Origin of the sequence: Poseidonocella sedimentorum (assembly GCF_900116005.1) — a bacterium.
Lineage (GTDB): Bacteria > Pseudomonadota > Alphaproteobacteria > Rhodobacterales > Rhodobacteraceae > Poseidonocella > Poseidonocella sedimentorum.
On record NZ_FOYI01000015.1, the window covers coordinates 1 to 56,985 of the forward strand.

Here is a 56,985-nt window from a genome sequence, read left to right on the forward strand (position 1 = left end):
CTCGAGGAAAGACGGGAAGTACGACCCGGTACGCAGACGCGGAATGCGCAGCTCGACGCTGCCCGCACGGGTCTGCCAGTCTCGGTCGCGGTATCCGTTCCGTTGCGCCAGCCGATCGCTGCTTTTCTCGCCGTAATCGGCACCGGTCTTGGCGCCGACCTCAAGTTCCATCAGCCGCTCGGCTGCGAAGCCGATCATCTCACGCAGCAGGTCGGAATCGGCACTCTTTTCGACAAGCGCACGCAGGTCCATCATAGGTTTGGTCATCGGGTGTCGTCCTTGGTTGAGAGCGATGATCTGGCACATCTCGGCCCGCCCGAGAACACCAAGACCCGACAGGATATCGATGGGACGAACAATATGTGGTGCGGCAGGCTCAACGGTCATGCTGCGGACATTGCACACCATCGTGCAAAACCGCAATTGGCCCCGGGTAGGTCTAAAGCTGAGTGCATATTTTGGAGAACATCAAGGTCCACTTCGGCTGATCTACATCGCAGCGCCGTGGGTCCTAATCGAAGGCGGCTTGGGGCCGGTTGCGTTCGGCGTTCCAGCCACTTTAGGGCACACCGAGGTATCCAACTGGCTCCATCTCTGATCCGTGAACTCGGAGGAGCGCCGTCCCTCTGTCATATTTACGAAGACGATTCCTATTCGGTGGGCGGACCCGCCCCCGGTCAGCGTGTTCAGGTCTCGCTCTATTGCCAGAAGGAAATCCTTCGCCGAGCCTGGATCGTTTCCGATCGGGTCCGGGCGAGGGCTGCGCTTGAAAGCGTGCACCGTCCCCGCCGAAGCGGAACGATGAGCGTCACCTGAGTCTCATCGGCGAACCGTCGGCGCCATCTATCTCATAGGCGCTGGACCCAAACGGATCTTGTGACTGAGAATAAGAAAGGCCGCGAATGATCCACGGCCTTCTTTTGGTCTCGCCGTATCAGAAGAGTCGATTGCTCTGGCTCCGGGCTGGCCCTATGTCAAAAGGCAGGAGCCAGCCTTCGAAACGAACTTTGCGTCCCGGTTACGTCTCAAGCCTCAATGTGCGCGTTTTGCTTGGAAAATGTGCGCAAAACTCCCCAAAAAGCGCAAACTTTGCTTGGCGGCACATCTGACTACTTCTGAAGCGACCAGCAATTTATGGCCATCAGCCGCTCCTAAGTCATTGATATCTGGAGGCGTGGATTCGGAAAAATCTGCCGATTTGTCCTTTTGACAGGCAAATCGTGACCACGAAAAAAAATGGCCCATAATCTGAAAAAAGCCCGTTCCGCTTCCTACAGATTTATAGCTCCCGGTCCCGATCACGGCAAACGAAAAAAGGCCGCCCGATGGGCGGCCTTTGTGTGCAGAGTTGTTTCCTTTTGCCCGTCGGCAGCACTGCCGCGCGGGGATAATTCACGCCGGTTCGATCGTCGGGATAGCTGCTGCGCAGTAGAGATCGAGACCGATTTCTGCCTCACCGAGAACTGGTCGCACGCCGCACTTTTTCAGCGTCGCTACGACGTCTTTCTTCTCGACGTCGTTTGCGTTCGCGACACGTATCTCGGTCGTGTATTCGGATGCGAAGGCCGCAACGGTATCTTCTCTGAACCGAAAAAACCGATGCTGTCGGTTCGGACCCTCGATCACGATGGGTTCAAGTCGCGGGTTTTCCTCCCGGTGCACCAACTCCCATCCGGTGGACTTCGGAAGTTTCAGCCGCGCAAAAGCTTGCGAGGCGGAGATGCCAGGTAGATGGAGGGCTTTTTGAGTTCGGATTTCGACTGGATCGACGAGGATTGCGGCATAGCCTTCGACCTCACCGATACGCGCAACATTCTGTAGGAAGCCGCCAAGCACGAGATGCACGATCTCCATGCAGGACAGTCTCGCCTTCTCGGCGGCCTTGGAAATCGGGACCATCCCCTCGACCGCCTTGTCAGTGGGCCGTGTGGATGCACGCAGGGCCAGAAGGAACCGCTCAATATCCCGGTTGTCGATCGCTTTTCGAGTCCGCCCAGCAACTCGCTTCCGGCCATCCGCGATCGGATCAAGCATGCCTTCGTCAACGAGCTGTCCTGCCTGGGGCCGTGTGCAGTTCAGCGCCTTCGGCAGTGATATCACGTTCGTGGAGCGCTGGATCGATGCTGCGACCCGGTCGCCCTCGTCCGCGTCAAAAACGTGATAGCCCGTGACCTTGCCGTCAATTGGAACCAGTCCTCGCGCTGCGAGAACGTTCCGAAGCGTCCGCGGATCAAGCTTCGCTTCGGACGCGAGAGACTCCACGCTGTGAAGGCGACGGCGAGGCAGTCTCTCTCCAAGGATCGACGTGCCCGCCGCAACCTCGATCGTCGCGAAGATATGTTCGCGCATGATGCGACGGATGTCGCCCGGGTCCTTCGAGTTCTTGGGCGAAGCGAGCCATCGATACGTCGCGCCCAGGACGTTGCCGCGCTCGGGTTTGATGCCCTGCTTCAGAAAGCGCGATTGCGTGGCTTGAAACGCATCCCGGATGCCGCCCTCCCCTTTCGAGGTCGCCGCGTAGCCGGCACGGCCTGCGGCATCCCAATCGTTGTCGGAGAGCTGGCCAGGTTGCGCCTCCGGTCCAAACTCCAGAAGAACGCCCAGCATCTCGGTCGCACGGACAGCCTGCTCGAGTGTCTGACTGTCGAGCCAGGTCGGGCCCATGGCTCCATCGAGGCGCGCAATGACGTATTCCTGCAAGGGCGATGGAGATCGCTGCAAAGCCCCGTCCACCAGTTCATCCAGGGCATCATTGCGCTCCGGGACCCGCAGCGCCAGCTGGTGGAACGCGTCATCCCACGCCACCTTTTTCCTGCGAATGAGCGCAAGGCCATGCACGGGACAAGTCCGCACCGGGCGGAGCGTCCAGATCAAGCGCCCACGGCGGGCAAGCGCTGGGTCAGCCCCTCCTGCATCGTCCTCTCGCAGGCACGCCGGGCAGAAAACCGTGTATGGGTTGGCAAAGAATTCCGCGCTCAGCACGTTTCCCCGGAGGTCAAACCAGCGCTTCCCAAGGCTGCGCGCCGAGTTGCGGTGAAGATCGGCCACATCGACGCCCGCCATGGAGGCCAGACGCTCCAAGGCCTGATCTTTGCATGCCAACAGGTCGCTGGCCTTCACCTCTATGTCACGAAGAAATGGGAGAACAGACGACCCGATATGCAGGCTCGCGAGACGGGCTGCGTAGGAGATCGCCGTCTCCTCCGGGTCGAATTCAAGAAAAGGAAACAGAACCGGCATGTTTGGGCCCTTCGTGGTTGAGTGATGTTTTGAGGTGAGAAGGCTCAAGGCGTGCCTATGCGATCAGCTTGATCGACGACCATCGAGGAGACAGAAAGACGTTGTCGCTGACGGAACATGCTTCCTGAGCGAAGAACGCGTCCGCGAAATGCTGGGCAGCCAGCGTGGTATCTCCCCGCAGCAGTGCGATTTCGATGGCGCTGATCATCTGCTCGATACAAAGGCCAAAACGCTTTCGACCTGCATGTATGATGCGTTCAAGAAGGTCGCCGGCTTTGGGCGGTTCGAGACCAACGCGTTCGCAGAAACTGACCATGAGTTTCCAGATCAGATTTGAGTCCGTGGAGGCCGTCACCGGGGGCAGCTCGAACTTCGAATAGCGGCGCTGGACCTGGTGATCGAACGAGATGCTATCCCAGAGGCTCTCGATGCCCGAGAGGATCACGATCACGGCCCCGTCCCCCTGCATCAGGGACTTGAAAGTCTTGAGGATGTGGGGGGCCTCGGACTTCGAGCCATGCGGGAAGAGATCGTGGGCTTCATCGATCCAGAAAACGACCGTGCCCAGCATCTTAAACCGCTCACGCAGCAGCTCCCACATCTCCCATACAGTGCGCTTCTTCTCGCCGCCGGTGTAGCCGGTTGCCTTGAGGGCTTCCTGCGCCACGCTTTTCAGCGTGGCGGGATTGGGAACCGTAATGCTGACCACCGGCCTGCTCGTCTCCGAGGGCTTCAGCCCCGGATGCATAGCAAGGCCGCGCTGCACGAGCGATGTCTTTCCCCCACCTGCACCGTCGACGACAATGATACCGCGCGCCTCGCCCGTGGACGTAAACCTCACAGGTTCTGCGATTGCCGTCTGCTCGTTGGTCGCGATCAAACGGTCGAGTGCCGTTGCGAAATAGCCATCACGTTTCGTGGCAATGTAGCTTCCGCGAATACCCGCAACGGCGGCGCGGATCTCCTGTTTGGAGCGTTGTGTGTCGGTGGTCATTATTTGTCCTCGATCTGGATATCTGGGTCGTCCAAATCGTCATCCGAGAGGGGATAACGGTCGGCACCGCCCGAAAATTCGTCCGATTGGGCGGGGACGGAAACGTTGGCGGAAGATTGGTGAACTTTTTTCTGCACACCCCCGTAAACAACTGAGTCCGTTGTCGGCAGGTCATACCCGTAGCTGCGGTCGGCCTCCTGTTTCGGTGTGGCTTCGCGATCGGCCTCGATCTCAAACCCGATGAAGAGGTTCTCCTCCTCTCGAAGCAGCCTCTCTTCGCTCCAGTCCTCAACGAGAAGACCCACCCGCCGCATCGCATTGGCGTTGATGGCCTCGATCTCGGTGATCGCTTGCAAGACAATGCTTTCTTGGAGAACCGCCTCATGTTTGAAACGGGCTTGCAGCGCTCGTCGCGCCAAGAGGTATGATTGGGCGCGGACCCCATCAAAGCTCCTCATGACGGATGGGACTTCGAACCACTCTCCATCGACCTCGACAGCGATAGAACCAAGATCTTCGCCATACCACCGCAACCTGACCTCATGCTTCCGGCGCCTTAGCATCAATCTGGCGAGCGCTTCGGAATGATAGCGGAGCCCGAGAACGGTAATTCCACCTTCGCCGACGACGCGAGTCATTCGGGTGCCGAATGCCATGCGCCGCCGCCGCAGGTCGGCAGCAGGGGCGACACCATACTTCTCGGTCAAACGGTCCCAGCAATTGCCCGGCGTCTCCCCGTCCAGGCCCTCGTGCGGACTACGGTGGTAAATATCTACAACCCAGCGTGTCAGCGCTGCACAGAGGTCGTCAGCGGTCAGGGCAGCCCTTCCCTTCGAGTCATAGTCGCCCCGCTCGATCATGTTGCTGAAGGTGCGCCCCGTCAGGCGCGGCATCAGCTGGATTGACGCCGTCTTGAAGACTCTCTCGACCCGTCCACGCATTTCCGGCAGGCCGCCGGGCGCATGTGCCAGACTGATGCCAAGGTCTTCGGCCGCCACCCTGACGTCGTAGGACACGTATTCGGAGCCGCAATCAGTGAAGATGTAAGGCGTGTGTCCGCGCATGTGCCACGACGAGAGCGAGCCAACAGCATCCGACCAAATGCCCTTATCCTGCATCATCATGTCGAGCGTTTGGATTGTCGCTTGCCCGGAGGGCGTGCGCGACATGCGCATCGCAAGGATGCAGCGGGTCGTCGCGCACATGGCGACGGTGAGCCACCAGCGCTTCTTCTTTCCCGTCAGACCAAGATCTCGTTTTTCCTCGTCAGTCAGGAAATGGAGAATACCGGAGTCGGCCAGCAGCGATATCAGATCGACTTTCCAGGTATCCATTTCAACACGTTGGAGAGGCCGAGTGAGATTAAGACCAATACCGGTCGGAGCATGCTTGCGCCGCGCGGCTTCGGGACCTTTTCGTGCGACGTCGCATTGATAGGGGTCGAGCGCCAAAATGGCTTGACGCACCGTTTCTTTGGAAGGGCGCACGAGTTCCGCAACACCGTTGGCACGACGGCTGGCATTCTCCTTTTCGAAGGCACATTTGACGTCCTTGTAAATTTCAGCCTGCGTTTTCTCTTGCGTCGTCATGTAGCCACGAACGCAATCTGCCAGGATCATCTGGGTGCGTGGGCACAGCCGCCGACTGGTATTGCCTTGCTTGCCAATCCCGTCGAAGAGGCCCGAAATCCCGAACCTCTCGTAGGCAGTCACCCATCGGCGCAGAGTGCGCGCACTGAAATTGGGGACAGCGACGATGCGTTTCTGTCTTTCGCCCTCGTCGTAATGGCTATCGCCCTTGAGCAACTTGGCCGCTCGACCTGTGATAGTATCGAGCATGTCCCCGACGACCTCGTCCGTGCGGTTGACATGCCCTTCTTCTTCCAACTGGAGGAAAGCCAGCACGGCGCCCTCCTTGGCTCTCGCCCGGAGATGCTGCTGCGCAGGTAACATGGAAAGGAGTTCACTGGGTGCCTTGAGGCGCGCCCTGGCGTGTTCAGGAAGGAGGGCTTCCCGTTCATGCCGCACGCGACCAAGTTGGACCAACCGGGCAATTTCGGCACGGCTGAAGCTTTCCGCGACGCCTTCTCCGTCGAGACGCACAAATACGTAGCCTGCTTCCGACGCGTCCACGGGACGATAGGCGATGTCGCCAATCGTTACTTTGTCGTGGGTCTCGAATGCGAAACGCGGGGTTTGCGGGCTTGGCGCAAAGTCCAGCATCAGCCACCCCTCCGACGAACGAGGACCTCGGGCTCGATGCGTTCATGGGCAACGGGTTCGAGTTGATGGCTCCTGATCATCCGAACGACGGCCAGGAAGCCACGGCCGGAGAATCCTGCTGCTGTGACAATGTCTTGAATCTTCGCAGCGCCGTTCATCCCGGCAACCACCTTTTGAACCGCTGCATCGGGCTCCGGGTCGGACAGGCGAACGCTATGGATCAGCTCGGCGTTGTGCACCTCGATTGGGTCAAGATGCTTTTCCGTTATCAGCGATACTTGATCAGCGACGTCTGGGGTGACCTGGCAGGCAAGACACTGCATCTCCGCGAGGAAATCAGGTTTCGCCGCTTGCCGGCTGTTCTTGACGATCAGGACAATCCGCCTTCCGTCGCGCAGTGAAATCCTGAAGTCGAAAAAGTGCCGCCTGGCTTTGCCGGTCTGATCGATCCATTGGAAAAGCACTTGGCTCTCCAGGTCCACGACCTCCTGGCGCGCCAGCATCACGAGCGCTGTTTGCCGCTCGGTGTGGCTCTCGAATTCGATTACCTGGCCTTCATCCTCGCCAACGATGATGCTGCCCGTGAAGTGCTTCTGCACCCCCATCTTGATCCTGCGCGCCGCACTGGACGGTTTCGGGAGAATGAAGTTGCCGTCTGGTGTCAAATACATGTCGAGCTTTCCTCTTCGAGCTGTGTTGTCGTTCGAGGCGGGAAATTTGAATCTTTCGTCCGACGCAGAAGCGATTTCCTGAAAAATCGCACAACCACTTGTTCGGAATTGATTATTTCTATCGATCTCGAGGCGCAGTGCTCGGCGGCGGCCAAGCGCTACGCCGCCCGTTGGCGAGATCGCTGGCGGTTCTATGTTGCGAGAAGGCGCAAGAGAGCACGTTCTGCGGCGACCCTGTCGAGCGTCTGCGCGCGAGCCACGAGGAAGCTCTCGAAAACCTTCTGAACAGCGAGGAGCTCTTCTCCGCGCGGGCTGTAGACCTCGCAATCGCGGACTTCACCGTGCTGGCCGGCGGCATCATAGTGGGTCTCGAAGAAGCGCCGTTCGGTTCCCTGGATCTCGGCGCGCAGGTCAGCTTCCAAAATGCCCCGGACGGCTTCAAGCGAAGCTTCGTCACAGGGATCGAAGGGGTTGCGGTCAGCCAGCCGGCGAAGTGTTCTTTCCACGAAACCGTAGTCCCGGCTGGTCCCACCGAGCCAGACAGAATGAGCTGCCTGCTGGAATTCCCTTCCCAAGCGGATGGCCAGGGTGGCCAGATCGTCGAGCGTGTCACCACGCATGCCCGTTGTGTTCATCGGAAACCTCTTCGGTTGCACTGCCACAATGGCGGTGCGTCAAGGCTCGATCCCCGAGACGGGAACCGAGCGTTCCTTCAGGCTGCGGTGAAGTGATCCACAGCAGCCGTTCTGGCGAGGCCTTGGTCCGTGGCGTCGATCGCGTCGAGGATGTCCGCGAGCATGTCGGTCAGAAGACAGATCGTTTCGACCTCGCGGCACCCGGGATGGATCTCCGAGAAAAGCGCGCTTTCGAGGCATTCCGGATCACCGACATCATCGAGGGAAAGCAGCCGATGGAGCGATGCCAGGTCACGGCGGATACGCGGCGTGATTTTGCCAGCGTCCTGAAGCTGGAGGGCGCAGGAAACAACCTTCGCTTCTGCCGATGCTCCTCCCAGCATTGCAGCGGCTTCGGCCAGCTCGTGGCCGTGGTCGAAAAACAGACAGGCAACAAGGCCAAGGCACTCGTCGCGGGATTCAGTGGGCACAAAGTCGAACATCGACGCGGCTCTTTTTGATTACGCTGCTCCGATGCGGCAGCTTCAAGGACGCCCATTTCCACCTTTCTCGGGGCTTGTTTTGGTTGCTTCGAAAATAAGATTGGCCGGTTCATCAAATGACGAAGCGGATTTTTGATTTTTTTCGGCAGCCTTCGCAATGCCAGTGCAAGATCCAGGCAAGTATTCAGCGCCATGCAAATGTTGAACGCATGCGATCCTGGAGAGGAAGTGCGGCGGGAACGCCCCATTACTCCCCACTGTTCCAAAAACTGAGAAAACCTACGGGCACGATGTCAGTGAGCCAGACACCATCGTCGGCCACAAAGAATAGATGCCCCATTTCATGCATGCGCAACGTCGCGACCTGCAAAACGACAGGCTTCCCATGTCGTCGCCCCACGGCTTCTGCGACCGAAGGCGTCACACTGAGGTGGACTTGCCTCCGTCCCATTGGTCTGAGGCCCTCAGAGAATATGCTGTCGTGGTTCTGGCGAGCAGTTCCGTGATAGAGGTGTTCCGGTGGCGTGTGAGGCCCGAGGCCCAGGTCAACGTCGATCGAGTGCCCTTGAACTGCCCTGATGAACTCGCCGTCAGCAGAGATCGCGAACCGGCTTTTGTCGTTGTTCTCGACGAGGTGTTGCAACTCATCGCGAGACATGGGTCGTCCCGTCTTCTTCATGGCGCGTAGCAACAGTTCGATCTGTGCCCAACCGGCTCGATTGAGCTTCAGCCCGAGCTCTTCAGGTTTGTGCCTCAGAATGAAGCTCAGGAACTTGCTTTGGCGTGACATCATCGCTCCTCCTATGTAAAGGAGAGAATCTTGGCCGGTTCTTCGCAAGCGGAAGGACTTTCTGACGAATGCTTGCCGTTCAGCACCGTTTTCAGTGCTGCAATGGACATTCACTGGCGCGGGCAAAGTCCTTGCCTTTGTGCCCCCAAGGCACAAAGATATGTTCAAGGTCAATGTGGGACGAAGCAAAATGTGGAAACGCATACAACCACTTGTCGCAACTATTTGGCTCTGGTTCCGCTCCAAATCTCTTTTTGTTCAGTGTCTTTTGGTCATACCAATCCTCTGTGCGATAGCTTTTACGGCACTGATCGGCAATGTTGGATTGGCACTGATGGGTGGAGCTATTGCACTCTCAGGACCTATTGTTGGATGGTTGAGTGGTGCTGCTGTTTTGATCCTCGGCAAAGCGACATCAATCATTTGGCGGGACCGAAGCCGTTCAGACTGATTGCCCTGATCGAAAATTCGCTACGCACGGACCGCAACCGTGCGCTTCAAAAGACCGACCATTCGTGGCACGAGCCAGCATTCTCAATTGGCAACACTCGGGGCGAGGAACGGGTGGACTTGTCCTTGGCTCTCTCACCCTCCTGTGCTGCACCCCCACCTAAGCATTTGGAAAGTCTATGACAACGTCCTTGCCGAGGGTCAGACCCACCGCATTGCAGGCCGCTTGAATAATCCTTAGCTTTTCTCGGTTGGCGATATTCGTCCCTATCAGCCAACCATCAAAAATCTCTTCCGCTCGAGCCAAATCTGGACGCTTTGGGTAGATTTCCTCCGGTGAGCGCGCGATGTGATTGCGAGACTTCCCACGCGCGCCATGTGCAATGTCGAGCATTCGATCGGGATACCGTTTCGCAATTTCACCGAGAATCTCCACCAGCGCCGACTTCGCCGTGTTGGTTGTTCTCGTCTCACCGAAAAGCTCGAAAGTAACCTCTCTGCTACCGGAATTGGATGAGTTGTTCGTATTGGACGACATGACGAGGTTTGCGGGAACAGAAGGTCTAACTGAAGCTTCGACAGCTTTTGGCGCCACAGGCTGCTCAACGCTCGACGTGAGAGAAAGTGATTGAAGGAATGCCAAAACAGCAGTGCTGGACGGCCTCACGCCGGAGATCGCTTCAGTTTGATCTTGCAGCAATTCTACAAGCAGCTCTTCCGGTTCCCCTACCAATGATTGCCATGCTTGCGGGATGCTGCGCTGTGCCTCTCGACGAGACCGCAGATCACGGAAGTCCAAATCAACCGCATCTCGGGCTTCACCCGTTCTCACTCTTTCTCTCTGGAGATAACGCCTGAACGTTTCCTCGAGCTGGTTTTCGTCTCGCTCGACGAGGTGGAGCTTTTGAACTCGGCGCTGAGAGTAATCGCCCTCTCCTGGCGGATAATAGAAGCTCCATTCCCGGCCATCCGTGAGCACGCAAATCGGAACACCTTGATGGAAAGCATACTCGAATAGTTGTTTATCTCCGGAACCAGCGCGTCCCACCCCCTTGACCTCAATGAAGACGCTTGGCTGCCTCACGCCACCAAAAAGGGCAAAATCCACCCGACCACCTGGCATTGAAAACTCTGGAACAATCTGAGCGGGGTCAGCGTCATCCCACCCAAGTGACCGAAGGATTGGAAGAACTACACCAACCGAGACCGCAGCCTCATTTTGGTATGCACCTTCCTCAAGTCGGGAACGTATAGATCTGATGAGGGTCTGTAAGGACATTTGCCATCATTGTTGCGGCATGGTTCACTTTGCAAGCCTCCAGAAACATGTCTTGCCGACCCGTATGCCTGTAAGGCCACTCGTTCGGCCCAAATTCGACTTTCGCGTAGGAGCAGGGCGCCGTGCAGCAGCATCCCTGAAGCCGACACTGGTGGACACAGGCTGACTTTGCTCAGAAGGCGGACAGTTCAGGTTACCAAGAAAGAAGCTTCAGGCCGCGTCAAACAGCGATGAGATAGTCTTGGACAGCCAATCTATTACAAGGATAGTCTGTAGATGGAGGAAGTTTTCGAGATATTCATGCCCATTCCCGATTTTTCAGCACACGGCGCTCTGCCGCCGTTCATTTCTGGTCATGCCACAAGTCGAGCCGCGCGGTCACCCTATCCCGCATCCATGCTCGATCTGGTTGAGCGCTTCTGCACATCACCGGACCGCGCCAGACTGTTACGGGGTCTGAACCTCTACAGAAAGCACCTGCACTCGGGTGGGTTTGTTTCAGGGTATCAGTGGATTGACGGCAGCTTCGTAGAGAACGTCGAAAAACTACGAAAGCGCAGCCCAAGTGACATTGATGTCGTGACCCTGTTTAACCGTCCACTGAAATATCAGGCTGACCCCAAATCTTGGCCATCGGATTACGAAGGACACTTGTTCGCAAGGTATTTCGATACGAACGCTATGAAACCCGTGTATAAGTGCGATACCTACGGCATAGACCTCGATGTAGGCTCCCGTGCCCTCGTCCGGAATTCAACATATTGGTTCGGGCTCTTCTCCGACATGCGGGATACGGTCGCAAAAAAAGGAATAATTGAAATTCCTCTTGCATTGGACGCTATGGAGTTCAACGCGGTCGATCTGGCAATAGGGGGTAAGTTCAATGTCTGACCTCCAAAGAATGGCAGAGTTGGAAAGGCAACTGTCGGAGCTCGAAGCTCTTGAGGAGGAAGCCGAGTCTGACGGCGACGTGGTGGGGCGGCTGAGCTTCAAGACAAGGCTGGATATCGTAGCCACGGAACTTGCAGCACTCCGAGCGAGAGATGCTCGGGTCGCGGAAGTGGCTATACTGTTTGACGGTGCCCCTGTTGAGGGAAGCCGCACCATCGACGCGACCTTCGCTGCGCAGGCGCTTACCTACTTTCAGGCAGTTGTAACTCGCCTTTTCGCTTCAAACTTAAAGGGCGAACTTGCGGCGCGCGGAAAAATCAAAGGAGCCGACCTCGCCGCCCTAAACATTCGAGGTATCGCAACAGGCTCATTTGGGTTCATCCTTGAAGAGAAGGACGCACGTCAGGCCAGCGCCGTCAAAACGCCGATCCGCGAGTCTCTTGAGGAGGCTGCGGCCCTATTTGAAGAGTTCACGCAGGAGAATGAGGATGAATTTCTTATCGATGTCGATGACATCAATCCCAGGGTATTCCGCGCACTCGCACAGTTCTTCCGGCACCTTGAAAAGAATGAGGCGGCCTTAAAAGCCAACCTTCCCGACCGTCAGTATTCATTTGATCGGGCAGGAATTGAACGCGCCTACCGACGAATTTCTGAAACAAATGTAAAGATTGAACCAGTCATCTGGGTCGGAACACTTGTTGGACTTTCACCCATTAAGCGCACCTTCGATTTTAAGCGGGATGGTGCACAGGAAATAGTGTCCGGAAAGTTCAGCCATCAAGTAAGCCAAGACTACTTGGAGCGGATCGAGGGCGATCAGGGAATTACATTGGGCGCCCGTTTCACTGCCAAGATCGAGATCGGAACAATCAGAAAGCCTGATGGATCGATTAGCGTCAGTTACACTGTGACCGACCTTGTCGATGCGCCATCGGCGGAAGTGTAGATTTTTGCGCGTGACTTGGCGCCCAATATAGCCCTCAGATGGAACATCCTTTCGAGACCATGCAGTCCTCTGCGCTGCTCAAACCAGGTAGCCCTGGTTAGCTTTTTTGCATTACTGGCCGCCATTCGATGACCATACTGCTCTCCTGTGCCGGAGGCTCCAGCCCGGGACTCTATGAGTCCCAACGGGATTGTGGTGGCATGTAGCGAAACTCAAGAGGTTGAAGGCCTACCGGCTTTTTCTGGGACAATTCCAATGTCAAGCGCTATGAAGGGTTGCTTCGCGCCGGCCCGATGTGGACGTTGCGACCAGCACAAACTTGCCTTTGGTCCATTGCGAGGCGAAGATCCTCTGTCAGCTCAAAATAAACCAGGAGCTGGAACTAAGCATTCCCTTTCGGCCCAAACACACAAGAAATGTTGCGGGGAAGTGAGGGGCGGCGATGTTTGGTCAATAAAATCAGAAAATCTCGGGGATTGCTCTCCCGATGGGTCAACTTTTGCCTCTCTGCTCCCGGAACTCTATGCCTGCGGCCAATCAATCTTAGCGAATTTTTCCCAAGCTTTCTTTGCGTATTCAGGATCAACCGAGTGCGCGAAAGCAATCAACCCCTCAATATGGTTCCTCAATCCGAAAACGCTTTGAAAATGATTTTTCTCAGCATGCTCCACAACCCCCGGCCAGTCAGCACTGACGTGATGTAAGTGTCGTCGCAATTGGTTGCGAAACTTTTTTGAAAGCTGTGGCGTGGGTCCATCCACGAGCAACCCCAAGACAACTCGGCGCGCACCAGGTGGGACAACTTGCGTCTTGGTTAGGTTTGGCTCAAATGAAAATCTGCGGATCACCTTGTAGACTTCAGAAATCACTTTCTGAGCGACTTCGCGAGAAAAGGCATCCGACTTCGTTGAAAACGTCAAGTCGTCCGCGTATCTTGTATACGTGAGCCCGAAACTGTTGGCGACATCCTCAACGGACTTGTCAAAATCAACCATTGCCAAATTTGCGAGCATTGGACTCGTGGGCGCTCCTTGGGGAAGATGGCCGAGAATGTCAACGGCGCTGTAAGCGTGTATGGAAGTATAAATGTGATTCCTGGTTCGCCACTTTTTATATGCCCTATTTCTCCTCCAAGTGGCACTCCCTTTTCGCGTGCATATTCGCGCCAACTCGAACGCGACAAGCGGCTGGTATCCCATATCGGAGAAGACTCGGAAGACATTTTGCTCAGTTACGGATTCAAAAAAATTAATGATATCCAGCTTGATCAACCACCTACAACCACAGTGTAGACTGGCTGCATCAACAATGTTGCTTCCAGCTTGATAAGCCACACTGGCATCATGGGTCCGACCGTGAGCAAGAATATTTCGAGCAATCCATTTTTGCATCTTCATGAGCTGGGGGTCCGGAGCACAAATTATTCTGAACCGTTTTGATGTCTGACCAGGGATGCCGCGTTTATGTATCTTGAATACACGATACTTATCCTCCGTTGATCTCTCGACTACCTCACGGAGGAATTTGTATTTGACATCCGCAGAGTAAGCCAAATGCTTCAGGCTGAATATCGGCTGACAATTCGGGGATTTGACCTGAAGTGCTTTCCCAATAGCTATAGCGGCGTCGACCGTCGCCAGGTCAGATCCCTTACTAATGGCAAATTTCTTGAAGTGCTGAGAGCGCCACGGTTCCATTTACTTCGAGCCCCTTGGGGCGACGACAAGGGAAGACACGTAGGAGACTTCGACGTCAGCGTGTCTTTCCTTGTAGTTTGACGCTGTAGTGAGCTTCATCGCGGGCTTGCGGAATCCTTCACCCGAGGCCGTGTGCTCTTTCAAGCATTCGCCTATCCGCTGCCAGTCTACACTGGCCGCGTTTGCTAAATGGTTCACTTTGGCGCTCTCAACTGACTCGGAACATAGTAGGGTTTATCGGCACTTGGAAGTGTTTTGACGGGGGGAGCTGCTCGTCTGAGATACTTTAACTCACTATGTGCCTTCGGGGTCAAAACATATTTTGCATTGATCCAGCCGGCCGCTACGCATCTACGGATAATATCTTCGCTTTCTGCGATGCTCAAACCGGTCCTCGCAGATACGACCACGGCCGTTCTCGGTTTCTTTTTGAGCGCTGTGAGCACAAGTGAAAACATGACCTCTTCAGGTTTCACATCGTGCTGCGAGGCCAACTCCGCCAGCCGGGACTCCCGCATCTTCTCGAGCTTGGCTATTGCCTGAGCGTGCCGGTCTTCTGCTATAGCCAGTGATCCAGGTTTTAATACGCGCCCTTGGAAGAGCGGCACCCAATTACGGCCTGCTTTGTGAAATAGTCTTGGAGCATTGTTGGGCATTCCGTGAGAGAATACGATCAGCGCGCCGATCCCAGAGTGCCCAAGACGCGGGATTGATTTGCTTTCGTAGTCCTTTGGACCATATTTGCAGCAAAGATCGAGGAAATCGTCATTTCTGTAGCCCTGCAAGTCAAAAACTGTTGGGCAAGCTTCAAGGATTGATACGGTCGGTTTACATGCGTGTTTTTCGAGCTTATCAATTCCGGCTTCCGCTGCGGAAAAAGCTACGACTTCAAAACTAATGAACTTCCCGGAGCGCCAACTTTTTACTGAAGCAAGACGCCACGCCGATTGAAGATAGCGAGACGCCTGACACCCTGAACCCACGAAATCGGTTACTAAGATAAACTTTCGAATTTTCTTGTTACGTATCAAATCTGGGCCGGGATGATCGTAGGCGATTTCTGGATTTCCGCGGACATATTGGGTAATTATATTGGCCACGATGCCCTCGCTGCCTGTTTCCGGATACTTCTTATTTTCTGATTGAACCGGATTGGGTCCTATACCGTAGGCCCTCTTTACTTTCGTTGTGGTTTCTTTGAAAAGACGATTTGGCTGGCCATTCCATTTCCGCACACTGCGTTCAGCATAGAGCGCTACCGGTTGGCCGCACGCCCTGACTCGCTCTTCAATGAGACGAAAAACACCATCTCGAAACTCGTCAGCACCGACTCTGCGAACGTTCTTGAGCATGTCGGCGGCCAAGACTTCGTCATCATCAAACTGACGCAACCAAGATATTTCGTTTGCGCTAAAGTCCTGTGTATCCAATGAGCTTGTCCGTCCAAGGTCCGGTTCGTGGATTTGAGTGTAAACTCTTTCAAGATTGTCTGACACTTTTCACGCCTCCTGGGAAGGTCTGAGAAAGGCCAAGCTACCGCTCAAGACCTCACTTCAGTGGCGCGCACCTCTTCACAATGTTCAAACGAGCCGTGATCCGTGATGTCAGTCGCGCTGGCCGTTGAACGGTTCGGTTCTGGCGATAGCGCCAGCATCCAGTAGCGGCTGCCCCCTATTGGCATCCGTGAAGTTGGGAAAGGACACCAAATGCTTGGAAAATGGCCATCTGGACGAGCCAAATGGCCAAAATTTGGTGGTTAATTCAACTTCACGCGCGCTCCATCAGCCACACTTCGAATGTCCGCAGCTCCCGCACGTCATACATCCCTCGACCATGCGCATGTCATACTGCCCACAGCTCGGACAGGCCGGCCCCTTAGGCGCGTCGAGGTTAACAACCTGCGCCTGCGGGTCGCTCTTGAGCCCCAAACCCTCGCCTTCGATGAAGCCGATCGAAATCAGATGCGTCTCGATCACTCCGCCGATCGCCGCCAAGATCGAAGGAATGTACTTGCCCTGCATCCACGCCCCGCCGCGCGGATCGAAGACCGCCTTGAGCTCCTCCACCACGAAGGACACATCGCCCCCCCGCCGGAACACCGCCGAGATCATCCGCGTGAGCGCCACCGTCCAGGCGAAGTGCTCCATGTTCTTGGAGTTGATGAAGACCTCGAATGGCCGCCGCCGACCGCCAACAAGAATATCGTTCACGGTCAAGTAGATGGCATGTTCGCTATCGGGCCATTTGAGCTTGTAGGTCTGCCCCTCGAGCGCTTGTGGCCGGTCGAGCGGGTCGGACATATAGATGACATCTGCGCCCTGATCCGCCTCCGGTGCGGTCTCGGAGGTCTCCGAAACGCTCAGGACCGACCCGGTCACCTCATTCGGCCGATAGGTCGTGCACCCTTTGCAGCCCGTCTCATAGGCCTGCATGTAGACGTCCTTGAACGCCTCAAAACCGATATCTTCGGGGCAGTTGATCGTCTTGGAAATCGAACTGTCGACCCACTTTTGCGCCGCCGCCTGCATCTTGACATGATCGGAGGGCGCAAGCGTCTGAGCGTTCACGAAGTAGTCGGGAAGCTCCTTGTCGCCAAACTTCTCACGCCACATTTGCACGGCATAATCAACGACTTCCTCTTCCGTACGCGAGCCGTCCTTCTGCAAGACCTTGCGCGTGTAGGCATAGGCAAAGACCGGTTCGATGCCCGAGGACACATTGCCCGCATAGAGCGAAATCGTCCCGGTGGGCGCAATCGAGGTCAAAAGCGCATTGCGGATCCCGTGCTCGGCGATCTCTGCACGAAGGTCCTCATCCATGCCCTGCATCGTGCCGCTGCCAAGATAGCCCTCTGCGTCAAAGAGCGGAAAGGCGCCTTTCTCCTTCGCCAGTTGCACCGAAGCGCGGTAGGCGGCGCGGGCGATGCTGTGCAACCAGCGCTCGGTCTGACGCGCCGCTTCGTCCGAGCCGTAGCGCAGCCCGGTCATCAGGAGCGCGTCGGCGAGGCCCGTGACCCCGAGGCCGATGCGGCGTTTGGCGTGCGCCTCATCCGCTTGTTCTTTCAGTGGAAATCTGGACGCGTCGACGACATTGTCCATCATCCGCACGGCCGTGGCGACCAGATCATTCAGCGCGGTTTCATCGAGTGCGGCGGCGTCTTCGAACGGGTCCGTGACCAGCCGCGCGAGGTTGATCGAGCCGAGCAGACAGGCCCCGTAGGGCGGCAGCGGCTGCTCGCCGCAGGGATTGGTCGCCGCGATGGTCTCGCAGTAGTTGAGGTTGTTGGCCTCGTTGATCCGGTCGATGAAGATCACACCCGGCTCGGCATAATCATAGGTCGCGCGCATGATCTTGTTCCACAAATCGCGCGCCGGCAGCGTTTTGAACACCCGCCCGTCGAACTCGAGATCCCAGCTCCCGTCCGCCTTCACCGCCTGCATGAAATCATCGGTGACCAGCACCGAGAGGTTGAACATCCGGAGCCGGGCGGAATCTGCTTTGGCGGAAATAAAGTCTTCAATATCAGGGTGATCGCAGCGCATCGTGGCCATCATCGCACCGCGACGCGAGCCCGCTGACATGATCGTGCGACACATCGCGTCCCACACATCCATGAAGCTCAGGGGCCCCGAGGCGTCGGCCGCCACGCCTTTCACATCGGCGCCGCGCGGGCGGATGGTGGAGAAGTCGTAGCCGATGCCGCCGCCCTGCTGCATGGTGAGCGCGGCTTCCTTGAGCATGTCGAAAATGCCGCCCATGCTGTCGGGGATCGTGCCCATGACGAAGCAGTTGAAGAGGGTGACGGACCGCCCCGTCCCAGCCCCGGCGGTGATCCGGCCTGCGGGCAGAAACTTGAAGTCTTCCAAGGCTTTGTAGAAGGTGTCTTCCCAGTCCTCGGGCGCTTTCTCGACGCTCGCGAGCGCCCGCGCAATGCGGCGCCAGCTGTCCTCGACGGTGGTGTCGATGGGCGAGCCGTCGGCAGACTTGAAGCGATATTTCATATCCCAGATCGAGGCGGCGATGGGGGCGGCGAAGCGCGACATGGCAAGCGATTCCCTTGGCTGATGAGGCATCCAATCTACCTTACCTCTCGGGGCAGTTACAACTGCTTGCCTGTCCTGCTGAATAACCTACAATATTTTGTGGGGCCTGTGGATGAACCTGTGGAAGAATCTGTGAGCAAAATCAATCTGATCAAACTGAGCGTCGGCACCGAGAGCGTCGAGGACCTGATCCACTGGCAGGCGTCGGGCCGCAGCGTGAGTGAGGACGGGCTGCCGCGCCATGTCACGCGGATGTGGCCCAAGCGCGAGGCCGAGCTGCTTCAGGGCGGCTCGATCTATTGGGTGATCAAGGGAAATATCCTTGCGCGGCAACGCGTTGTGCGTCTCGATGAGGTGATCCGGCAAGATGGGATCCGCCGCTGCGGCATCGTGCTTGACCGCGAGGTGATGCTCACCCGCCCTGCCCCGCGCCGCCCGTTTCAGGGCTGGCGCTATCTCAAACCAGAGGACGCGCCGGCCGATCTGCCCGCGTCTCGCGCCGCGGAAACCGCTCTTCCGGCCGATCTCGACGCCGCGCTCACCGAAATCGGTATTCTCTGACCGCTCCCACATCTGCGCATCGCGATGACGTCGCGCCAATGGGCCCCCGTCTTGCGCGACCCCGTCTTGCGCGACTCTGCTCAGAAGCCGAAGAGCGACGTGAGATTGTTGCCGAAGGCAGAGCGCCCGCCGTCGATCACAGAGCCGGCAACGCTCGATTGCGGCGGGCTCACGGCACTCTGCGCGCCGAAGGGAAGGCTCAGGCCGAGGCGGATCTCGTGGCCGTCGCCGTCGAACTCCTCGCCACCGCCTTCGAGCCGCAGGTTGCGGTCGACATATTCAACGCTCGCCATCAGCGGCAGCCCCGCGACACCCCCGAGATCGTATCCCGCGCCGATGCCCAGAGCCGTGCCGCTGTACTCATCAATGCCGCCGAGGTCATCGAGGCTTGCGCGGGTGATCCCGCCGAAGAGCGTCAACTGGCCGCGGCTGTAGGCACCGCCGAGGCCGAGGACGTTGATCCCCTCGCCATCGATCTCGGTGCGGCCCCAGAGCCCCCCGATGACCGCTTCCGGCATCGGGCGCGCCGCATAGCGCGCGCCGTATTCCGTGCCGGTGTCTTCGCCCTCAAGATCGCCGATCGCTTCGATGCGGCCGTAGTAAACCTCAAAATCGGAGAAGGAATAATCGTAGCCGCCGGTCACCCCGTAGGAATTGAACCGCAGATCGTCATCGGGCCCGGAAAAGCCCGTGCGCTCGAAGTAGACCCCAAGTTCGCCGCCATAATTGTAGCGATAGCGCGGCGCAACGCTGAAGCCGGAGAGATCAAGCTCGCCGTCGGCCTCCAGTGTTTCCAGATCAAGCCGCAACTCGGCGCCGAACCCCGCATCGGGCCGCCGACCGAAAGCCACATCGCCGGACAGCATGAGACTGCGACGGTCGAAATCCTCGCCCTCGATCTCACCGTTGCCATAGCCGAGCGTCGCCGTGCCGGAATAGAGGGGCGCTTCGCTCGCGCGTCCGAGCACGTTTTGGCCCGACACCTCGCCCGTGGGCAGGGTCTGCGCGGCGAGCGACGACCCGATCACTGCGGGCACGAGGGCGACGAGACGATGTCTGAACGGGGTGTTGGACACGGGAAAATTCCTTGCGCACTTGAATAATGGTCAGCCACCGATAGCGCCGGGCCCCCGTTCTGACGAGGCATTTCTTGTCGCGGCGCCCCGAGGCCCGCGCAGTGTTGCAACCGCATCACGCGGAGGAAAGCGCAGGCTCAGCGCGGCGCGCGGTCGATGCCCAGCATCTCCTGCAACTGTGCGAGGGTGGCGCGATCCGTCTCGTCAAAGGCGGCGCGGCGCGACTTGAACAGCGTCGCCTGGCTGCGGAGGATCAGCCCGTCTTCGAGAATGCGCAGGTGGTTGGCGCGCAAGGTCTCGCCCGTCGAGGTGATGTCGGCGATGGCCTCGGCGGTCTCGTTCTTGACGGTCCCCTCGGTCGCGCCCTGGCTGTCCACGAGCCGGTAATCGGCCACGCCCTCGGCCTGGAGGAAATCGCGCACCAGCCGGTGGTATTTCGTCGCGATCCGAAGGCGGCGGCCATGGGTGGCGCGGAAAGCGCGGGCGGCGGCGTCGAGATCTTCGAGCGTCGTCACATCGACCCAGAAGGCCGGCACCGCGAGGATGAGGTTGGCCTCGCCAAACCCCATAGGCGCGAGCGGTTTGACCTGCTGCTCCCAGTTGGCGAGCTTTTCCTCGATGAGATCATTGCCGGTCACGCCGAGGTGAATGCGCCCCGCGACAAGCTCGCGCGGGATCTCGCCCGCCGAAAGCAGCACCAGTTCGACCCCGTCGATCCCCTCCACCTCGGCCGCATATTCGCGCTCCGAGCCGGTGCGGCGCAGCGCGATGCCGCGTTTTCCGAACCACTGGAAGGTCTTCTCCATGAGCCTGCCCTTGGAGGGCACGCCGAGCTTGAGGGTCATCGCGCGGCCTCCAGTTCGAGCTTGAGCCCGGGGCGGATCACGCCGCCCACGGCCGGGATCTCGCGCCCCTGCCCCAACTGGCGGGTGAGCGCGTCGTAGCGCCCGCCGGTGGCGACGGGCGGCAGGTCGGGACGGCCCTCGGCGAAAAAGCCGAAGACGAACCCGTCGTAATATTCCATCGAGCTGCGCCCGTAGCTTGCTTCGAAACCGAGCGCGTCGAGCGCGATGCCGCGGCGGGCGAGCGCTTCCATCCGGTCTTCCATCCGCGACACGCTGGCGCTGATCGCGGGCAAATCGACAGCCAGATCGCGCAGGTGTTCCAGCGCGAAGGGCATGGTTTCCTCGATGGCAAGCAGCGCGTCGAGCATCTCACACTCGTGGGACGAAAGCGGCGGCTCGGAGGCGTCTTCTTGCAATGCCTTGATCCGGCTCAGGATTTCCCCTTCGGAGCGGAGCCCGATGGCGGGGGCGATCCCGCTCAGCGGATCGGCGGCGGTGAGCAACGCAAGCCGCGCGGGCGGGACAGGCGCACGGCCCGAGAACCGCTCGATCAGCGCGCGAAAGCGGCGCGGATGCCAGATGTGGCGGGCGAGCGCGGCCTTGCGAGCCTCGCTGGTGCGCAGCCCGGCGACGGCCGCCGAAAGCATCCCGATATCGCCCGTCATGCGGCGCAGGGAGAGGCCCGCGAGCGCCGCGTCGATCGCCGCGAAAACCTCCGCTTCGGCATCGGCGGGCGCGCTGCGGTCGAAGATCTCGAACCCCACCTGGAGGTATTCGTTGGCCCGGTCCGGGTCGCTCTCCTGCCGCCGGAAGACCTCGCCGGCATAGGTGTAGCGCGCGGGCTCGGCGCCCTCGGCCATGTGCATCTGGACGACCGGGACGGTGAAATCGGGGCGCAGCATCTGCTCGCCGCGCAGCGCGTCGTCGGTCACATAGGCCCGGCCCCGGATATCCTCGCCGTAGAGGTCGAGCAGGGTCTCGGCCGGCTGGAGCACGGGCGTCTCGACCGGCACGGCGCCGAGCGCTTCGAACCGGGCGCGGAGGCGCGCGGCCTCGGCGAGAATGTCGGCACGGGTCGGCATCAGGCGGGGCTCTCGGGGCTCTGGCTGTCGAGGATCTCGCGGACCTTGGCCACGAGCGCATCGCGCGACACCTCGACCTGGCTCGGGCGCTCCTTCCATTCTTCAAGCGTCGCGTTTTCGGCGATTTTTGCGCCGAGGATGAGGTCCTTGATCTGAACCACGCCGCGCGCGTGTTCATCGCCGCCCTGGATGATCGCCACTGGTGCTGCGCGGCGGTCGGCGTATTTGAGCTGGTTGCCGAAGTTCTTGGGATTGCCGAGATACACCTCGGCGCGGATGCCCGCAGACCGCAACTCGGCCACCATCGACTGGTAATCCGCCATGCGGTCGCGGTCCATCACCGTGACGACCACGGGGCCGCATTCGATGCTTTCGATCCGGCCCTTTTCGCGCAGCGCGGCGAGCAGCCGGTCGACCCCGATGGAGACCCCCACGGCGGGGACCTTCTGGCCGGTGAAGCGCGCCACGAGGTCATCGTAGCGCCCGCCCCCGGCCACCGAGCCGAACTGGCGCGGGCGGCCTTTTTCGTCGAGGATCTCAAAAGTCAGCTCGGCCTCGAAGACCGGGCCGGTGTAATAGCCGAGGCCGCGCACGACCGAGGGGTCGATCACGATCCGGTCGGGGCCGTAGCCTTGGGCGGCCAGCAGGGAGGCGATCTTTTCGAGTTCCTCCAGGCCATCCAAACCTTCATGATACGCACCTATTTCCTGGTGCATATCCAAATTCCCTTCGCCCATAAGGCTCCGAAGATTCGAAAGAGTTTCTTCGTTGTTTTTTCCTCGAGCGAGCATAAACGAAAGAACGCGTCCTGCGTCGACCTCTGATAGCCCCACACCTTCGATAAAGGCTCCTGACTGATCTTTTCGGCCGCTAGTGAGCAACTCAAAAACGCCGTTACCACCAACTTTGTCAAACTTGTCAATCGTCCGAAGAATCGCTTCAGGGTCCACAAAATCGTAATCGCCGAGATTTAGTTCTGGGTCGCTAAGCGAACGAGGATTCTTACGGAGCTCGCGTGTATGCTCATTGTCAGGAAGTAAGCCTAAGATAATTCCATTCAAAACCTTCCGGTTGTTGATGCGCACAATGTAGTCGCCGCGCGGAATTCCAAGATCTTCCAGCGTGTCCGACAGCATGGCGCAGATCTCGGCATCGGCGGCCATGGAGGCCGTGCCGACCGTATCCGCATCGCATTGATAAAACTGGCGAAACCGCCCCGGCCCCGGCTTTTCGTTGCGCCAGACCGGGCCCATCGCGTAGCGGCGGTAGGGGGTGGGCAGATCGTTGCGGTGCTGGGCGTAGACGCGGGCGAGCGGCGCGGTCAGGTCGTAGCGCAGCGCGAGCCAGTCGCCGCGCCCGCTGTCGTCGTCCTCCTGCCAGGCAAAGACGCCCTCGTTTGGCCGGTCCACATCAGGGAGAAACTTGCCAAGCGCCTCAACCGTCTCCACCGCGGAGCTTTCAAGCGCATCGAAGCCGTAGCGATGATAGACGGCGGCGATCTTGCCCAGCATCTCGGTCCGCGCGCGCACATCGCCGCCGAAATAGTCGCGGAACCCCTTCGGCGTCTGGGCCTTGGGGCGGGTTTGTTTCTTCTGCTTCGCCATCGCGCTCGCGCCTCAGCCGGTCTCGGTCGCCGCAGCCTTTATCGCGACCCGCGCGCAGGGGCAACTGCTTGGGGCCATCCCGCCCCCTTGGCAGCGCGCCCGAGAGCCCCTAAACGGGGGCCATGAGTGAAGACCGCACCCAAGCGTTGGAAGAAACCCTCGCCCACCTGACCCGACAGTTGGAGGAGCTGAGCGATGTCGTTGCCGGCCAGGCGACCGAGATCGCGCTGCTGACACGCCGTGTCCAGATGCTGATGGAGCGCGAAGCCGCCCGCGAGAGCGACGGCGGCGGCGGCAGCGTGGTTCTCGGAGACGAGCGGCCGCCGCATTACTGAGGCGAGCCGGCCCGCAAGGGTCGATCCCGCCGTTTGGGACCGAGCCGCTTCCCACAAAACACCCGCGCGAAAATTTCTGTATACAAAGGTATGCGATTGATCCCGCAGCGCGCCTCGCGTAGAGACAACGCCGAAGCGTCTTTCAGAGGAAACCAGCCATGCCAGACATCATCTACACGAAAGTCGACGAAGCCCCCGAACTGGCCTCCGCGTCTTTCCTGCCGATCATCCGCAAGTTCGCCGAAGCGGCGGGCGTCTCGGTCGGCACCAAGGACATCTCGCTCGCCGGCCGGATCCTCGCCGCCTTCCCCGAGCAACTGCCCGAAGACAAGCGGCAATCGGATGACCTTGCCGAGCTTGGGCAGCTGGTGAAAACCGCTGAGGCCAACGTGATAAAGCTGCCCAACATCTCGGCCTCCGTGCCGCAACTCGTCGCCGCGGTCAAAGAGCTGCAATCCCAAGGCTACCCGATCCCCGACTACCCCGAAAATCCTCAGACCGACGCCGAAAAGGACGCCCGCGCAAAATACGACGCGATCAAGGGCTCGGCGGTGAACCCGGTCCTGCGCGAAGGCAACTCCGACCGCCGCGCGGCCAAGGCCGTCAAAGCTTTCGCCCAGAAAAACCCCCACTCGATGGGCACATGGGACAGCGCGAGCAAGACCGTCGTCTCCTCCATGTCGGGCGATGATTTCCGCTCCAACGAGGTCTCGGCGACGCTCGCGAAGGACGAAACCGTCTCCATCGTGCACGTGGGCAACGACGGGACCGAGACCGTGCTGAAAGACGGGCTCTCCTTCCCCGCCGGCACCGTGGTTGACGCGACCTTCATGTCCGCCAAGGCGCTCTCGGCCTTCATCGAAGAGCAGATCGACGCGACCAAGGACGCAGGCACGCTCTTCTCGCTCCACCTCAAGGCCACGATGATGAAGGTCTCCGACCCGATCCTCTTCGGCCACGCGGTCCGCGCCTGGCTCAAGCCGGTGTTCGAGGCCCATGGCGACAAGCTCGACGCGCTCGGCGTCAACCCCAACCAGGGGCTCGGCGCGCTGCTGGAGAAGGTTTCCGGCGAGCCCGAGATCATGGCGGCCATCGAGGCCGTCACCGCCGAGCGTCCGCCGATGTACATGGTCGACTCCGATCGCGGCATCACCAACCTGCACGTGCCCTCGGACGTCATCATCGACGCCTCCATGCCGGCGCTGATCCGCGCGGGCGGCAAGGGCTGGGGCCCGGATGGCAAGCCGGCCGACACCAACTGCGTCATCCCCGACAACAGCTACGCGCCGATCTATGACGAGGCGATCCGCTTCTTCAAGGAAAACGGCGCGCTGGACGTGACCACCGCCGGCACGGTCCAGAACCTCGGCCTGATGGCGCAGAAGGCAGAGGAATATGGCTCGCACCCGACCACTTTCGAGATCGCATCGGGCGGCACCGTCGAGATGCGCCTCTCGGACGGCTCCTTGCTCCACAGCCACACCGTCGAGGCCGGCGACATCTGGCGCTCGGCCAGCACCCGCAAGGCGCCGATCGAGGACTGGGTCCAGCTCGCCATCGACCGGCAGGCGATCGAGGGCTGTCAGGCGATCTTCTGGCTCGACGCCACCCGCGCCCATGACGCGGAGCTGATCAAATACGTGGAGCCGATCCTCGCGGCCAAGGGCGTCGCCGACAACTTCGCGATCATGTCCCCCGCCGAAGCCACCCGCGTGACGCTCGAAGAGATCACCGCGGGCCGGAACAGCATTGCCATCACCGGCAACGTGCTGCGCGACTACCTGACCGATCTGTTCCCGATCCTCGAGCTCGGCACCTCGGCCAAGATGCTCTCCATCGTCAAGCTGATGCAGGGCGGCGGCCTCTTCGAGACCGGCGCAGGCGGCTCGGCGCCCAAACACGTCCAACAGCTGGCGCAGGAAAACCACCTCCGCTGGGACAGCCTCGGCGAGTTCTGCGCGCTTGGCGAGAGCCTCAAGTTCCTCGGCCAGAGCCGCGGCAACGCCAAGGCGGCGGTGCTCGGTGACGCGGTCGACGCGGCGACCCAAGGCATCCTCGACCATGGCCGCTCGCCGGGCCGCAAGGTCGGCCAGCCCGACAACCGCGACAGCCACTACTGGTTCGCCCGCTACTGGGCCGAAGCGCTGGCGGCACAAGACAGCGACGCCGAGCTCGCCGCCCACTTCGCCCCCATCGCCAAGGCTCTGGCCGAAAACGAAGAGGCCATCGTGAGCGAGATCGCCGCGGCCCAAGGGGACGTCGCCGACCTGGGCGGCTACTACCACACCGACCCGGCCAAAACCGCGGCGGTCATGCGCCCCTCGGCCACGCTGAACGACATCATCGGCTGATCCAACACCAGCCTGACCATCAGGGGCGGCGTTCACGCGCCGCCCTTTTCAGTCCGCGTTGGGACGGAAACAGATCCTCACGCCTTTGCGCAGTGCGACCGCATCGACGACTTGCCGATTGCAGCCCCCCAAATCCTCAACCTGACGCCGCTCTTTCCTCGAATTTTCTTCGGGCGCTCATATGCCCCCTCTGCCGGGCACTCGCGAGAAACAGCTTTTGGGGGCGGTAACGGGTGCCAATCTCTTCGCTCTCAGGGATCATGATAAGCAGTACAGGGCGACGGCCTTCAACACGGTGATCGCGCGCCAGCCACTCTCTACCGCCGAGAAACTCGCCCCCTCTCCTTAAAAATCGAAGCTCGATTGTGCGGGCTCGAAGGGTTCGATGAGATCTTCGCCGTCGCTCTCGCCGGTCAGGGGCCGGACCTGGTAGTACTCGAAGCGTCCGTCCCAGCCGGTGCCGAGGCGGGTTTGGGCGGCGTCGGGGGTGATCTCGCCGGTGAGCCAGTCGTTGATGTCCTCGGGCGTCATGATGACGGGCATGCGGTTGTGGAGATGGGCGATCTGGGGGCTGGGTTTGCGGGTGATGATGGAGCAGGCATAGCCGCCGCCGGGTTCGCGCTCGTAGAACCCCGCGAAGAAGAGCAGCGGCGCGTTGCGTTTCACGGTGATGAAATGCGGCTCCTTGCGGCCCCGCACCTCGGACCATTCGTAATAGCCCAGCGCCGGGATGATGCAGCGTCCGCGCTCCCAGTAGTTGCGCCAATAGTCGATGTTTTCGATCTTGGAATTGATCACCGGGCGGGTGCCGCCGTTGGGGCGCATCTGCCAGCGGGCGGCGCTCAGCAGGAACCCGTCGTCTTGCGCAAAGGCGAGGTTGACCAGATCGGTGGGGCGGGTGTGATAGCTCGGCTTGGCCGTCGGGGCAGAGCCGTCCGGCAGGAGCGTTCCGTAGAGGAAATACTCCATCATCTCCAGCATCTGCTTCTGGGTCAGCTGACCGGCTGCGAAACGTCCACACATGGGGCCAAGGTGTGGCCTGGCCCGGGGCGCGTCAAGAGCAGCGTCGAGGCCGAGGCAACCGATCCGACCTATGAGGGGCGTGCCTCATGGTGCCACGAACATCTTCGATCTGAGGGCAGCGCGAGATGCCAAAAGCGGCAGGCCGTGCGGCTCCTGTCGAAACCGGAGCCGGGACAGGGGCAGGACGGGGACTGCCGCTCCGACCTTTGAGCGGTGTACTTTATGGCGCCACTACCCTCCTTGCTCAGAGGTCAGCGTGAGGTGGCAAAAGCGGCAGGCCGCGGGACGTCCTGCCACTGGCCCGGCGGCTTCGCCTTGGCTCCGGGCCGTGCAGCGCTCCTGTCGAAACGGGAGCGGGGGCGGCGGCAGGACGGGGACTGACGATCCGACATCCGGACGGCGCGCTTTATGGCGCCATAACCATCTTCCTTCTCAGGTCATCGTGAGGCGGCAAAAGCGGCAGGCCGCGGGACGTCCTGCCGCTGGCCCGGCGGCTTCGCCTTTGCTCCGGGCCGGTAGCACTCCTGTCGTAACAGGAGCCGAAACGGCGGCAGGACGGGGTCTGCGTGAAGGGGATCGGCGGACCTCATGGCCGCGCGCGAACGCCACAGCCCCCCGGCCCGATGGGCCGAAACAGCTTGAAAACAACTGAAAGGGGGAAAGTGGCGCGGTTGACGGGGCTCGAACCCGCGACCCCCGGCGTGACAGGCCGGTACTCTAACCATCTGAGCTACAACCGCGTGAGGGGTGCTATAGGCCCCCCGGCTTACCCCGTCAATCGGAAAAACCCGATTTTTTTCGCTTTCCTCAGCCTGACGTTTCGGCAGGCGTTTGACGCACGGGCGGGGGCGAAAAAGCGCCCGCCCGGTGCCCCGTCATCCCTCCGGTTCCGCCGCCGGTTTGCGCGATGCGGTTACGTAGTTGACCGACAGATCGCGCGCCGAAAGACGCCAGGACCAAGTAACGGGGTTGAAGACGAAACCCTTGCGGTCCACCGGATCGAGCCCGGCGCCGCGCAACAGCTCATAAAGCTCGTCGGGGGTGATGAACTTGGCCCAGTCATGGGTGCCCTTGGGCAGCCAGCGCATGACGTATTCGGCCCCCACGATCGCCATGGCGAAGCTCTTGGGATTGCGGTTGAGCGTCGAGCAGATCATCAGGCCGCCGGGTTTTAGCAGCGTCTGGCAGGCGGCGAGGAAGGCGGGCGGCGCGGCCACGTGTTCGACCACCTCCATATTGAGCACCACGTCGAAGCGCTCGCCCGCGGCGGCGAGGTCTTCGGCGGTTGAATGGCGATAGTCGATCGTGAGCCCCGATTGCGCGGCGTGGATCTCGGCCACGGGGATGTTGCCCGCGGCGGCATCGACGCCCACCACCTCGGCCCCGAGCCGGGCCATGGGTTCGGACAAAAGCCCCCCGCCACAGCCGATGTCCATCAGCCGCAAGCCTTCGAAGGGCCGGGGCGCGGTGAGGTCGCGCCCGAACTCGGCGACGATCTGTTGGGTTATATAGTCGAGCCGGCAGGGATTGAGCATATGCAGCGGGCGGAACTTGCCGCTCGGGTCCCACCACTCCGCCGCCATGGCTTCGAATTTTGCGACCTCAGCCGGGTCCACCGTCGATTGGACTGCTTGCATTCCGCGCTCCTCATGCTCAAGCTCCGCACCTAAGGCATATAGGGCGGACATGAACAAGATCGCAGGACAAAATCGCGCAGCGGCCCAACTCCATCCCCCGATCGAGCCATTCGATCAGCGGATCCTCGACGTGGGCGACGGGCACAGTCTTTATGTGGAGCAATGTGGCAATCCCGAGGGGATTGCGGTGGTGGTGCTGCATGGCGGCCCGGGCGGCGGGTGCAGCCCGACGATGCGGCGGTATTTCGATCCGTCGATCTACCGGGTGGTGCTGTTCGACCAGCGCGGCTGCGGCCGCTCGCGCCCTCATGCGGAGGTGGAGGCCAACACGACCTGGCATCTGGTGGCCGATATCGAGCGCATCCGCGAGGCCCTCGGGATCGAGGCCTGGGTGGTGTTCGGCGGCAGTTGGGGCGCGACGCTCTCGCTCGTCTATGCCCAGACCCACCCCGAGCGCGCGCTGCACCTTGTCCTGCGGGGCGTCTTCCTGATGACACAGCCCGAGCTCGACTGGTTCTACGGCGGCGGCGCGGGGCATTTCTGGCCAGAGAACTGGGCGCGCTTCACCGACCTGATCCCGCCCTCCGAGCGCGGCGATCTGATCGCGGCCTATGGCCGGCGGTTGTTCTCACCAGACCTCAGCATCCAGACCCGCTATGCCCGGAGTTGGGCCGCCTGGGAAAACGCGCTCGCCTCGATGGGCAACAACGGGACGATGGGCGGCGAGGCCCCGGCCGACTACGCCCGCGCCTTTGCCCGGCTCGAAAACCACTACTTCCGCCATGGCGGGTTCCTCGCCGAGGATCAGCAGATCCTGTCCCGCGTGGGTCGGTTGCGCGGGATCGGCGGGAGCATCGTGCAGGGGCGCTATGACATGATCTGCCCGCCAACCTCGGCCTACATGCTCTCGCAGGCCTGGCCCGAGGCGGAGCTGCGGATGATCGCCGACGCGGGCCACGCGCTCTCCGAGCCGGGCATCACCGCCGAGCTGGTGCGCATCATGGACCATCTGCACAAGCGTCTGCCGCCGTCTGCCCCCTGACGCGGGCCCTGCCAACCGCGCGGGTGCAGTGCGGCGCGTGCCCGCAAACCCTGACTGAGTCACCAGGCGCAGGTTTGGCAGCCCCCTTGGTCCGAACCGGATCTCGGGTCCGCCAAAGCCCCACTTCCCTGAGCCGCCGTTCGCCGGTTGCACGCGCCGCGACCCACCACAGTTTCAGTATTTTGAAATGTGCCTTTACAGTCGGCGGTCAGCCGCTACCCTAAGACGCTCAAGACACGGGCACGGGGCCCAGCGGGGGGTAATCGGTTGAATTCTGTTGTGACGATCATCGCGCAACGGCTCGCGCTCGGATTGCTCACGCTGCTCATTGTGTCGATCGTGATCTTTGCCGCGGTCAACATGCTGCCCGGAGATTTCGCCGAACTTATTCTGGGCCAGGGCGCAACGCCCGAAGCCGTAACCGCGATCCGCAGTGATCTTGGCCTCGATCAGCCGCCCGTCGCGCGCTATTTCACATGGCTCGGCGGGGTGATGCAGGGCGATCTCGGCAATTCCTTCGCCCAGGCGAATTTCGCCAATTTCGCCGGCGCCGACGTGAATTCGGGGCTGACCTCGGTCGCCGACCAGATCCGCCCGCGTTTCGCCAACACCATGTTCCTCGCGCTGGTGACGGCCGCCATCGCGGTGCCGCTCTCGCTCACGCTCGGGGTTCTGGCGGCGCTGTTTCGCAATTCGCTCTTCGACCGGATCGCAAATGTCGGCACGCTGACCTCGATCTCCAGCCCGGAATTTTTCCTCGCCTACGTGCTCATCCTCTTCCTCGCGGTGCTCAACCCGTGGCTGCCGAGCCTGTCGAACATCTATGACGGGATGGGCTTCGGCGAGCGGCTCCAGCGCACACTCCTGCCCGCGCTGACCCTGACGCTCGTGGTGACCGCCCACATGATGCGCATGACCCGCGCCGCGATCATCAACCTGCTGGCCTCGCCCTATATCGAGATGGCGCGGCTCAAGGGGCTCTCGCCGATGCGCGTCATCCTGCGCCATGCGCTGCCCAACGCGCTTGCGCCGATCATCAACGTGGTCGCGCTCAACCTTGCCTATCTCATCACCGGGGTCGTCGTGGTCGAGGTGGTCTTCGTCTACCCCGGCATCGGCCAGCTCTTCGTCGACAGCGTCAAAATCCGCGATATCCCGGTGGTGCAGGCCTGCTGCCTGATCTTCGCCGCGGCCTATATATTGCTGAACCTGACGGCCGATATCCTGTCGATCCTGTCCAACCCGCGGCTGAGGCACCCCAAATGATGCTCGCCTATATCTTTGCCGCGCTTCTGGCGCTCCTCGCGCTTGGCTGGGCCTTCCGCGCCGCGGGCCGCGCGGTCACCGGGGGCGCCCCCTATTTCCGCGACATGCCGCTCTCGATCGGCTTTGGCTACGCGCTCGGCGCGGCGCTCCTGCTCTGGGTGGGCTACGCCTATGTGCTGGCCCGCACCGCCCCGCCCGAGGTCGCCAACAAGCTCTTCTTCCTGCGCGTCGCGGTCGAGGGGCTGGTGCTCTTTTCGGTCGCCGGCTGGCTCTTCCGCCTTGCGGGCCGCCACATCGGCACGGCCGCGAGCCGCAAGCTCTTTCGCGCCATGCCCGTGACCGCCGCCTTCGGGATCCTGACGATCCTCGTCTATGCCTTCGTGGCGATCTTCGCCGGCTGGCTCGCGCCCTTCGGCCAGGCCGAGATTCTGCCGCAGGCCAACGTCATCCCCGGCGGCAACCCTGCGCTCGGCGGCGATCCGGCCTTTCCGCTCGGCACCGACCAGATCGGCCGCGACATCCTCTCGCGCCTCATCTACGGCGCCCAGAATACCGTCGGCATCGCCTTCATCACCACCTGCATCGCCTTCCTTCTGGGCGGTAGCCTCGGCTTTCTCGCCGCGGTGCTCGGCGGCTGGCTCGACCAGCTCCTGTCGCGGATGGTCGATGTGCTGATGGCGATCCCATCGCTCATCTTCGCGCTGCTGCTGATGACCATCGCCAGCGCCTGGGCCGGCTCCGAGCGCTGGCTGCTGACCGTCTACATGATCCTGATCATCGCCGTGATCGACAGCACGCGGGTCTACCGACTGGCGCGCGCCGTGGGCCAGAACATCGTCGTGATGGACTATATCGAAGCGGCGAAACTGCGCGGCGAGCGCCTGCCCTATCTCATCTTCCGCGAGATCCTGCCCAATGCCACGGCGCCGCTGCTGGCCGAGTTCGGCCTGCGCTTCTGCTTTGTCTTCCTGACCATCGCGGCGCTGTCCTTCCTCGGGGTCGGCATCCAGCCCCCCCTCGCCGACTGGGGCACCATGGTCCGCGACCTCGCCGCCTTCATCAACTACGCCGCCTTCGCCCCGCTCGCCGCCTCCACGCCGCTTCTGGCCGCGGGGGCGATCGCGCTGCTGACCGTGGCGGTCAATTTCGTGGTGGACTGGATGCTCTACGCCTCATCGGGGTTGAAGGAATGAGCGACGATCTTCTCCTGAAAATCCGCGATCTGCACATCGAGGGGCGCTCGGACGAAACCTGGACGCCGATCATCAACGGTGTGGATCTCAGCCTCAAGCGCGGCGAAGTGCTCGGGCTCATCGGTGAAAGCGGCGCGGGAAAATCCACCCTGGGGCTCGCCGCCATGGGCTACACCCGCGACGGGGTGCGCATTTCGGGCGGGACAGTGGAGTTCGACGGGATCGATCTGGTCCATGCCAGCGCGGGCGAGAAGCGCGAGCTTCTGGGCAAGCGCATCGCCTATGTGGCGCAATCGGCGGCGGCGAGTTTCAACCCCGCCCACCGGCTCATCGACCAGCACGCCGAGGGCCCCGTCACCCACGGCGTCCAGAACCGGTCGGACAGCGCCGAGGACGGGGTCGAGCTTTACCGCCGCCTCCGCTTGCCCAACCCCGAGGAGATCGGCTTCCGCTATCCGCATCAGGTCTCCGGCGGCCAGCTTCAGCGGGCGATGACGGCCATGGCGATGTCCTGCCGCCCCGACCTGATCATTTTCGACGAGCCGACCACCGCGCTTGACGTGACCACCCAGATCGAGGTTCTGGCGGCGATCCGCGACATCGTCGAGCAATTCGACACCGCCGCGATCTACATCACCCACGATCTCGCCGTGGTGGCCCAGATGGCCGACCGCATCAAGGTCCTGCTGCGCGGCGACGAGGTGGAGACGGCCGACACCCGCGTGATGCTCGACACGCCCCAGGAAGACTACACCAAGAGCCTCTGGGCCGTGCGTGCCTTCCAGCGCCCCACCAAGCCCGCGGTCCTCACCGGCGCGGTGCCGCTTGTCTCGGTGCGCGACGTGACGGCGGGCTATGGCAAGACGACCGTGCTGCGCGATGTGAGCTTCGATATGCACGACGGCCGGACCGTGGCCGTGGTCGGCGAGAGCGGATCGGGCAAATCCACCGCCGCGCGCTGCATCACCGGGCTGCTGCCGCCGCGCTCGGGCGAAGTGCTCTTCCGCGGCGAGCCCCTGCCCGCCGATTACCGCAAGCGCAGCCGCGACCAGCTTCGCCAGATTCAGATGATCTACCAGATGGCCGACACCGCGCTCAATCCGCGCAAGAAGATCGGCGAGATCATCGGTCGGCCGGTGCAGTTCTACACCGGGCTTACGGGCCGCGCGCGGCGCAAGCGGGTGGAGGAGCTGATGGAGCAGATCGAACTGCCCGCCGCGACCTTCCACGACCGCCTACCCTCCGAGCTCTCGGGCGGCCAGAAACAGCGCATCGGCATCGCCCGCGCGCTCGCCGCCGAGCCCAGCTTCATCATCTGCGACGAGGTCACATCGGCGCTCGACCAACTCGTGGCCGAGGGGATCCTGAAGCTTCTTGCCGAGCTGCAGGACCGGCTGGGCCTTGGCTACATGTTCATCACCCATGATCTCGCCACGGTGCGCGCGATTGCCGACGAGGTGGTCGTGATGAAGGAGGGCCGCGTGGTCGAACAGGGTCCCAAGGCCGAGATGTTCCGCCCCCCGCACCACCCCTACACCGACCTGCTTCTGAGCTCGGTGCCGGAGATGGATCCGGACTGGCTCGACGATCTGCTCGAAGAGCGCGGCCGGGCCAACATCGGCGACGCCGCCATCGAGAACATGGACTGACATCGGAGCCGGCTCTATGCTGGCGCCTGTCTGGCGGAGCGCCGCCAAAACCTCGAAATGCCGGCGGGCCTCCGCCGCAACGACCAAAGATTGAGACACAGGGAGACACTCAATGACACGTATCAGCAGACGCGGACTTCTGCGCACCGGTGCCGCTGCCGGCGTCCTGGCCGCGAGCGGCTTGCCGCTGCGGGCCCAGGCCAAGCGCGGCGGACGGCTGCGCGTCGGGCTCAACGGCGCCAACACCTCCGACAGCTGGGACGGGCGGTCCATCGCCGACATGTTCATGATCGCCGCGGCGCACGGGACTGTCTTCGACTGCCTCACCGAAGTGGCCGCCGACGGCTCGCTCGTGGGCGAGCTCGCGACCGACTGGGAAGCCTCGCCCGACGCCAAGACCTGGACCTTCAACCTCCGCTCCGGCGTCACCTTCCACAACGGCAAGGCCTTCGGCGCCGATGACGTGCTCGAATCGCTGCAACTGCATATGGCCGAGGGCTCCAAGTCCGGTGCGCGGCCGATCGTCGAGCCGATCACCGAGATGAAGAAGACCGGCCCGCTGCAGGTCCAGTTCACGCTGGCCAACGGCAACGCCGACTTCCCTTATCTGATGTCCGATTACCACCTGCTGATCTACCCCGCGGGCCAGATCGAAGAGGCCATCTCGCAGGGCATCGGCACCGGGCTCTACGCGGTCGAGAGCTTCGAGCCGGGTGTGCGCTTCGTCGGCAAACGAGTCGACGGCCACTACAAGGACGGCCAGGCGGGCTGGTTCGACGAGGTCGAATTCATCGCCATCAACGACCAGACGGCGCGGATGAACGCGGTGCTCACCGGCCAGGTGGACGCGATCAACCGGATCGACGTCAAGACCGAGGCGTTGCTGAAGGCCAACCCGATGATCCGGGTCGTCGACTCGCCCAACAACCAGCATTTCACCTTCCCGATGCTGACCGACATCGCCCCCTTTGGCGACGTCAACGTGCGCCGCGCGCTCAAGCACGGGATCAACCGGCAAGAGATGGTCGACAAGATCCTCCTCGGCCATGGCTCGGTCGGGGCAGACACGCCCATCGGCCCGGCGAACCAGTATTTCGCCGATCTGGAGCCGCCGGCCTATGATCCGGACAAGTCGAAATTCTACCTCAAGGAAGCCGGGCTCGACAGCATCGACATCGACCTCTCGGCCTCCAGCGCAGCTTTCGACGGCGCGGTCGACGCCGCCCAGCTCTACCAGGCCTCCGCAGCGCCGGGCGGGATCAACATCAACGTGGTTCAGGAACCGGCGGATGGCTACTGGTCCAACGTCTGGATCAAGAAACCCTTCTGCGCCTGCTACTGGGGCGGACGGGCGACCGAGGACTGGATGTTCTCCTCGGCCTATGCCGAGGGCGTGCCGTGGAACGACAGCCAGTGGGACAGCAAGGACAACGCCCGCTTCCAGGAGTTGCTCATCGCCGGCCGTGCCGAACTCGACAGCGCGAAACGCCGTGAGATCTACACCGAAATGCAGGTCATCCTGCGCGACGAGGGCGGCGTGATCATCCCGATGTTCGCCAACTTCGTCGAAGCGGTCAGCACCAAGATCGGCACACCCGATAAAATCGGCAACCTCTGGCAACTCGACAACACGCGATTCGCCGAACGCTGGTGGATGGCGTAAACCGCGCCGCCCCGCCGTTTTCCGATCAATCGGAAAACGGGTCGGAAAATGATCGATCATTTTCCGCGCCCCTGACGGACCCCGGTGCACCTGCATCGGGGTCTTTTCGTCTTGAACACAGGGCCGAGATTGTCTAAACGCCCCGCTACCGGGTGATTAGCTCAGTGGTAGAGCGCTTCGTTCACATCGAAGATGTCAGGAGTTCGAATCTCTTATCACCCACCATGAATTTCCAAACGCGCCCTCCGCCGGGGCGCGTTTTTTCTTGTCCCCATGGCCCCGGCGATTTTCGCCGATGCGACGCCGCGTCCGGGGGTGACAATCCCCGCGTCCTGCGCTCCTCTACGCGCTCAGGAGGAGCCCGCACATGTCCGCACGCTACCCGCATCTCTTCGCCCCGCTCGACCTCGGCGCCGTGAGCTTGCCCAACCGAGTGCTGATGGGCTCGATGCACACCAATCTCGAAGAGACCGGCGATTGGGACCGGATCGCCGAATTCTATGCCGCCCGAGCGCGCGGCGGCGTGGGGCTCATCGTGACCGGCGGGATCGCGCCGAATCCCGAGGGCGCGGTCTTTGCCGGCGCCTCGGGGCTCTTCACCGATGAGGACGTCGCTCATCACCGCAGCGTCACCGAGGCCGTCCACGCCGAGGGCGGGCGCATCGCGATGCAGATCCTCCACGCCGGGCGCTATGGCTACAATCCCGACTGCGTCGCCCCCTCCCCGATCAAATCCCCGATCTCGCCCTTCCCGCCAAAGGCGCTCGACGAGGAGGGGATCGAAAAGCAGATCGCCGATTTCGTCGCCACCGCGCTCCGCGCCCGCGAGGCGGGATATGACGGGGTCGAGATCATGGGGTCCGAGGGCTATTTCATCAATCAGTTCCTCGTCACCCATACCAACAAGCGGACAGACCGCTGGGGCGGCGCCTATGAGAACCGGATGCGCCTGCCGGTCGAGATCGTCTCCCGGATCCGCGACGCGGTGGGCCCCGAGTTCATCATCATCTATCGCCTGTCGATGATCGATCTGATCCCCAACGGCTCGACGCAGAGCGAGGTCGAACAGCTCGCCCACGCCATCGAGGCCGCCGGCGCGAACATGATCAACACCGGCATCGGCTGGCACGAGGCGCGCATCCCCACCATCGCCACGTCGGTGCCGCGCGCGGGCTTTGCCTGGGTCACCAAACGGCTCATGGGCAAGCTCGGCATCCCGCTGATCACATCGAACCGGATCAACACGCCCGACGTGGCGGAGGACGTGCTCGCCGGCGGCTGTGCCGATATGGTCTCCATGGCGCGCCCCTTCCTCGCCGATCCCGACTTCGTCGCCAAGGCCCGCGCGGGCCGGCCCGAGACCATCGCCCCCTGCATCGCCTGCAACCAGGCCTGTCTCGACCACACGTTCCAGGGCAAGATCAGCACCTGCCTCGTCAATCCGCGCGCCTGTTTCGAAACCGAGATCTGCCTCGACCCCACCCCCGCGCCGAAGCGCATCGCTGTCGTCGGGGCGGGCCCCGCTGGCCTCTCGACCGCCATCGCCGCCGCCCGGCGCGGCCATGCGGTTGAGCTGTTCGAGCGCGGGCCCGAGATCGGCGGCCAGCTCAACATGGCCAAGCAGATCCCCGGCAAGGAGGAGTTCCACGGGCTCGTGGAGTGGTTCGCGACGATGCTCGCCGACACCGGCGTGACCTGCCATCTGGACACCGACGCCACGCCCGAGCGGCTCACCGGGTTTGACGAGATCGTCATCGCCACCGGCGTGCTCCCGCGCGATCCGGGCATTCCGGGGCAGGACGGGCCGAACGTGCTGTCCTATATCGATGTCTTGCGCCACAAGGCGCCGGTCGGGCCGCGCGTGGCAATCATCGGCGCGGGCGGCATCGGCTTTGACGTCGCCGAATTCCTCGCTCAGGAGGGGACGAGCCCGACGCTCGTTCCCGCGGCCTGGCGCGCGGAATGGGGGGTGGGCGATCCGGCCAACACACCCGGCGGGCTGGCCGAGACCGGCCCCCAGCCAGAGCCCTCCCCGCGCGAAATCACCCTGCTCCAACGCAAGGCCGAAAAGCCCGGCCGGCGGCTCGGCAAGACCACCGGCTGGATCCACCGCGCCGCGCTGCAGATGAAAAAGGTGAAGATGATCGGCGGCGTGAGCTATGACGCGATCGACGCCGAGGGGCTGCACATCAGCCATGCGCCCGGCCGCGAGGGCCCGGCGCTCATCCCCTGCGATACGATCGTCCTCTGCGCGGGCCAACTGAGCGAGCGAAGCCTGGCCGATGCGCTGATCGCCGGCGGGCAGTCCGTGCATGTCATCGGCGGCGCGGATGTGGCCTCTGAGCTCGATGCCAAACGCGCCATCGATCAGGGAACCCGGCTCGCCGATCGCCTCTGACTTGCGTTTCCGGGCGGCGCACAACCGCGCCAAATACCTCGATATTGTCTTTCGTCCGCCATCTTCTTGCCCGATTTGCCCCGCAAAACCGACGCAAGGACGACGGACAGAAAGGCGAAGAGGCATGGATCGGCTCACGGAAATGGAAGCGTTTGCCACGGTGGTGGATCAAGGCGGGTTCACAGACGCCGCGCGCAAGCTCGGGCTCTCCAAGTCCGCCGTGTCGAAACATGTCTCTTCGCTCGAAACCCGACTGGGCGCGCGGCTGCTGAACCGCACCACGCGCCGCGTCAGTCCAACGGAAATAGGCCTCGCCTATTACGACCGGGCCCGTCGCGTCCTCACAGATGCCAGCGAGGCGGATTCGCTGGTGACCGCAATGCAGGCCGAGCCCTCCGGCACGCTGCGGGTGAGTGTCGCGACGGACTTCGGCGTCAATCATCTCTCGCCTGTTCTGGGAAAATTCCTCGCGCGCTATCCCGAAATTTCCGTCAACCTCGACCTCAGCAACCGGTTCGTGGAACTGATCTCCGAGGGGTTCGACGTGACGGTGCGGATCGGCGATCTCGAAGACAGCTCGCTGCGCGCCCGCAAGATTACCGAGACCACGCGCCGCATGATCGCGAGCCCCGAGTACCTCGCTCGCCACGGCTGGCCCGACCGGATCGACGATCTCAACGCGCACAAGCTCCTGCACTACGCCAACAACGCCAGCAGCGGCGTCTGGCGGCTGATCGCGCCTTCGGGCGAGCGGCGGCTGGTGCGCACCGCCGGCTCGCTCAGCGTCAATGACGGCCAGTCCCTGCTGAATGCTGCCATCGCCGGGCTCGGCATCGCCTACCTGCCGTCCTTCCTCTTTGCAGAGGCGATGACCGAGGGGCTGGTGGAGGACGTGATGCCGGATCTGCCGGAAGATCGCGTGGGCATCTACGCGGTCTATCCCGAAGGCAAGTTCATCCAGCCCAAGGTCCGCGCTTTCATCGATTTTCTGTGCCACGAGTTTGGCGAAGGGGGCACGCCGCGCGCGCCGCAGCTTACGCTCGTGGCTTCGTCGGGCCACTGATCCCTACAACCCCTGATGTCACGGATAAAAGGGCGCGTTCTGGCGCTCTTTTTTTGTTCATCTTGGGCGTCGATGTACTGCGCGCAGTGCGCCATCTCGCAAACTGGCTCTGTTGAATTTCGGGAACCGGCTGTCCCAGATGTCGACTGCGGTCGTTTGCGCGAAGCCGGGCAAGCGTCTGACCGTGGGATAGCGCCGCTTACGATGGAGCGGTGTGCTTGATGTTGCCAAGCACATCGAACTCATGCGGTCGCCCCAAGCCCAACCAGAGCGCCAGCCCGCCGGGACGGGCAGGCGCTTGCCAGGCGGCCCTGCGGGCCTTGTTCCGGGCTAGGGGAAAGCCCCACCGGTGGCAGGTAAAACTAAATGCGGAGTCACCAACTCCACGAAAATGGGCGCCGTAGGGCGCCCTTCTCATTGTCGTTTCAGAGACTTGACCCCGCTCAGTCCAGCGCGGCGTCGCAGCGTGCGCAGGTGGCCGGGTGGGCGTGCTGGCCCACGTCGGGCAGGATCTTCCAGCAGCGCAGGCATTTCTCGCCCTCAGCGCTCTCAAACACCACGCCAACGCCGGGCACTTCGGGCAGGCGGAAGGCTTCCTGCGGGCTCGGATCAGCGGTCACGGCGATGCCCGAGGTGATGCAGATGTCGTCGAAATCGACCGACGTGAGGGCGGCGCACATCGCGTCATCCTCCACATGCACCACCGGCGCGGCCTCCAGCGACGCGCCGATCACCTTCCCGACCCGCTGCACCTCCAGCGCCGCCGTCACCGCGCGGCGCGCTGCGCGCACCTTGGCCCATTTCTCCGCCAGCGCCTCATCGCGCCAGTCGGCGGGCGTGTCCGGGAAATCGGCCAGATGGACCGAGCTGTCCGCCCCGGGGAACCGCTCCAGCCAGACCTCTTCCATGGTGAAGACCAACACCGGCGCGAGCCATGTGGTCAGCCGCTCGAAAAGCAGCTCCATCACCGTGCGCGCGGCCCGGCGGCGGGGCGTATCGCCGTCGCAGTAGAGCGCATCCTTGCGGATGTCGAAGTAAAAGGCCGAAAGCTCCACGGTGCAGAAGTTGAAGAGCGCCTGAAACACCCCCTGGAAATCGTAGGCCGCGTAGCCCTCGCGCACGCGGCTGTCGAGTTCGGCCAACCGGTGCAGCACCCAGCGTTCGAGCTCGGGCATCTCCGCGGGCTTCACCCGGTCGTCCTCACTCACATGCGACAGCGCGCCGAGAAGGAAGCGCATAGTGTTGCGCAGGCGGCGGTAGCTGTCGGCGACGCCCTTGAGGATTTCCGGCCCGATGCGCTGATCGGCGGTGTAATCCGTCTGGGCCACCCAGAGCCGCAGGATATCGGCGCCGTATTGTTTGACCACCTCCTCCGGCAGGATGGTGTTGCCCAGCGATTTGGACATCTTGTTGCCCTTCTCGTCGAGTGTGAACCCGTGGGTCAGCACCCCGCGATAGGGCGCGCGGCCCTTGGTGCCGCAGGCCTGCAGCATCGAGGAATGGAACCAGCCGCGGTGCTGGTCTGTGCCTTCGAGGTAGAGATCGGCGATGCCGTCGGCCACCCCGTCCTCGCGGTCGCGCAGGACAAACGCATGGGTCGAGCCGCTGTCGAACCAGACGTCGAGAATGTCGAAGATCTGGGTGTAGGCGTCATGGTCGTGATCGTCGCCGAGGAACCGCGCCTTGGCGCCCTCCTTGTACCACGCATCCGCCCCCTCGGCCTCGAAGGCTTCGAGGATACGCGCGTTTACCGCCGGATCGCGCAGCAGGAAATCGGGATCGGTCGGCAGCGCGCCGGTCTTGACGAAACAGGTGAGCGGCACGCCCCAGGCCCGCTGGCGCGAGAGCACCCAGTCGGGCCGCGCCTCGATCATCGAATGCAGCCGGTTGCGCCCGGTGCGCGGCGTCCATGTCACCAGCTCGTCGATCGAGCGCAGCGCGCGCTCGCGGATCGTGCTGCCCATCTCGTCCTGCCCGTCGCCCACGGGGCGGTCGATGGCGGCGAACCATTGCGGCGTGTTGCGGTAGATGACCGGCGCCTTGGAGCGCCAGCTATGCGGGTAGGAGTGCTTGATCTTGCCGCGCGCGAGCAGCCCGCCGACCTCCACCAGCTTGTCGATCACCGCCTTGTTGGCATCGCCCTCCCCGCCCTTGCGGTTGAGGATATACTTGCCGCCAAAGAACGGCAGATCCGCGCGGAAGCCGCCGTCATCCATGACGTTGTAGGTGATGACCTGATCGAGCATCCCGAGCCCGCGGTACATCTCGTATTCCTCCATCCCGTGGGACGGGGCGCAGTGGACAAAGCCGGTGCCTTCGGTGTCGGTGACGAATTCGGCGGCGCGGAAATCGCGCGGCGCATCCCATTCGCCCTCGCCCCCTTCGGCACCCGCGAGCGGGTGGGTCAAGGTCATGCCGTCGAGCTGGGCGGGGGTCACATCGCGGACGCGGCGGTACATGCCCTCATCCAGCCGGGCGCGGGTCATGACGTCGGCGGCGAGCTTGTCGGCAAGGATGAACCGGTCGCCCACCTTGGCCCAGCTTTCCTCTGGCGTTCCGGTGACCTCATAGAGCCCGTAGTTGATCCCGGCGCCATAGACGACGCCGCGGTTGGACGGGATCGTCCAGGGCGTGGTGGTCCAGATCACCACGTATGCGCCCTCGAAATCCTGCGCGGCCTCGGCCACCAGCGCGGCCACCGCCTCGCGGTCCTCGTCCGTGGCTTCCTCGTCCGACAGCTCCACCTCGGGCAGGTCGAAATCCGCCACGCGGAATTTCACCCAGATGGTGAAACTTTCCTTGTCGTGATACTCCACCTCCGCCTCGGCCAGCGCGGTCTTCTCGACCGGCGACCACATGACCGGCTTGGAGCCCTGATAGAGCGTGCCGTTCATGAGGAACTTCTGGAATTCCTCGGCGATCACCCGCTCGGCATGGAAATCCATGGTGAGATAGGGCCGCTCCCACTTGCCGGTAACGCCGAGCCGCTTGAACTCCTCGCGCTGGATGTCGATCCAGCTTTCGGCGAACTTGCGGCATTCCTGGCGGAAATCGATCACGTCGATCTCGTCCTTGTTGCGGCCTTTCTTGCGGTACTGCTCCTCGATCTTCCACTCGATGGGCAGCCCGTGGCAGTCCCAGCCGGGGACGTAGCGCGCATCGCGCCCCATCATCTGCTGGGAGCGGACGACCATGTCCTTGAGGATCTTGTTGAGAGCGTGGCCGATGTGCAGGTGGCCGTTGGCATAGGGAGGGCCGTCATGAAGGATGAAGGGCGTGCGGTCCCCGGACGTCTCGCGCAGGCGGTCATAGATGCCGATATCGGCCCAGCGGTCGAGCCAGCCGGGCTCGCGCTTGGGCAGTCCCGCGCGCATCGGGAAATCGGTTTTGGGCAGGTTCAGAGTATCTTTGTACTCGGGCGTGTCAGCGCACATGGCGTGGCGTCCTCAGTCGTCTGGAATGTGTTGGGGTGCGGCAGCTTGCGAGAAGCTGGTGCGGCGCGGGAGCCCATGCGCCTTGTCCCGGCATCTCACGCGTGGAGTGCCGGGCATGTAATTCGCTGGATGATCGCGCGGGCGTGCATCATGCGCGCCTTATACCAGCCCGCGCCCGCGCGTCCAGTGGCGCGATGCGCAGGGTTCGCTCCCGGGCCCCGGGCCCTCAGTGCAGCGTAGCGCCGTGGGGGGCTTGCGGCGCGGCGCAGTCGGGCGCCTCGGTGCGCCCCCCCTCGCCCATGACCATCAGGCCCACCAACTCGGCCGAGCTGACCGCGTGGAGTGCAAGATCCGCGCGCACCAGAAGCGAGGCCAGAAGCACCGCTTCATCGCGATCGCCCGAGGCCGCAGCGGCAACGAAATGCGCAAAAATCGCCTCATCCGCGCCCACGCAATCGCAGGCAACCCCATGGCGCATCATCGGCCGGCGGCCATGCTCGATCATGAGCCCCACCAGCGCCTCAAACTGCTTGAGCCCCTGCCGCGCGCGCACCCCGCCAAGCCGCTCGCACATCTCCGCCCAGACTTCGGCCTGATGGTCGGGCCCCGCGCACCACATGCGCAAGGTCCGGATCAACCGCGCCTCGCCCTGCGGCAAGGCTTTCAGCGATCCAACCGGCACCGCGCCGCGCTCATATCCCATGGCTCTGCTCCGCCTCAACTGGCCCCGTAATCGGGTGCCGGCCCTTTCCTGACTTTTTTTGTCATGTTTGTCAATGGCGGGTTTTTGGGCGCGTGCGGCGTTTGGACCAGCATGCCGTCGTACTGACGCTATCCCGCGAGACGTTTCACCCGATTGGTAATCGAAATGTCGGAAATTCGCGTCTACCGGATCACGCCAATGACGGCAGCCAGAGCACGATGGCGGGGAAGGCTACGAGGAGGGCGATGGTGACCGCGTCGGCGATGAAGAAGGGGGTCACGCCGCGGAAGACGTCCTGGACGGAGAGGTCGTCGCGCACGCCGGCGACCACGAAGCAGTTGAGGCCGATGGGTGGGGTGATCAGGCAGAACTCGGCCATTTTCACCACGAGGATCCCGAACCAGACGGCACACATGGGCCCGGACATGCCAAAGGCGCTCTCTTCGGCGGACACGAAATCGCCGCCGTTGAGGGCCATCACGGCGGGGTAGACGACCGGGAGGGTGAGCAGCAGCATGCCGATCGCGTCCATGAACATCCCCAGCACCGCGTAGGCCAGCAGGATGAAGATCAGCGTCAGCATCGGCGGTTGGTCGAGCCCGGTGATCCAGTCGGAGAACGCGCCCGGCAGGTCGGCGAAGCCGAGGAACCGGACGTAGATCAGCACGCCCCAGATGATGGTGAAGATCATCACCGAGAGCTTGGCGGTTTCCAACAGGGCTGATTTGAGCTCGGGCCAGCGCATCCCGTGCGCCACCGCCCAGCAGAAGACGATGAAGGCGCCGATCGCGCCGCCTTCGGTCGGCGTGCCCCAGGCGTCCTCGCCAAAGGGGTTGTAGACAAAGCCGATGATGATCAGCACCACCGCGACGATGGGCAGCGCGGGCGGCAGGGCAGCGAAGCGCTGGCCCCATGTGAAGCCGCGCACCGGGGGGCCGACGCGTTTGAAGAGCACCGCGAGCCCGACGATGAGCGAGCCGTAGACCACCGCCGAGAAGAGCCCGGGGATGAAGCCCGCGAGCAGCAGCTTGCCCACGTCCTGTTCGACGATGATGGCGTAGATCACGAGGATGGCCGAGGGCGGGATGAGCGAGGCGAGCGTGCCACCTGCGGCGACCACCCCGGCGGCGAAGCGTTTGTCGTAGCCCGCCTTGAGCATCTCGGGGATGGCGATGCGGGCGAAGACGGCGGCGGTGGCGACCGAGGCGCCGGAGACCGCGGCAAAGCCCGCCGTGGCGAAGACTGTCGAGACCGCGAGCCCGCCGGGCAGCCAGCCGAGCCAGCGTTTGGCGGCCTCGAAGAGCGCTTTGGTCAGCCCCGCGTAATAGGCGAGGTAGCCGATGAGGATGAAGGTCGGGATCAGCGAGAGCGCCTGATTGGCGACCTTGCCGTGGGGCACCTGCCCCGCCGTCTTGACCGCGACGCCGAGCGCCCAGCCGAACATCTCCGGATCGTAGCCGCGCTTGGACCAGAAGATCCAGATGAGCCCGATGAGCCCGGCAAGCCCCGCCGCAAAGGCCACGCGCATCCCGATGACCACGAGCAGGACCATGAAGCCCGACACCCAGAGACCGATTTCCACAGAGGTCATGATCTCAGCCCCCCTTCGCGTTGAGCGCTTCGGCTTCTTCCGCCGCGACCTGCGCCGCCGAACGGATGAGCGGCACGGCGACGGGCGCCGCGAGCCCCAGAATGAAGGCGCGGGAATAGCCGGCGAGCTGGATCAGCAGCCGCAGCACCATCACCGAAAACGCCATCGGGACGATGAGTTTGGCCGGCCAGAGCGGCAGGGCGATGTCGATCGTGCTGTCACGGCTCCAGAGCGGGGCGGCGAAATCGAAGCTGCGCTGGAAATGGGCCCAGGTCCCCCAAACCAGCAGGATCATGAGCGCGAGCATTGCCAGCACGCCGAGGATCTCCGCCGCCCAGAGCGCCCGGCCCTTCAGCCGCCCGACGACCAGATCCATGCGGATGTGCGTCCCGTCCCGCTGGGCGTAGGCAATGCCGAGAATGGCGATGAACGGCATGAGCTGTTCGATCCAGTCGACATAGCCCGGCACCGGCCGGTTGAGCAGGTTGCGCCCCGTGACCGAGACCACCGCAAAGAGCATGATCGAAAAGACCGCCAGCCCCGAGACGAGCGCAAAGACCCGCTCCAGCCGCGCGAGATCCCGGTCCAGTCTGCTCAGGAAGGATCCGTCTTCCCGTACCGCTCCGCTGTTTGCCATGCCCTGCCCTTCCTGCGCCGTGTGTGGTTGGACGAAGGGCCGCCCGGCTTCCCGGACGGCCCCGCCTCATGTCTCGGACGCGCGGCTCAATTGCCCGCGCGCGTTTGCTCCAGCGTGTCCATCACCAGATCATAGAGCTCCTGCGCGGGCAGGCCCTGGGCGCTCATGTCGGCGATCCATGTCTCGCGGATCGGATCGGCGGCGATCTTGCGGAATTCGGCGAGCTGGTCTTCAGAGATCGTCACCTTCTCGACCCCTTTTTCCGCCAGCACCTCTTCCCAGCGGTCCAGCAGCGCACCGTAGTTTTCGAGGTAGTAGTCGATCGCCTCGGGCACGGACTCGTCGAGGATCGCGCGATGCTCGTCCGAGAGCGCCGCATAGGCGTCGGTGTTGACCACCACCGGGCAATTGACCGTGCCGGGGTTGAGGTTTTCCGTCCACCAGTCGGCTTCGTCAATGGTGCGGAAGCTCAGGTGCGCGTGTTGCGCGAAGGAAACCGTGTCGACCACGCCCGATTCCATCGCCTGATAGGCTTCCGTCGCGGTGACCGAGGTGGGCACGGCGCCAACGGCCGAGAACGCCTGGCCCAGCCCGCCCGTCGCGCGCACGCGCATCCCGTCGAATTCCGCGAGCTCGTCGCGCGGCTCGCCGGTCCCGACGATGTTGTATTGCGGCATCGGCGAGGTCATGAGCAGCTTGGCGTTCCAGCGACCGAGATCGGCGGCGACCGCCGGGTGGGCATAGACCGCGTGGCTCACCGCGACCTCTTCTTCGAGGGTCGACACCCCGAGAAAGGGCAGCTCCAGCACCGTGATCGAGGGGTTCTTGTCGCGGTGATAGCCCGCGCAGAACTGCGCCATCTCGAAGGCCCCGATGGAGATCCCGTCAAGGTTTTCGGTGTTCTTCGACAGCCCGCCGTAGCTCACGTTGATGGTGAACTCGCCGCCGGATTTCTCCGCAACCAGCTCGGCGAGCTTTTCCACATGTTCGGTGAAGGCCCGGCGCGAGCCCCAGAGCGAGGCGTTCCACTCCACGGCCATGGCTTCGGTGACGAGGCCGGCGCTCAGCGCGGCTGCCACTAGGATCGGCATCCTGCGTGTCATCTGATTATCTCTCCCATTTCTGGGCGCCGCTCCCATCGGCGCCCGACAGCCCCGACGCTAGCCCAGCGGCCCCGGCCTGCCAAGCCCCGAGCACTCAGGCCAGCGGGCGCGCCATGGCTTTGTGTTTGACTTGCCCCCACCGCGCACCGATATCGAGAGCCAACACCGCCCGAAGCCCGACGCCCACAACAAGGACCGCCGCCGCCCGTGACCCAGACCTTCGTCCCCGGCCCCGACACCTCGCGGCACTTCCGCGATGCCCTGGGCTGCTTCTCCACCGGCGTGACCATCGTCACCTGCCGCAGCCCCGAGGGCCCGCTCGGCATCACCGTCAACTCCTTCGCCGCGGTCTCGCTCGATCCGCCGCTTGTGCTGTGGTCCCCGGCCAAGGACTCGGACCGGTACGATGCCTTCATGGCCGCCGAGCACTACGCGATCCATGTCATTGGTTCCGATCAGGAAGCCCTCGCCATGAGCTTTGCCCGCAAAGGCGCGGCCTTCGAGGGGCTGGAGGTGTCAGAGAATGACGCGGGCGTGCCGGTGCTGCCGCAGAGCCTCGCGCGGTTCGATTGCCAGATCGCGGCCCGCCATGACGGGGGCGATCATTCGATCCTCGTGGGCCGGGTGCTGCTCGCCCAGCATCGCGGCGGCGAGCCGCTGCTCTTCGTGCGCGGCAAATTCGGCCGGTTCATGGGCGTGAAAGACGGCGGCTGAGCGCAGGCCGCGACCGGTCCTGGAAAGAAAGGCGCCGCCTAAAAATGCGCCTTGGGCTCGTCGGGCTTGCCCGCCGCCAAGGCCATCACCCCGCCGAGCCCCGCAAAGGCGATGGGGAACATGGTGAAGACGTTGAAACCGAAAGCGGCAAAGAGCCCCGCCGCCGAGAGCAGCAGTAGCGCCCCACCCCAGAGCGCACGCGCCTTGGCCATTGCCCCGCCCGCGATCGCGAGCAGCGGCGAGAGGATCGACACCGCCCGCACAAGGCCGGGCTTGTCGAACATGCCGAAGGTCTGCTCGACCCCGTCATAGCGCGCCACAAGCTCGGTATAGCCGAAGCCGAAAAACCCCACGATCATGCCGATCGCCCCGGCAATGATGCCCAATGTCAATGCGGCGTTGCGCATGCCCGCTCTCCTGTCCTGCCCCGGCGCGGCGCCCGGATGTTCGCGCCCCAGATATGCGCTCGGGCGCGATTAGCCAAGCAGCGCGGCCTGCACGTCCTTGCCCCAGCCCAGATGGAGCGCGGTGTCATCGTCGATCAGGGGCCGTTTCATCAGCGCCGGATGGGCCTCCAGCAGCTCCAGCGGCGGACGCGCGCGCTCAGCCTCCGAAAGCCCCCGCCAGGTGGTCGAGCGTGTGTTGAGCAGCGCCGCGCCAAAGGTCTCGAAGGCCCGCGCCCGCAGCTCCGGCGCCATCGGCATATGCCGGATGTCGATCACTTCGGCCCCGTCCAGCGCTTTGGCGGCCTTGCGGCAGGTGTCACAAGTTTTCAGCCCATAGATTCGCATGATTTCTCCTAGTTTGCCCTTAGGTTTGTCCAAGTTTCAGCGATCATTTCAGCCAAGGCATTGAAATCGCTTTACTCGCAAAGCTTGATTTTTTCGACGTGCGTGCAATCCTACGTAGTGTAACCGGTCACAATTTCCGAAATCCGCGAGGTGATCGCGAGAGCTTGGCGCCGGTTTCCGGACCGGGCCGTTCCCGGATTTGAGTGACGACAAGGAGAAGACGATGCCCAACGGCACCGTGAAATGGTTCAACACCACGAAGGGTTACGGGTTCATTGAGCCCGAAACGGGAGAGAAGGATGTGTTCGTCCATATTTCCGCAGTCGAACGATCCGGCCTGACGGGGTTGTCCGACAATCAGAAGGTCAGTTTCGAGTTCGAAGAAGGCCGCGACGGGCGCAAGATGGCCGGACAGCTCAAGCCGCTGTGACGCGTTGAGCCGAACACACCGCGCAAGTCAGTCCGACCGCGCGGCATAGATCATGACCGCTGCCGTCAGCAGCAAGACCCCCTGAACGGAGACATCGCCGATTACCTCTTTGGGCCCGGCCACGGCGGGCGAGCGCGCGCTGTGGTCGGTCACTTGCGTAGAGATGAACGGATCCTGCGCGGCCGGCGCGGGCGCGGCGCTTTGCGCGCGCCCCTCCGCCGACGTCGTCTGGGCCGTCGCGAGCAGCATCGCAAGGCCGACCGCCAGCGCGCGCCGGGTGGCGCGGGGCGTTCTCTGCTCGGGATAGGGTTGGTGAGTGCTGAACTGTGTCATGCCGGCTCGCGCCTCCGGGGTGGGCCAGCCTCTCGTCGCAAGGGCTGGGCTTGATTGATCAGGCCGCCAACGCGGCCGCTCGTCCGGCAACCCGGCCCTGAGCATCGCGGCGCATGCTACAACAGATCGCACAGGACACAAGCGCGCATCCGATGCCTCAGCCGTCATCCTCCGCCCGGCCGCGCCGCGCCCCCTTGGCACGCACCAGCGCACTGCGCAGATCGTGCAGCGCAAGCAGAAGCGGCTCGGTCCCTGCCTCGAGATGCTCGTCCGTCGCTCGGCTCTGAACCCAATGTGCCGTGCGGTTCACATGGTCGATCAGCGCGGGCAAACGGGCGGCGTCCTCGCGGTCGATCTCGGCCCGCCGCGCCTCGAGCCAGCGCGCGATTTGGGCCGCCTCGTCGCGCGCGATCTCGGCCCCGCCAAGCGCGCGCACTTCGCCGCTGCGCATCGCCACGGAGGCCAGCGGCAGAAGCTCCAGCGCCCCGCCCGCCCCCTCGGCCCGGACGCGAAACACCGTCGCGCCATTCTCGCGCCGGCGAAAATAGAGGTCTGGCAACGCGTCGCTCATCCCCGCTCAAGCTCTGCGCAGAATCGCGCGATCCGGGTGCAGGCCTCGGCGAGCACATCGTCCGCCGCCGCGTAGCTTACCCGGAAATGCGGGCTGAGCCCGAAGGCCGCCCCGAAGACGACCGCGACGCCCACGCTCTCCAAAAGCTTGATGCAGAAGACCTCGTCATTCTCGATCACCGTCCCGTCCGGGCAGCGCGCGCCGATGAGCCCGGCGATGGAGGGGTAGACGTAGAACGCCCCCTCCGGCACCGGGCAAGTGATCCCGTCGATCTCATTGAGGGCCGCAACAACAAGATCGCGCCGCCGCCGGAAGAGCCCGGCATTCGCGGCGAGCCCGTCTTGCGGGCCAACCAGCGCGGCCACTGCGGCCCACTGGCTGATCGAACTTGGGTTGGTGGTCGACTGGCTCTGGATCTTGCGCATCGCGGAAATGAGGTGCTCCGGCCCGCCCGCGTAGCCGATGCGCCAGCCGGTCATCGCATAGGCTTTGGAGACGCCGTTGACCGTCAGGACCCGGCCCTTCAGGCGCGGCTCCACCTGCGCAGGGCTGTAGAATTCGAACCCGTCGTAGACGATGTGCTCATACATGTCGTCGGACATGAGCCACACATGCGGATGGCGCAGCAGCACGTCCGTAAGTCCCTTGAGCTCAAGCTTGGTATACCCCGCGCCGCAGGGGTTCGACGGCGAGTTGAAGATGACCCACTTGGTCCGCTCGGTGATCGCCGCCTCCAGCGCCTCGGGCGTGAGCTTGAACCCGCTCGCAAGCGTCGTCTCCGCGATCACCGGAACCCCGCCGCCAAGCCGCACCATGTCGGGATAGCTCACCCAGTAGGGTGCGGGGATCACCACCTCGTCGCCGGGATTGAGCGTCGCCATCAGCGCGTTGTAAAGCACCTGCTTGCCGCCGGTCCCAACGCTGATCTCCGCCGCACTGTACTCCAGCCCGTTGTCCCGCGCGAACTTGGCGCGGATCGCCGATTTCAGCTCGGCGATCCCATCGACGGCGGTGTATTTCGTCCGCCCCTCCTCGATCGCGCGGATCGCGGCGGCCTTGATATGCTCGGGCGTGTCGAAATCGGGCTCGCCCGCCGAAAGGCCGATCACATCCTTCCCCGCGGCTTTCATCTCTTGGGCGAGGACGGTCATCGCCACGGTGGGAGACGGTTTGACGCGGTCAAGCGTCGCGGACAGGAAGGACATGCGCCCGGGCCTCATGGTTTGTAACTGATGCCCGGGTGTCTTAGGGTGCGCCGCGCAGGCAATCAAGGCCACGCCATTCGGCCAGGCAATTCGGCGCCCCGCCCTCCCGGGTCGCGCGCCGCTGCACCAAAAAGGAGAGCAGGTTCCATGGACGGAGACTGGTACAGCACCGAGACCGCCACATTCGGCGATCGGCTCACCGCCGCGCGCGAGGCAACGGGCCTTGCCCAAAAGGAGCTCGCCCGCCGGCTCGGCGTCAAGCTCCGCACGGTCGATGACTGGGAAAACGATCTCTCCGAGCCACGCGCCAACAAGCTGGCGATGATGGCCGGGCTGCTCGGCGTTTCGGTCGGCTGGCTGCTCACCGGCGAAGGCGACGGGCTCGAGCCGCCGCAGGACAGCAGCGACCATGAAAGCGGCGGCGAGGCTGGCGCGATCCTGCTGGAGCTGCGCGAATTGCGCACGCAAATGCTGCTCGGGGCCGAACGGCTCGCGCGGCTGGAAAAACGCCTGCGCCAGATGGGGACGGCGGAATGAGCGCCCCCGAGGCGAGCGAGACACCGCAAAACCGGCTCAAACGGCTGCACATGCGGTCGATCCGGCGCGGCATCCGCGAGATGGACCTGATCCTGTCGCGCTTTGCCGAGACCGACCTGCCCGAGCTCGGCCCTACGGAGCTCGACCTTTACGAGGCGCTGCTGAGTGAGAACGATCAGGATCTTTACCGTTGGGTGACGGGCCAGGCCGCGCCGCCCGAGGTCTATGCACCCTTGATGACGCGGATCGTGACGGGAATCGTGCCCGGTCTGGGTGGCCCACGCGGCGCCTGACCCGGCGTCACAGCCGCGCCCCGGCCCGGCGCCCGTCCCGAAGGCGGCCCGGGCGCCATGCTCCAAGCCCCTTTCTCAAAGCGCTTTTTAACCAGACCGGCCGGGTTCTCCGGGAAAATCTGTCAGCTTTTCCAATACGTTTAACCGAAAATTTCCGAAATCACGCGAAAACTCCGAAGCAAGAAATTGATTTGGAGTAAACCATGAGCGCTCATGACCAGATTGCCTCATTGCCCGAGCTGAGCCTGGGGGGAAGCTATCTCGAAGCCCTCGCGATGGTCGAGCGCCTCCACCGGCTCTTGCTCGACGTGATCAAGGACGAATTCGAGCGGCTCGGTGTGCTGGAGATCAACGCGGTTCAGGGGCTCTTGCTGTTCAACATCGGCGACAACGAGGTGACCGCGGGTGAGCTCAAGACGCGCGGCTACTATCAGGGCAGCAACGTCAGCTACAACCTCAAGAAGCTCGTCGAATGTGGCTTCATGCACCACGAGCGCTGCGAGGTCGATCGCCGCTCGGTGCGCGTCCGCCTCACGGAAAAGGGACGCAAGATCCGCGATGTGGTCCACGATCTCTTCGCCCGGCACGCGGCGGGCATGGAGAGCAAAGGCGTCATGGACGGCCCGACCCTCGAAGACATCACCGCCACGCTGCGCCGGCTGGAGCGCTACTGGTCCGACCAGATCCGCTACATCTACTGAGCCCGCTCCCGGGTGCGTTGCGGGCGCATCCCGCGCGCCCACAGCCGGAGAGGCCGCGCCTCCCCCCTCGCCCGCGCCGCGCGCGGTGCCCTACCTTATCCGCCTCACCAATGCCCGGTGTTGCCCATGCTGGCCCAAGGTTCCTGCGGCGCAAGCGCCTCGCCCCGCTGCAACAGCTCGATCGAGACATTGTCGGGGCTGCGCACAAAGGCCATGTGCCCGTCGCGCGGGGGCCGGTTGATCGTTATCCCCGCATCCATAAGCGTCTGGCAAAGCGCGTAAATATCGTCGACCCGATAGGCCAGATGCCCAAAATGCCGCGAATCCGACGGCAGGCCCTCATCGCCATCCCAGTTGTAGGTCAGCTCGACATCCGCCGTCCCGTCTGCCTGTCCCGGCGGGCACAGGAACACCAGCGTGAAGCGCCCGCCCTCGTTCTCGATGCGGCGCCGCTCGGTGAGCCCGAGAAGCTCGTAAAACTTGATCGACGCGTCCAGATCCTTCACCCGAACCATGGTGTGCAGATATTCTATGCCCATCGGGGCCTCCTTTAGCTGAGACATCCGGCGCAGTCTCCCCGCGCCCGCTGGCGCAGAGCCTAGAGCGTTTCGCGCCGCCGTCCAATCACCAAAACCCACCCGCATGACGCGGTTCCGCAGAGCCGGCCCGCAAGATATAGTGGTCTGCGACTCAACAAAGACCGCACAATCCCGCCCAGAAGGAGCGCCGCACATGACCCTCACCCCCGAGCAGCAGGCCGAGATCGAAGAGCAGCGCGGCACCACGCGGCAAACCCTGCGCGCCACCAGCCCCGGCATGGAGGCCCACCTCTACACCGCCTACCCGGTGCTCGACCACGGGCTCGTCCGGGTCATCGACTACATGGGCGACGACGAAGCCATCTGTCAGGCCGCCCGCGTCTCCTACGGCCGCGGCACCAAGTCGGTCCAGAATGACGAAGGCCTGATCCGCTACCTCATGCGCCACTGGCACTCGACCCCCTTCGAGATGTGCGAAATCAAGCTCCACGTGAAGCTCCCCGTCTTCGTCGCCCGCCAGTGGATCCGCCACCGGACAGCCAACGTCAACGAATACTCCGCCCGCTACTCGATCCTCGACCGCGAATTCTACATCCCCCAGCCCGAACACCTCGCCGCCCAGTCGGTGGTCAACAACCAGGGCCGGGGCGAAGCGCTCTCCGGCGAAGAGGCCGACCGCGTGTTGCGCTACCTGCGCGACGACGCCATGCGCGCCTATGACCACTACGAGGAAATGATCAGCGACGACGGCCAACAAGGCCTCGCCCGCGAACTCGCGCGCATGAACCTGCCCGCCAATATCTACACCCAATGGTACTGGAAGGTGGACCTGCACAACCTGCTGCACTTCCTGCGCCTGCGCGCCGACGCCCACGCCCAATACGAAATCCGCGTCTACGCCGAAGAAATCTGCAAAATCGTCGCCGATTGGGTCCCCTTTGCCTACAAAGCCTTCGAAGACTACCGCATGGGCGGCACCACCCTCTCGGCCACAGCCCTTGATTGCGTCCGCCGAACGCTGAAAGGTGAAGAGATTACACAGGAGAATTCCGGCATGTCCAAAGGGGAATGGCGTGAGTTTGAGGGTTTAATGAGATAGCTATTTATGACTGAAAAAGTTGACAAAAATCTTGCGCGCCTCAAAATTGAGCTTCGAGGCCTCGAAAGAGCAAATAGTGATCTCGCGAATGCAAAAGATAGCACGGATGCTCATTTGGCTTGGGCCAACTTCGTACGGCATTTGAAGCTATCCCTGAACTTGGTTTTTAGAATCGGTAAGGATAACCCCAAACGCCGACCTATAGCTTGGAAAAGAGAAAATTTCGCATCTGCAGACAAATTCGTCAGATTTATGGTCCAGAGCAGAAATCACATTGATCACCCAGAGGACGAATTCAAAAGAGATTTAGTTAGCGGGGAGTTGCTCGACACTCATTTGATTGTTGCACCAGACGCCTCCGGTGGAGGCTTAATGAGAATACCTTTTGGTCAAGACCTTACGATGATAAATTGCAGCTTAAACGGCCATCCAATAAGCGGTACCATTGAATGGGCTGAAAGGCGAATTGCGAAAGTCGTCGGAAACATACCTGCCGTGATACGTAATCGTGATTTTTATGTATCAACGATCACGGACCAAGAGGGAAAATCAATCCCAGTTCCTTTGCACCCAAATCTAAACGTAAAGCAAAGCGCTGGTGAACTTGCCAAATACGGCGTTGCATGGATTGATGAAAGTCTGAATCTTTTACTCACAGATGAACAGAGGGAATTTCTTTCCTTATCAATCTAGCTGATTTTTCTGCAAGATTTTTAAACCTCGGTGGTCAGCACGTCGCGCCAGCTGTGTTTGGGGGCGAATCCGACGAGCTTTTGCGCCTTGGTGATGTCGTAAAACGTCTCCCGTTCGCCCATCTCGCGCGTGACCGGCACACCCTCGTAGTAGCGCCGGCGCACCTCCGCGTTGCTGATCCCCACCGAAAGATCGGGGTTCGCGACGTTGAAAACCTCGTAGCCGAGCCCGTCGGTTTTGAGGCAACAGTCCACCATATGCCCCAGATCGCGCGCATCGATATAAGCGAATATGTTGCGGCGGCGGAGTGACGGGTCCTTCATGAAGGCCGGAAAATTCGCAGCGTATTCATGGGGTTCGATCACGTTGTTGATGCGAAGCCCGTAGATGTCGATGCCCGATCTAGCCTGAAAGCTCCGCCCGCAGGCCTCGTTGGCGACCTTCGACATGGCGTAGCTGTCATGCGGCACGGTGGGGTGCGCCTCGTCCACCGGCAGGTAGTCCGGCTTGAGATCGCCATGGGCAAAGCAGACGGCGTAAGTCGTTTCGCTGGAGGCGAAAATCACCTTCGGGATCCCCAGTTTGACCGCCGCTTCCATGACGTTGTAGGTGCTCATCGTGTTGATGCGAAACGTCTCCTGATCGGGTTTGATCATGATCCGCGGGATGGCCGCGAAATGCACCACCGCGTCAAACCGCGGCGTCGCGGGCTTTTCGAGATCGTCAAAATTCTTCATGGATGTCAGCGCATTAAAGACCGATCCTGAGTCCGTCAGATCGACCTGCAGCGAGTCGCACCCCTCCAGCGGCGCAAGATCGAGGTTCAGCACCTCATGCCCCTGCGCCTGCAGATAGGCGACCGCGTGCCGCCCTGCCTTGCCCGATCCGCCCGTGAATGCAATCCGCATGTGTCCCTCCGTTTTGCCCTCAGCATGGCGCTACGGCAGCGCGCGTCAATCGTCTTTTCCAAGCCCCCGCGCTCTGTCATACTCACCGCAAAACAAAGCCCCAAAAAAGTGAGCAGCCATGGCCGATGACCTCCTGACCGCGACGGATGGCGGGGAATACAACGCCTCGCAGATCGAAGTCCTTGAAGGGCTCGAACCGGTGCGCAAACGCCCCGGCATGTATATCGGCGGCACCGACGAGCGCGCGCTCCATCACATGGTGGCCGAGATCCTCGACAACTCGATGGACGAGGCCGTGGCGGGCCATGCCAACCGCATCGAGATCACGCTGAATGCCGATTTTTCCCTTACGGTTCAAGATAATGGCCGGGGCATTCCGATCGATCCGCACCCCAAGTTTCCGGGCAAGTCGGCGCTTGAGGTGATCCTCTGCACGCTGCATGCGGGGGGCAAGTTTTCGGGCAAGGCCTATGAGACATCGGGCGGGTTGCACGGGGTTGGCGCGTCGGTTGTGAACGCGCTGTCGGACAGTCTGGTGGTGCAGGTAGCGCGGAACCGGGAGCTCTATGAGCAGCGGTTTTCGCGGGGCGTCCCCCAGGGCGGGGTCGAGAAGATCGGCGCTGCGCCCAACCGGCGCGGGACGACCGTGACCTTCCACGCGGACCCCGAGATTTTCGGCCATCATCGCTTCAAGCCCGCGCGCGTTTTCAAGATGGTCCGCTCCAAGGCCTACCTTTTTTCCGGCGTCGAGATCCGTTGGAAGAGCTACATCGATGACGGCGAGACGCCGAACGAGGCGAGCTTCCATTTCCCCGGCGGGCTGTCGGATTACCTCACCGAAACGCTCGGATCCGCCTCCACCTACGCGGACAAGCCCTTTGCCGGTGTGGTTGATTTCAAAGAGAAATTCGGCGTTCCAGGTAAGGTGGAATGGGCAATCAACTGGACGCCCTCACGCGATGGGTTCATCCAGTCCTACTGCAACACGGTGCCCACGCCGGAAGGCGGCACGCATGAGGCCGGCTTTTGGGCTGCGATCCTCAAGGGGATCCGTGCCTATGGCGAGCTGGTGGGCAACAAGAAGGCGGCGCAGATTACGCGCGAGGACCTGACGGCGGGCGGCTGCGCGCTGGTGTCCTGCTTCATCCGCGAGCCGGAATTCGTCGGCCAGACGAAGGACCGGCTGGCGACGACGGAGGCGCAGCGGCTGGTCGAGAACTCTGTGCGCGATCACTTCGACAACTGGCTCGCGGCGGATACGAAATCGGCCGGGTCGATCCTCGATTTCCTCGTCTTGCGGGCAGAAGAGCGCCTTCGGCGGCGGCAGGAGAAGGAAACGGCGCGCAAATCAGCAACGAAGAAACTGCGGCTTCCGGGCAAGTTGGTTGACTGTTCGGCCACGGCGCGGGACGGGACCGAGCTCTTCATCGTGGAGGGCGACTCGGCGGGCGGATCGGCCAAGATGGCGCGCGATCGCAAGACCCAGGCGCTGCTGCCGCTGCGGGGCAAGATCCTCAACGTGCTCGGGGCGGCCTCGTCGAAGCTGGGCACCAACGCCGAAATCAGTGACCT

At 62.5% G+C, this 56,985-nt stretch carries 51 protein-coding genes and 2 tRNA genes (1 of these 53 only partly in view); 22 read left to right on the top strand and 31 right to left on the bottom strand.

What is annotated here, in order from left to right; translation table 11 throughout:
- From BM353_RS15115 to BM353_RS15150, 8 genes are all read right to left on the bottom strand, one after another.
- On the bottom strand, positions 1-267 hold a 267-nt coding region (locus tag BM353_RS15115), incomplete at its 3' end, for a transposase (protein ID WP_177220570.1).
- 1,125 nt (positions 268-1,392) lie between these two features.
- On the bottom strand, positions 1,393-3,240 hold the full coding sequence (locus BM353_RS15120) for a TniQ family protein (protein ID WP_092082351.1): 1,848 nt from the start codon (positions 3,238-3,240) through the stop codon (positions 1,393-1,395).
- Between the two features lie 55 nt (positions 3,241-3,295).
- On the bottom strand, positions 3,296-4,234 hold the full coding sequence (locus BM353_RS15125) for a TniB family NTP-binding protein (protein ID WP_092082353.1): 939 nt from the start codon (positions 4,232-4,234) through the stop codon (positions 3,296-3,298).
- On the bottom strand, positions 4,234-6,456 hold the full coding sequence (locus BM353_RS15130; RefSeq protein ID WP_092082355.1) for a Mu transposase C-terminal domain-containing protein: 2,223 nt from the start codon (positions 6,454-6,456) through the stop codon (positions 4,234-4,236). The genes BM353_RS15125 and BM353_RS15130 overlap by 1 nt, the downstream gene beginning before the upstream one ends.
- Positions 6,456-7,127: a PDDEXK family nuclease gene (locus tag BM353_RS15135; RefSeq protein ID WP_143104185.1), complete on the bottom strand. Its 672-nt coding sequence runs from the start codon at positions 7,125-7,127 to the stop codon at positions 6,456-6,458. Before BM353_RS15135 ends, BM353_RS15130 begins: the two co-directional genes overlap by 1 nt.
- Before the next feature lie 191 nt (positions 7,128-7,318).
- Complete coding sequence (locus tag BM353_RS15140; protein ID WP_092082359.1) at positions 7,319-7,762, bottom strand: hypothetical protein; 444 nt, start codon at positions 7,760-7,762, stop codon at positions 7,319-7,321.
- A 77-nt stretch (positions 7,763-7,839) separates the two neighbouring features.
- Positions 7,840-8,244 (bottom strand): hypothetical protein, encoded by a 405-nt coding sequence (locus BM353_RS15145; protein WP_092082361.1) that lies wholly within the window; start codon positions 8,242-8,244, stop codon positions 7,840-7,842.
- A 247-nt stretch (positions 8,245-8,491) separates the two neighbouring features.
- Positions 8,492-9,037 carry an RNA 2'-phosphotransferase gene (locus tag BM353_RS15150; protein WP_245759675.1) on the bottom strand — a complete coding sequence of 182 codons (546 nt, stop codon included), beginning with the start codon at positions 9,035-9,037 and terminating at the stop codon, positions 8,492-8,494.
- 157 nt (positions 9,038-9,194) lie between these two features.
- Between BM353_RS15150 and BM353_RS16710 the strand changes: the two genes are divergently transcribed.
- The gene (locus BM353_RS16710) at positions 9,195-9,485 is read left to right on the top strand and encodes a hypothetical protein (protein WP_143104186.1); all 291 of its coding nucleotides are present in this window, start codon (positions 9,195-9,197) and stop codon (positions 9,483-9,485) included.
- 159 nt (positions 9,486-9,644) lie between these two features.
- On the opposite strand, the gene BM353_RS16715 is transcribed toward BM353_RS16710, so the two are convergent.
- On the bottom strand, positions 9,645-10,592 hold the full coding sequence (locus BM353_RS16715) for a hypothetical protein (RefSeq protein ID WP_143104187.1): 948 nt from the start codon (positions 10,590-10,592) through the stop codon (positions 9,645-9,647).
- A 447-nt stretch (positions 10,593-11,039) separates the two neighbouring features.
- Here BM353_RS16715 and BM353_RS16720 point away from each other — a divergent pair, with 447 nt between their 5' ends.
- Positions 11,040-11,654, top strand: coding sequence for a DUF6932 family protein (locus BM353_RS16720; RefSeq protein WP_143104188.1), 615 nt, complete (start codon positions 11,040-11,042; stop codon positions 11,652-11,654).
- Entirely contained in the window at positions 11,647-12,603 is a 957-nt protein-coding gene (locus tag BM353_RS15165; RefSeq protein ID WP_092082367.1) for a hypothetical protein, read from the top strand. The genes BM353_RS16720 and BM353_RS15165 overlap by 8 nt, the downstream gene beginning before the upstream one ends.
- A 521-nt stretch (positions 12,604-13,124) precedes the next feature.
- Here the strand turns inward: BM353_RS15165 and BM353_RS15170 are convergent.
- The 3 genes from BM353_RS15170 to BM353_RS15180 all read right to left on the bottom strand — a co-directional run bounded on the left by BM353_RS15170 (position 13,125) and on the right by BM353_RS15180 (position 18,343).
- Positions 13,125-14,300 carry a reverse transcriptase family protein gene (locus BM353_RS15170; protein WP_092082369.1) on the bottom strand — a complete coding sequence of 392 codons (1,176 nt, stop codon included), beginning with the start codon at positions 14,298-14,300 and terminating at the stop codon, positions 13,125-13,127.
- 194 nt (positions 14,301-14,494) lie between these two features.
- Entirely contained in the window at positions 14,495-15,796 is a 1,302-nt protein-coding gene (locus BM353_RS16725; RefSeq protein ID WP_143104189.1) for a phosphoribosyltransferase-like protein, read from the bottom strand.
- Positions 15,797-16,081: 285 nt separating this feature from the next.
- The gene (locus tag BM353_RS15180; RefSeq protein WP_092082373.1) at positions 16,082-18,343 is read right to left on the bottom strand and encodes an adenosylcobalamin-dependent ribonucleoside-diphosphate reductase; all 2,262 of its coding nucleotides are present in this window, start codon (positions 18,341-18,343) and stop codon (positions 16,082-16,084) included.
- Positions 18,344-18,475: 132 nt separating this feature from the next.
- Here BM353_RS15180 and BM353_RS15185 point away from each other — a divergent pair, with 132 nt between their 5' ends.
- On the top strand, positions 18,476-18,904 hold the full coding sequence (locus BM353_RS15185) for a DUF1489 family protein (RefSeq protein WP_245759676.1): 429 nt from the start codon (positions 18,476-18,478) through the stop codon (positions 18,902-18,904).
- Positions 18,905-18,984: 80 nt separating this feature from the next.
- Here BM353_RS15185 and BM353_RS15190 read toward each other — a convergent pair whose 3' ends face one another.
- The 4 genes from BM353_RS15190 to hisS form a co-directional block, all read right to left on the bottom strand.
- On the bottom strand, positions 18,985-19,980 hold the full coding sequence (locus BM353_RS15190; RefSeq protein ID WP_143104190.1) for a hypothetical protein: 996 nt from the start codon (positions 19,978-19,980) through the stop codon (positions 18,985-18,987).
- 137 nt (positions 19,981-20,117) lie between these two features.
- Positions 20,118-20,825, bottom strand: coding sequence for an ATP phosphoribosyltransferase (gene hisG / locus BM353_RS15195; protein WP_092082379.1), 708 nt, complete (start codon positions 20,823-20,825; stop codon positions 20,118-20,120).
- The gene (locus BM353_RS15200; protein WP_092082381.1) at positions 20,822-21,907 is read right to left on the bottom strand and encodes an ATP phosphoribosyltransferase regulatory subunit; all 1,086 of its coding nucleotides are present in this window, start codon (positions 21,905-21,907) and stop codon (positions 20,822-20,824) included. The genes hisG and BM353_RS15200 overlap by 4 nt, the downstream gene beginning before the upstream one ends.
- Complete coding sequence (gene hisS, locus BM353_RS15205; RefSeq protein ID WP_092082383.1) at positions 21,907-23,511, bottom strand: histidine--tRNA ligase; 1,605 nt, start codon at positions 23,509-23,511, stop codon at positions 21,907-21,909. Before hisS ends, BM353_RS15200 begins: the two co-directional genes overlap by 1 nt.
- A 122-nt stretch (positions 23,512-23,633) precedes the next feature.
- Here hisS and BM353_RS15210 point away from each other — a divergent pair, with 122 nt between their 5' ends.
- Together BM353_RS15210 and BM353_RS15215 are read left to right on the top strand one after the other, a co-directional pair.
- A complete protein-coding gene (locus BM353_RS15210) occupies positions 23,634-23,846 on the top strand; it encodes a SlyX family protein (protein ID WP_092082385.1) in 213 nt (70 codons plus the stop codon).
- Positions 23,847-24,004: 158 nt separating this feature from the next.
- A complete protein-coding gene (locus BM353_RS15215) occupies positions 24,005-26,197 on the top strand; it encodes an NADP-dependent isocitrate dehydrogenase (RefSeq protein WP_092082387.1) in 2,193 nt (730 codons plus the stop codon).
- Positions 26,198-26,542: 345 nt separating this feature from the next.
- On the opposite strand, the gene BM353_RS15220 is transcribed toward BM353_RS15215, so the two are convergent.
- The 3 genes from BM353_RS15220 to ubiG all read right to left on the bottom strand — a co-directional run bounded on the left by BM353_RS15220 (position 26,543) and on the right by ubiG (position 28,857).
- Positions 26,543-27,220, bottom strand: a complete 678-nt coding sequence (locus tag BM353_RS15220; protein WP_092082389.1) for an SOS response-associated peptidase — start codon at positions 27,218-27,220, stop codon at positions 26,543-26,545.
- Between the two features lie 663 nt (positions 27,221-27,883).
- Positions 27,884-27,960: transfer RNA gene (locus tag BM353_RS15225), tRNA-Asp, on the bottom strand.
- Positions 27,961-28,095: 135 nt separating this feature from the next.
- Positions 28,096-28,857, bottom strand: a complete 762-nt coding sequence (gene ubiG / locus BM353_RS15230; RefSeq protein WP_092082391.1) for a bifunctional 2-polyprenyl-6-hydroxyphenol methylase/3-demethylubiquinol 3-O-methyltransferase UbiG — start codon at positions 28,855-28,857, stop codon at positions 28,096-28,098.
- Between the two features lie 49 nt (positions 28,858-28,906).
- On the opposite strand from ubiG, the gene pip reads away from it, so the two are divergent.
- The 8 genes from pip to BM353_RS15270 all read left to right on the top strand — a co-directional run bounded on the left by pip (position 28,907) and on the right by BM353_RS15270 (position 39,131).
- Positions 28,907-29,899 (top strand): prolyl aminopeptidase, encoded by a 993-nt coding sequence (gene pip, locus BM353_RS15235; protein ID WP_092082393.1) that lies wholly within the window; start codon positions 28,907-28,909, stop codon positions 29,897-29,899.
- A gap of 267 nt (positions 29,900-30,166) precedes the next feature.
- Positions 30,167-31,165, top strand: a complete 999-nt coding sequence (locus BM353_RS15240) for an ABC transporter permease (protein ID WP_092082395.1) — start codon at positions 30,167-30,169, stop codon at positions 31,163-31,165.
- The gene (locus tag BM353_RS15245) at positions 31,162-32,358 is read left to right on the top strand and encodes an ABC transporter permease (protein ID WP_425439426.1); all 1,197 of its coding nucleotides are present in this window, start codon (positions 31,162-31,164) and stop codon (positions 32,356-32,358) included. Before BM353_RS15240 ends, BM353_RS15245 begins: the two co-directional genes overlap by 4 nt.
- A complete protein-coding gene (locus BM353_RS15250) occupies positions 32,355-34,007 on the top strand; it encodes an ABC transporter ATP-binding protein (RefSeq protein ID WP_092082397.1) in 1,653 nt (550 codons plus the stop codon). The genes BM353_RS15245 and BM353_RS15250 overlap by 4 nt, the downstream gene beginning before the upstream one ends.
- A 112-nt stretch (positions 34,008-34,119) precedes the next feature.
- Positions 34,120-35,670, top strand: coding sequence for an ABC transporter substrate-binding protein (locus BM353_RS15255; protein WP_092082399.1), 1,551 nt, complete (start codon positions 34,120-34,122; stop codon positions 35,668-35,670).
- A 150-nt stretch (positions 35,671-35,820) separates the two neighbouring features.
- Positions 35,821-35,895 (top strand) — tRNA-Val (locus BM353_RS15260).
- A gap of 142 nt (positions 35,896-36,037) precedes the next feature.
- Positions 36,038-38,068, top strand: a complete 2,031-nt coding sequence (locus BM353_RS15265) for an NADPH-dependent 2,4-dienoyl-CoA reductase (RefSeq protein WP_092082401.1) — start codon at positions 36,038-36,040, stop codon at positions 38,066-38,068.
- A gap of 124 nt (positions 38,069-38,192) precedes the next feature.
- Positions 38,193-39,131, top strand: a complete 939-nt coding sequence (locus BM353_RS15270) for a LysR family transcriptional regulator (protein WP_092082403.1) — start codon at positions 38,193-38,195, stop codon at positions 39,129-39,131.
- Positions 39,132-39,574: 443 nt separating this feature from the next.
- Here the strand turns inward: BM353_RS15270 and ileS are convergent, their stop codons facing one another.
- The 5 genes from ileS to BM353_RS15295 form a co-directional block, all read right to left on the bottom strand.
- Positions 39,575-42,565 (bottom strand): isoleucine--tRNA ligase, encoded by a 2,991-nt coding sequence (gene ileS / locus BM353_RS15275; protein ID WP_092082405.1) that lies wholly within the window; start codon positions 42,563-42,565, stop codon positions 39,575-39,577.
- Positions 42,566-42,791: 226 nt separating this feature from the next.
- Positions 42,792-43,268, bottom strand: a complete 477-nt coding sequence (locus BM353_RS15280; RefSeq protein WP_092082407.1) for a hypothetical protein — start codon at positions 43,266-43,268, stop codon at positions 42,792-42,794.
- 190 nt (positions 43,269-43,458) lie between these two features.
- A complete protein-coding gene (locus tag BM353_RS15285) occupies positions 43,459-44,859 on the bottom strand; it encodes a TRAP transporter large permease (RefSeq protein WP_092082409.1) in 1,401 nt (466 codons plus the stop codon).
- A 4-nt stretch (positions 44,860-44,863) separates the two neighbouring features.
- On the bottom strand, positions 44,864-45,496 hold the full coding sequence (locus tag BM353_RS15290) for a TRAP transporter small permease subunit (protein WP_092082411.1): 633 nt from the start codon (positions 45,494-45,496) through the stop codon (positions 44,864-44,866).
- A gap of 86 nt (positions 45,497-45,582) precedes the next feature.
- A complete protein-coding gene (locus tag BM353_RS15295) occupies positions 45,583-46,587 on the bottom strand; it encodes a C4-dicarboxylate TRAP transporter substrate-binding protein (protein WP_245759677.1) in 1,005 nt (334 codons plus the stop codon).
- Between the two features lie 219 nt (positions 46,588-46,806).
- Here BM353_RS15295 and BM353_RS15300 point away from each other — a divergent pair, with 219 nt between their 5' ends.
- Positions 46,807-47,313, top strand: coding sequence for a flavin reductase family protein (locus BM353_RS15300; RefSeq protein WP_092082415.1), 507 nt, complete (start codon positions 46,807-46,809; stop codon positions 47,311-47,313).
- A gap of 38 nt (positions 47,314-47,351) precedes the next feature.
- Here the strand turns inward: BM353_RS15300 and BM353_RS15305 are convergent, their stop codons facing one another.
- Together BM353_RS15305 and BM353_RS15310 are read right to left on the bottom strand one after the other, a co-directional pair.
- The gene (locus tag BM353_RS15305; RefSeq protein ID WP_092082417.1) at positions 47,352-47,720 is read right to left on the bottom strand and encodes a hypothetical protein; all 369 of its coding nucleotides are present in this window, start codon (positions 47,718-47,720) and stop codon (positions 47,352-47,354) included.
- A gap of 69 nt (positions 47,721-47,789) precedes the next feature.
- Complete coding sequence (locus tag BM353_RS15310) at positions 47,790-48,104, bottom strand: arsenate reductase family protein (RefSeq protein ID WP_092082419.1); 315 nt, start codon at positions 48,102-48,104, stop codon at positions 47,790-47,792.
- Positions 48,105-48,327: 223 nt separating this feature from the next.
- Here BM353_RS15310 and BM353_RS15315 point away from each other — a divergent pair, with 223 nt between their 5' ends.
- The gene (locus tag BM353_RS15315) at positions 48,328-48,534 is read left to right on the top strand and encodes a cold-shock protein (protein WP_092082445.1); all 207 of its coding nucleotides are present in this window, start codon (positions 48,328-48,330) and stop codon (positions 48,532-48,534) included.
- A 27-nt stretch (positions 48,535-48,561) separates the two neighbouring features.
- Here BM353_RS15315 and BM353_RS15320 read toward each other — a convergent pair whose 3' ends face one another.
- The 3 genes from BM353_RS15320 to BM353_RS15330 form a co-directional block, all read right to left on the bottom strand.
- Positions 48,562-48,867 (bottom strand): hypothetical protein, encoded by a 306-nt coding sequence (locus tag BM353_RS15320; protein ID WP_092082421.1) that lies wholly within the window; start codon positions 48,865-48,867, stop codon positions 48,562-48,564.
- 157 nt (positions 48,868-49,024) lie between these two features.
- Complete coding sequence (locus tag BM353_RS15325) at positions 49,025-49,438, bottom strand: hypothetical protein (protein WP_092082423.1); 414 nt, start codon at positions 49,436-49,438, stop codon at positions 49,025-49,027.
- The gene (locus BM353_RS15330) at positions 49,435-50,643 is read right to left on the bottom strand and encodes a pyridoxal phosphate-dependent aminotransferase (RefSeq protein ID WP_092082425.1); all 1,209 of its coding nucleotides are present in this window, start codon (positions 50,641-50,643) and stop codon (positions 49,435-49,437) included. The genes BM353_RS15325 and BM353_RS15330 overlap by 4 nt, the downstream gene beginning before the upstream one ends.
- Before the next feature lie 147 nt (positions 50,644-50,790).
- Between BM353_RS15330 and BM353_RS15335 the strand changes: the two genes are divergently transcribed.
- The 3 genes from BM353_RS15335 (at position 50,791) to BM353_RS15345 (ending at position 52,174) form a co-directional block, all read left to right on the top strand.
- Positions 50,791-51,180, top strand: coding sequence for a helix-turn-helix domain-containing protein (locus BM353_RS15335; protein WP_092082427.1), 390 nt, complete (start codon positions 50,791-50,793; stop codon positions 51,178-51,180).
- The gene (locus tag BM353_RS15340) at positions 51,177-51,473 is read left to right on the top strand and encodes an FAD assembly factor SdhE (protein ID WP_092082429.1); all 297 of its coding nucleotides are present in this window, start codon (positions 51,177-51,179) and stop codon (positions 51,471-51,473) included. The genes BM353_RS15335 and BM353_RS15340 overlap by 4 nt, the downstream gene beginning before the upstream one ends.
- 203 nt (positions 51,474-51,676) lie before the next feature.
- Entirely contained in the window at positions 51,677-52,174 is a 498-nt protein-coding gene (locus tag BM353_RS15345; protein ID WP_092082431.1) for a MarR family winged helix-turn-helix transcriptional regulator, read from the top strand.
- Between the two features lie 104 nt (positions 52,175-52,278).
- Here the strand turns inward: BM353_RS15345 and BM353_RS15350 are convergent, their stop codons facing one another.
- Positions 52,279-52,713 (bottom strand): VOC family protein, encoded by a 435-nt coding sequence (locus tag BM353_RS15350; protein ID WP_092082433.1) that lies wholly within the window; start codon positions 52,711-52,713, stop codon positions 52,279-52,281.
- Positions 52,714-52,906: 193 nt separating this feature from the next.
- Here BM353_RS15350 and thyX point away from each other — a divergent pair, with 193 nt between their 5' ends.
- Positions 52,907-53,812 (top strand): FAD-dependent thymidylate synthase, encoded by a 906-nt coding sequence (gene thyX, locus BM353_RS15355; protein WP_092082435.1) that lies wholly within the window; start codon positions 52,907-52,909, stop codon positions 53,810-53,812.
- Between the two features lie 6 nt (positions 53,813-53,818).
- On the top strand, positions 53,819-54,505 hold the full coding sequence (locus BM353_RS16730) for a hypothetical protein (RefSeq protein WP_143104191.1): 687 nt from the start codon (positions 53,819-53,821) through the stop codon (positions 54,503-54,505).
- A gap of 20 nt (positions 54,506-54,525) precedes the next feature.
- Here BM353_RS16730 and BM353_RS15360 read toward each other — a convergent pair whose 3' ends face one another.
- Positions 54,526-55,413 carry an NAD-dependent epimerase/dehydratase family protein gene (locus BM353_RS15360; RefSeq protein WP_092082437.1) on the bottom strand — a complete coding sequence of 296 codons (888 nt, stop codon included), beginning with the start codon at positions 55,411-55,413 and terminating at the stop codon, positions 54,526-54,528.
- 118 nt (positions 55,414-55,531) lie between these two features.
- Here BM353_RS15360 and parE point away from each other — a divergent pair, with 118 nt between their 5' ends.
- Positions 55,532-56,985 carry the 5' portion of a DNA topoisomerase IV subunit B gene (parE, locus tag BM353_RS15365; protein WP_092082439.1) on the top strand. It continues 505 nt past the right edge of the window, so the window shows 1,454 of its 1,959 coding nt (coding positions 1-1,454); it begins with the start codon at positions 55,532-55,534; the stop codon falls past the right edge of the window.

What these genes read in the sequence shown, in the direction of transcription:
- BM353_RS15120 (WP_092082351.1), bottom strand. Translation starts at nt 3,240, where the DNA reads ATGCCGGTTCTGTTTCCTTTTCTTGAATTCGACCCGGAGGAGACGGCG.
- BM353_RS15125 (WP_092082353.1), bottom strand. Translation starts at nt 4,234, where the DNA reads ATGACCACCGACACACAACGCTCCAAACAGGAGATCCGCGCCGCCGTT.
- BM353_RS15130 (WP_092082355.1), bottom strand. Translation starts at nt 6,456, where the DNA reads ATGCTGGACTTTGCGCCAAGCCCGCAAACCCCGCGTTTCGCATTCGAG.
- BM353_RS15135 (WP_143104185.1), bottom strand. Translation starts at nt 7,127, where the DNA reads ATGTATTTGACACCAGACGGCAACTTCATTCTCCCGAAACCGTCCAGT.
- BM353_RS15140 (WP_092082359.1), bottom strand. Translation starts at nt 7,762, where the DNA reads ATGAACACAACGGGCATGCGTGGTGACACGCTCGACGATCTGGCCACC.
- BM353_RS15145 (WP_092082361.1), bottom strand. Translation starts at nt 8,244, where the DNA reads ATGTTCGACTTTGTGCCCACTGAATCCCGCGACGAGTGCCTTGGCCTT.
- BM353_RS15150 (WP_245759675.1), bottom strand. Translation starts at nt 9,037, where the DNA reads ATGATGTCACGCCAAAGCAAGTTCCTGAGCTTCATTCTGAGGCACAAA.
- BM353_RS16710 (WP_143104186.1), top strand. Translation starts at nt 9,195, where the DNA reads ATGTTCAAGGTCAATGTGGGACGAAGCAAAATGTGGAAACGCATACAA.
- BM353_RS16720 (WP_143104188.1), top strand. Translation starts at nt 11,040, where the DNA reads ATGGAGGAAGTTTTCGAGATATTCATGCCCATTCCCGATTTTTCAGCA.
- BM353_RS15165 (WP_092082367.1), top strand. Translation starts at nt 11,647, where the DNA reads ATGTCTGACCTCCAAAGAATGGCAGAGTTGGAAAGGCAACTGTCGGAG.
- BM353_RS15170 (WP_092082369.1), bottom strand. Translation starts at nt 14,300, where the DNA reads ATGGAACCGTGGCGCTCTCAGCACTTCAAGAAATTTGCCATTAGTAAG.
- BM353_RS15180 (WP_092082373.1), bottom strand. Translation starts at nt 18,343, where the DNA reads ATGTCGCGCTTCGCCGCCCCCATCGCCGCCTCGATCTGGGATATGAAA.
- hisG (WP_092082379.1), bottom strand. Translation starts at nt 20,825, where the DNA reads ATGACCCTCAAGCTCGGCGTGCCCTCCAAGGGCAGGCTCATGGAGAAG.
- BM353_RS15200 (WP_092082381.1), bottom strand. Translation starts at nt 21,907, where the DNA reads ATGCCGACCCGTGCCGACATTCTCGCCGAGGCCGCGCGCCTCCGCGCC.
- hisS (WP_092082383.1), bottom strand. Translation starts at nt 23,511, where the DNA reads ATGGCGAAGCAGAAGAAACAAACCCGCCCCAAGGCCCAGACGCCGAAG.
- BM353_RS15210 (WP_092082385.1), top strand. Translation starts at nt 23,634, where the DNA reads ATGAGTGAAGACCGCACCCAAGCGTTGGAAGAAACCCTCGCCCACCTG.
- BM353_RS15215 (WP_092082387.1), top strand. Translation starts at nt 24,005, where the DNA reads ATGCCAGACATCATCTACACGAAAGTCGACGAAGCCCCCGAACTGGCC.
- BM353_RS15220 (WP_092082389.1), bottom strand. Translation starts at nt 27,220, where the DNA reads ATGTGTGGACGTTTCGCAGCCGGTCAGCTGACCCAGAAGCAGATGCTG.
- ubiG (WP_092082391.1), bottom strand. Translation starts at nt 28,857, where the DNA reads ATGCAAGCAGTCCAATCGACGGTGGACCCGGCTGAGGTCGCAAAATTC.
- pip (WP_092082393.1), top strand. Translation starts at nt 28,907, where the DNA reads ATGAACAAGATCGCAGGACAAAATCGCGCAGCGGCCCAACTCCATCCC.
- BM353_RS15245 (WP_425439426.1), top strand. Translation starts at nt 31,162, where the DNA reads ATGATGCTCGCCTATATCTTTGCCGCGCTTCTGGCGCTCCTCGCGCTT.
- BM353_RS15250 (WP_092082397.1), top strand. Translation starts at nt 32,355, where the DNA reads ATGAGCGACGATCTTCTCCTGAAAATCCGCGATCTGCACATCGAGGGG.
- BM353_RS15255 (WP_092082399.1), top strand. Translation starts at nt 34,120, where the DNA reads ATGACACGTATCAGCAGACGCGGACTTCTGCGCACCGGTGCCGCTGCC.
- BM353_RS15265 (WP_092082401.1), top strand. Translation starts at nt 36,038, where the DNA reads ATGTCCGCACGCTACCCGCATCTCTTCGCCCCGCTCGACCTCGGCGCC.
- BM353_RS15270 (WP_092082403.1), top strand. Translation starts at nt 38,193, where the DNA reads ATGGATCGGCTCACGGAAATGGAAGCGTTTGCCACGGTGGTGGATCAA.
- ileS (WP_092082405.1), bottom strand. Translation starts at nt 42,565, where the DNA reads ATGTGCGCTGACACGCCCGAGTACAAAGATACTCTGAACCTGCCCAAA.
- BM353_RS15280 (WP_092082407.1), bottom strand. Translation starts at nt 43,268, where the DNA reads ATGGGATATGAGCGCGGCGCGGTGCCGGTTGGATCGCTGAAAGCCTTG.
- BM353_RS15285 (WP_092082409.1), bottom strand. Translation starts at nt 44,859, where the DNA reads ATGACCTCTGTGGAAATCGGTCTCTGGGTGTCGGGCTTCATGGTCCTG.
- BM353_RS15290 (WP_092082411.1), bottom strand. Translation starts at nt 45,496, where the DNA reads ATGGCAAACAGCGGAGCGGTACGGGAAGACGGATCCTTCCTGAGCAGA.
- BM353_RS15295 (WP_245759677.1), bottom strand. Translation starts at nt 46,587, where the DNA reads ATGCCGATCCTAGTGGCAGCCGCGCTGAGCGCCGGCCTCGTCACCGAA.
- BM353_RS15305 (WP_092082417.1), bottom strand. Translation starts at nt 47,720, where the DNA reads ATGCGCAACGCCGCATTGACATTGGGCATCATTGCCGGGGCGATCGGC.
- BM353_RS15310 (WP_092082419.1), bottom strand. Translation starts at nt 48,104, where the DNA reads ATGCGAATCTATGGGCTGAAAACTTGTGACACCTGCCGCAAGGCCGCC.
- BM353_RS15315 (WP_092082445.1), top strand. Translation starts at nt 48,328, where the DNA reads ATGCCCAACGGCACCGTGAAATGGTTCAACACCACGAAGGGTTACGGG.
- BM353_RS15320 (WP_092082421.1), bottom strand. Translation starts at nt 48,867, where the DNA reads ATGACACAGTTCAGCACTCACCAACCCTATCCCGAGCAGAGAACGCCC.
- BM353_RS15325 (WP_092082423.1), bottom strand. Translation starts at nt 49,438, where the DNA reads ATGAGCGACGCGTTGCCAGACCTCTATTTTCGCCGGCGCGAGAATGGC.
- BM353_RS15330 (WP_092082425.1), bottom strand. Translation starts at nt 50,643, where the DNA reads ATGTCCTTCCTGTCCGCGACGCTTGACCGCGTCAAACCGTCTCCCACC.
- BM353_RS15335 (WP_092082427.1), top strand. Translation starts at nt 50,791, where the DNA reads ATGGACGGAGACTGGTACAGCACCGAGACCGCCACATTCGGCGATCGG.
- BM353_RS15340 (WP_092082429.1), top strand. Translation starts at nt 51,177, where the DNA reads ATGAGCGCCCCCGAGGCGAGCGAGACACCGCAAAACCGGCTCAAACGG.
- BM353_RS15345 (WP_092082431.1), top strand. Translation starts at nt 51,677, where the DNA reads ATGAGCGCTCATGACCAGATTGCCTCATTGCCCGAGCTGAGCCTGGGG.
- BM353_RS15350 (WP_092082433.1), bottom strand. Translation starts at nt 52,713, where the DNA reads ATGGGCATAGAATATCTGCACACCATGGTTCGGGTGAAGGATCTGGAC.
- thyX (WP_092082435.1), top strand. Translation starts at nt 52,907, where the DNA reads ATGACCCTCACCCCCGAGCAGCAGGCCGAGATCGAAGAGCAGCGCGGC.
- BM353_RS16730 (WP_143104191.1), top strand. Translation starts at nt 53,819, where the DNA reads ATGACTGAAAAAGTTGACAAAAATCTTGCGCGCCTCAAAATTGAGCTT.
- BM353_RS15360 (WP_092082437.1), bottom strand. Translation starts at nt 55,413, where the DNA reads ATGCGGATTGCATTCACGGGCGGATCGGGCAAGGCAGGGCGGCACGCG.